At 60.8% G+C, this 56308-nt stretch carries 55 protein-coding genes (2 of these 55 cut by a window edge); 25 read left to right on the top strand and 30 right to left on the bottom strand.

The annotated features are described in order from the left end of the window. From ACQZ6F_RS23150 to mutS, 14 genes are all read right to left on the bottom strand, one after another. A protein-coding gene (locus ACQZ6F_RS23150) for a PhoH family protein (protein WP_068397604.1) crosses the window boundary here: on the bottom strand, window positions 1-17 show its 5' portion. 1036 nt of this gene lie to the left of the window's left edge; only the first 17 of its 1053 coding nucleotides appear in the window; it begins with the start codon at window positions 15-17; its stop codon lies beyond the left edge, outside the window. Between the two features lie 30 nt (window positions 18-47). After that, window positions 48-1460, bottom strand: coding sequence for a tRNA (N6-isopentenyl adenosine(37)-C2)-methylthiotransferase MiaB (miaB, locus tag ACQZ6F_RS23145; protein WP_449094245.1), 1413 nt, complete (start codon window positions 1458-1460; stop codon window positions 48-50). A gap of 60 nt (window positions 1461-1520) precedes the next feature. Then, window positions 1521-2318 carry a lyso-ornithine lipid O-acyltransferase gene (gene olsA / locus ACQZ6F_RS23140; RefSeq protein ID WP_077468556.1) on the bottom strand — a complete coding sequence of 266 codons (798 nt, stop codon included), beginning with the start codon at window positions 2316-2318 and terminating at the stop codon, window positions 1521-1523. A gap of 30 nt (window positions 2319-2348) precedes the next feature. Continuing rightward, window positions 2349-2777, bottom strand: coding sequence for a Fur family transcriptional regulator (locus ACQZ6F_RS23135; RefSeq protein WP_068397613.1), 429 nt, complete (start codon window positions 2775-2777; stop codon window positions 2349-2351). Between the two features lie 39 nt (window positions 2778-2816). Continuing rightward, complete coding sequence (locus ACQZ6F_RS23130; RefSeq protein ID WP_068397615.1) at window positions 2817-3311, bottom strand: GNAT family N-acetyltransferase; 495 nt, start codon at window positions 3309-3311, stop codon at window positions 2817-2819. Between the two features lie 2 nt (window positions 3312-3313). Beyond that, entirely contained in the window at window positions 3314-3970 is a 657-nt protein-coding gene (gene tsaB / locus ACQZ6F_RS23125) for a tRNA (adenosine(37)-N6)-threonylcarbamoyltransferase complex dimerization subunit type 1 TsaB (protein ID WP_449094244.1), read from the bottom strand. Between the two features lie 24 nt (window positions 3971-3994). Next, a complete protein-coding gene (locus ACQZ6F_RS23120) occupies window positions 3995-4561 on the bottom strand; it encodes a NifU family protein (protein WP_068397948.1) in 567 nt (188 codons plus the stop codon). Between the two features lie 115 nt (window positions 4562-4676). After that, window positions 4677-5168: a universal stress protein gene (locus ACQZ6F_RS23115; protein WP_068397626.1), complete on the bottom strand. Its 492-nt coding sequence runs from the start codon at window positions 5166-5168 to the stop codon at window positions 4677-4679. Between the two features lie 75 nt (window positions 5169-5243). Next, entirely contained in the window at window positions 5244-6308 is a 1065-nt protein-coding gene (gene trpS, locus ACQZ6F_RS23110; protein WP_077468553.1) for a tryptophan--tRNA ligase, read from the bottom strand. 171 nt (window positions 6309-6479) lie between these two features. Beyond that, entirely contained in the window at window positions 6480-6872 is a 393-nt protein-coding gene (locus ACQZ6F_RS23105) for a VOC family protein (RefSeq protein WP_449094243.1), read from the bottom strand. Between the two features lie 309 nt (window positions 6873-7181). Further along, the gene (murJ, locus tag ACQZ6F_RS23100) at window positions 7182-8747 is read right to left on the bottom strand and encodes a murein biosynthesis integral membrane protein MurJ (RefSeq protein WP_449094242.1); all 1566 of its coding nucleotides are present in this window, start codon (window positions 8745-8747) and stop codon (window positions 7182-7184) included. Further along, window positions 8744-11659, bottom strand: coding sequence for a [protein-PII] uridylyltransferase (locus ACQZ6F_RS23095; protein WP_449094241.1), 2916 nt, complete (start codon window positions 11657-11659; stop codon window positions 8744-8746). The genes murJ and ACQZ6F_RS23095 overlap by 4 nt, the downstream gene beginning before the upstream one ends. Window positions 11660-11807: 148 nt before the next feature. After that, a complete protein-coding gene (locus ACQZ6F_RS23090; protein ID WP_068397638.1) occupies window positions 11808-12101 on the bottom strand; it encodes a hypothetical protein in 294 nt (97 codons plus the stop codon). Window positions 12102-12128: 27 nt separating this feature from the next. Beyond that, a complete protein-coding gene (gene mutS, locus ACQZ6F_RS23085) occupies window positions 12129-14786 on the bottom strand; it encodes a DNA mismatch repair protein MutS (RefSeq protein ID WP_449094412.1) in 2658 nt (885 codons plus the stop codon). Between the two features lie 196 nt (window positions 14787-14982). Here mutS and ACQZ6F_RS23080 point away from each other — a divergent pair, with 196 nt between their 5' ends. Further along, a complete protein-coding gene (locus tag ACQZ6F_RS23080) occupies window positions 14983-17271 on the top strand; it encodes an NADP-dependent malic enzyme (protein ID WP_077468548.1) in 2289 nt (762 codons plus the stop codon). Between the two features lie 80 nt (window positions 17272-17351). Next, a complete protein-coding gene (locus ACQZ6F_RS23075) occupies window positions 17352-18761 on the top strand; it encodes a DUF5939 domain-containing protein (protein ID WP_449094240.1) in 1410 nt (469 codons plus the stop codon). A 6-nt stretch (window positions 18762-18767) separates the two neighbouring features. Here ACQZ6F_RS23075 and olsB read toward each other — a convergent pair whose 3' ends face one another. The 5 genes from olsB to ACQZ6F_RS23050 all read right to left on the bottom strand — a co-directional run bounded on the left by olsB (window position 18768) and on the right by ACQZ6F_RS23050 (window position 24713). Continuing rightward, complete coding sequence (gene olsB / locus ACQZ6F_RS23070; RefSeq protein ID WP_077468546.1) at window positions 18768-19646, bottom strand: l-ornithine N(alpha)-acyltransferase; 879 nt, start codon at window positions 19644-19646, stop codon at window positions 18768-18770. Between the two features lie 229 nt (window positions 19647-19875). Beyond that, on the bottom strand, window positions 19876-22158 hold the full coding sequence (locus tag ACQZ6F_RS23065) for an ATP-binding response regulator (protein WP_449094239.1): 2283 nt from the start codon (window positions 22156-22158) through the stop codon (window positions 19876-19878). A gap of 55 nt (window positions 22159-22213) precedes the next feature. Then, entirely contained in the window at window positions 22214-22732 is a 519-nt protein-coding gene (gene lspA, locus ACQZ6F_RS23060) for a signal peptidase II (protein ID WP_077468544.1), read from the bottom strand. Beyond that, on the bottom strand, window positions 22729-23589 hold the full coding sequence (locus tag ACQZ6F_RS23055; protein ID WP_077468543.1) for a TrmH family RNA methyltransferase: 861 nt from the start codon (window positions 23587-23589) through the stop codon (window positions 22729-22731). Before ACQZ6F_RS23055 ends, lspA begins: the two co-directional genes overlap by 4 nt. Then, window positions 23586-24713: a class I SAM-dependent methyltransferase gene (locus tag ACQZ6F_RS23050; protein ID WP_449094411.1), complete on the bottom strand. Its 1128-nt coding sequence runs from the start codon at window positions 24711-24713 to the stop codon at window positions 23586-23588. The genes ACQZ6F_RS23055 and ACQZ6F_RS23050 overlap by 4 nt, the downstream gene beginning before the upstream one ends. 115 nt (window positions 24714-24828) lie before the next feature. Here ACQZ6F_RS23050 and ACQZ6F_RS23045 point away from each other — a divergent pair, with 115 nt between their 5' ends. Continuing rightward, complete coding sequence (locus ACQZ6F_RS23045) at window positions 24829-25281, top strand: CoxG family protein (protein WP_449094238.1); 453 nt, start codon at window positions 24829-24831, stop codon at window positions 25279-25281. A 37-nt stretch (window positions 25282-25318) separates the two neighbouring features. Further along, entirely contained in the window at window positions 25319-25777 is a 459-nt protein-coding gene (locus tag ACQZ6F_RS23040) for an N-acetyltransferase family protein (protein ID WP_449094237.1), read from the top strand. Here the strand turns inward: ACQZ6F_RS23040 and ACQZ6F_RS23035 are convergent. The 3 genes from ACQZ6F_RS23035 to sppA form a co-directional block, all read right to left on the bottom strand. Next, window positions 25769-26101: a LapA family protein gene (locus tag ACQZ6F_RS23035; protein WP_068397669.1), complete on the bottom strand. Its 333-nt coding sequence runs from the start codon at window positions 26099-26101 to the stop codon at window positions 25769-25771. The genes ACQZ6F_RS23040 and ACQZ6F_RS23035 overlap by 9 nt on opposite strands. A 157-nt stretch (window positions 26102-26258) precedes the next feature. Further along, window positions 26259-26564 carry an integration host factor subunit beta gene (locus ACQZ6F_RS23030; protein ID WP_004120746.1) on the bottom strand — a complete coding sequence of 102 codons (306 nt, stop codon included), beginning with the start codon at window positions 26562-26564 and terminating at the stop codon, window positions 26259-26261. Between the two features lie 26 nt (window positions 26565-26590). After that, the gene (gene sppA, locus ACQZ6F_RS23025; RefSeq protein WP_077468539.1) at window positions 26591-27547 is read right to left on the bottom strand and encodes a signal peptide peptidase SppA; all 957 of its coding nucleotides are present in this window, start codon (window positions 27545-27547) and stop codon (window positions 26591-26593) included. Window positions 27548-27872: 325 nt separating this feature from the next. Here sppA and lptC point away from each other — a divergent pair, with 325 nt between their 5' ends. From lptC to ptsN, 6 genes are all read left to right on the top strand, one after another. Further along, window positions 27873-28559 carry an LPS export ABC transporter periplasmic protein LptC gene (gene lptC, locus ACQZ6F_RS23020; RefSeq protein WP_077468538.1) on the top strand — a complete coding sequence of 229 codons (687 nt, stop codon included), beginning with the start codon at window positions 27873-27875 and terminating at the stop codon, window positions 28557-28559. Further along, the gene (locus ACQZ6F_RS23015) at window positions 28556-29215 is read left to right on the top strand and encodes an LptA/OstA family protein (protein ID WP_077468537.1); all 660 of its coding nucleotides are present in this window, start codon (window positions 28556-28558) and stop codon (window positions 29213-29215) included. Before lptC ends, ACQZ6F_RS23015 begins: the two co-directional genes overlap by 4 nt. A gap of 46 nt (window positions 29216-29261) precedes the next feature. After that, a complete protein-coding gene (lptB, locus tag ACQZ6F_RS23010; protein WP_077468536.1) occupies window positions 29262-30041 on the top strand; it encodes an LPS export ABC transporter ATP-binding protein in 780 nt (259 codons plus the stop codon). 195 nt (window positions 30042-30236) lie between these two features. Continuing rightward, window positions 30237-31787 carry an RNA polymerase factor sigma-54 gene (gene rpoN, locus ACQZ6F_RS23005; protein WP_077468535.1) on the top strand — a complete coding sequence of 517 codons (1551 nt, stop codon included), beginning with the start codon at window positions 30237-30239 and terminating at the stop codon, window positions 31785-31787. Window positions 31788-32037: 250 nt separating this feature from the next. Continuing rightward, window positions 32038-32613, top strand: a complete 576-nt coding sequence (gene hpf / locus ACQZ6F_RS23000) for a ribosome hibernation-promoting factor, HPF/YfiA family (RefSeq protein ID WP_077468534.1) — start codon at window positions 32038-32040, stop codon at window positions 32611-32613. Window positions 32614-32703: 90 nt separating this feature from the next. Then, window positions 32704-33168, top strand: a complete 465-nt coding sequence (ptsN, locus tag ACQZ6F_RS22995; RefSeq protein WP_077468533.1) for a PTS IIA-like nitrogen regulatory protein PtsN — start codon at window positions 32704-32706, stop codon at window positions 33166-33168. A 137-nt stretch (window positions 33169-33305) separates the two neighbouring features. Here ptsN and grpE read toward each other — a convergent pair whose 3' ends face one another. Beyond that, window positions 33306-33944 carry a nucleotide exchange factor GrpE gene (grpE, locus tag ACQZ6F_RS22990; RefSeq protein WP_077468532.1) on the bottom strand — a complete coding sequence of 213 codons (639 nt, stop codon included), beginning with the start codon at window positions 33942-33944 and terminating at the stop codon, window positions 33306-33308. Window positions 33945-34159: 215 nt separating this feature from the next. On the opposite strand from grpE, the gene ACQZ6F_RS22985 reads away from it, so the two are divergent. Beyond that, window positions 34160-34594 (top strand): GFA family protein, encoded by a 435-nt coding sequence (locus ACQZ6F_RS22985; RefSeq protein ID WP_077468531.1) that lies wholly within the window; start codon window positions 34160-34162, stop codon window positions 34592-34594. Between the two features lie 9 nt (window positions 34595-34603). Here the strand turns inward: ACQZ6F_RS22985 and hrcA are convergent, their stop codons facing one another. Beyond that, entirely contained in the window at window positions 34604-35692 is a 1089-nt protein-coding gene (gene hrcA / locus ACQZ6F_RS22980; RefSeq protein WP_077468530.1) for a heat-inducible transcriptional repressor HrcA, read from the bottom strand. A 172-nt stretch (window positions 35693-35864) separates the two neighbouring features. On the opposite strand from hrcA, the gene rph reads away from it, so the two are divergent. Genes rph through hemW form a run of 4 tightly spaced genes read left to right on the top strand, consistent with a single transcriptional unit; the run spans window position 35865 to window position 38878 of the window. Next, entirely contained in the window at window positions 35865-36581 is a 717-nt protein-coding gene (gene rph / locus ACQZ6F_RS22975; protein WP_449094236.1) for a ribonuclease PH, read from the top strand. A 12-nt stretch (window positions 36582-36593) separates the two neighbouring features. Further along, on the top strand, window positions 36594-37010 hold the full coding sequence (locus ACQZ6F_RS22970; RefSeq protein ID WP_077468528.1) for a VOC family protein: 417 nt from the start codon (window positions 36594-36596) through the stop codon (window positions 37008-37010). A gap of 11 nt (window positions 37011-37021) precedes the next feature. After that, the gene (gene rdgB / locus ACQZ6F_RS22965) at window positions 37022-37666 is read left to right on the top strand and encodes an RdgB/HAM1 family non-canonical purine NTP pyrophosphatase (protein WP_068397958.1); all 645 of its coding nucleotides are present in this window, start codon (window positions 37022-37024) and stop codon (window positions 37664-37666) included. An 18-nt stretch (window positions 37667-37684) separates the two neighbouring features. After that, window positions 37685-38878, top strand: a complete 1194-nt coding sequence (gene hemW / locus ACQZ6F_RS22960; protein WP_449094235.1) for a radical SAM family heme chaperone HemW — start codon at window positions 37685-37687, stop codon at window positions 38876-38878. 96 nt (window positions 38879-38974) lie between these two features. On the opposite strand, the gene ACQZ6F_RS22955 is transcribed toward hemW, so the two are convergent. After that, window positions 38975-39901: a DMT family transporter gene (locus tag ACQZ6F_RS22955; RefSeq protein ID WP_068397707.1), complete on the bottom strand. Its 927-nt coding sequence runs from the start codon at window positions 39899-39901 to the stop codon at window positions 38975-38977. Window positions 39902-40058: 157 nt separating this feature from the next. On the opposite strand from ACQZ6F_RS22955, the gene gcvA reads away from it, so the two are divergent. Continuing rightward, window positions 40059-40955 carry a transcriptional regulator GcvA gene (gcvA, locus tag ACQZ6F_RS22950; RefSeq protein ID WP_449094234.1) on the top strand — a complete coding sequence of 299 codons (897 nt, stop codon included), beginning with the start codon at window positions 40059-40061 and terminating at the stop codon, window positions 40953-40955. A 133-nt stretch (window positions 40956-41088) separates the two neighbouring features. Here the strand turns inward: gcvA and dnaA are convergent, their stop codons facing one another. From dnaA to mutM, 4 genes are all read right to left on the bottom strand, one after another. Next, entirely contained in the window at window positions 41089-42639 is a 1551-nt protein-coding gene (gene dnaA / locus ACQZ6F_RS22945; RefSeq protein ID WP_077468525.1) for a chromosomal replication initiator protein DnaA, read from the bottom strand. Between the two features lie 875 nt (window positions 42640-43514). Then, window positions 43515-43790, bottom strand: coding sequence for a 30S ribosomal protein S20 (rpsT, locus tag ACQZ6F_RS22940; RefSeq protein ID WP_068397713.1), 276 nt, complete (start codon window positions 43788-43790; stop codon window positions 43515-43517). Between the two features lie 192 nt (window positions 43791-43982). Further along, entirely contained in the window at window positions 43983-44756 is a 774-nt protein-coding gene (locus ACQZ6F_RS22935; protein ID WP_449094233.1) for an enoyl-CoA hydratase, read from the bottom strand. 29 nt (window positions 44757-44785) lie between these two features. Further along, complete coding sequence (mutM, locus tag ACQZ6F_RS22930; protein WP_449094232.1) at window positions 44786-45676, bottom strand: bifunctional DNA-formamidopyrimidine glycosylase/DNA-(apurinic or apyrimidinic site) lyase; 891 nt, start codon at window positions 45674-45676, stop codon at window positions 44786-44788. A 142-nt stretch (window positions 45677-45818) separates the two neighbouring features. Here mutM and ubiE point away from each other — a divergent pair, with 142 nt between their 5' ends. From ubiE to ACQZ6F_RS22915, 3 genes are all read left to right on the top strand, one after another. Then, a complete protein-coding gene (ubiE, locus tag ACQZ6F_RS22925) occupies window positions 45819-46595 on the top strand; it encodes a bifunctional demethylmenaquinone methyltransferase/2-methoxy-6-polyprenyl-1,4-benzoquinol methylase UbiE (protein WP_449094231.1) in 777 nt (258 codons plus the stop codon). A gap of 62 nt (window positions 46596-46657) precedes the next feature. Then, window positions 46658-48232 carry a 2-polyprenylphenol 6-hydroxylase gene (gene ubiB, locus ACQZ6F_RS22920; RefSeq protein ID WP_449094230.1) on the top strand — a complete coding sequence of 525 codons (1575 nt, stop codon included), beginning with the start codon at window positions 46658-46660 and terminating at the stop codon, window positions 48230-48232. Window positions 48233-48439: 207 nt separating this feature from the next. Beyond that, window positions 48440-49000: a sugar O-acetyltransferase gene (locus ACQZ6F_RS22915; RefSeq protein ID WP_449094229.1), complete on the top strand. Its 561-nt coding sequence runs from the start codon at window positions 48440-48442 to the stop codon at window positions 48998-49000. 98 nt (window positions 49001-49098) lie between these two features. Here ACQZ6F_RS22915 and ACQZ6F_RS22910 read toward each other — a convergent pair whose 3' ends face one another. After that, window positions 49099-49431, bottom strand: a complete 333-nt coding sequence (locus tag ACQZ6F_RS22910; protein ID WP_449094228.1) for a DHCW motif cupin fold protein — start codon at window positions 49429-49431, stop codon at window positions 49099-49101. A gap of 223 nt (window positions 49432-49654) precedes the next feature. Here ACQZ6F_RS22910 and ACQZ6F_RS22905 point away from each other — a divergent pair, with 223 nt between their 5' ends. The 6 genes in view from ACQZ6F_RS22905 to ACQZ6F_RS22880 are tightly spaced (at most 41 nt apart) and all read left to right on the top strand, a layout consistent with a single transcriptional unit that may run on beyond the window. Further along, window positions 49655-51238, top strand: a complete 1584-nt coding sequence (locus tag ACQZ6F_RS22905) for an aromatic amino acid lyase (protein ID WP_077468519.1) — start codon at window positions 49655-49657, stop codon at window positions 51236-51238. 41 nt (window positions 51239-51279) lie between these two features. Then, window positions 51280-52662: a dihydroorotase gene (locus tag ACQZ6F_RS22900; RefSeq protein WP_449094227.1), complete on the top strand. Its 1383-nt coding sequence runs from the start codon at window positions 51280-51282 to the stop codon at window positions 52660-52662. Further along, a complete protein-coding gene (locus ACQZ6F_RS22895) occupies window positions 52662-53936 on the top strand; it encodes a Zn-dependent hydrolase (RefSeq protein ID WP_449094226.1) in 1275 nt (424 codons plus the stop codon). The genes ACQZ6F_RS22900 and ACQZ6F_RS22895 overlap by 1 nt, the downstream gene beginning before the upstream one ends. A gap of 3 nt (window positions 53937-53939) precedes the next feature. After that, window positions 53940-55040, top strand: coding sequence for a DUF917 domain-containing protein (locus tag ACQZ6F_RS22890; RefSeq protein ID WP_449094225.1), 1101 nt, complete (start codon window positions 53940-53942; stop codon window positions 55038-55040). Window positions 55041-55058: 18 nt separating this feature from the next. After that, on the top strand, window positions 55059-55388 hold the full coding sequence (locus ACQZ6F_RS22885; RefSeq protein ID WP_449094224.1) for a TfoX/Sxy family protein: 330 nt from the start codon (window positions 55059-55061) through the stop codon (window positions 55386-55388). 41 nt (window positions 55389-55429) lie between these two features. Then, window positions 55430-56308 carry the 5' portion of a urocanate hydratase gene (locus ACQZ6F_RS22880; protein ID WP_449094223.1) on the top strand. It continues 783 nt past the right edge of the window, so 879 of the gene's 1662 nt are visible here — the first part of the coding sequence; it begins with the start codon at window positions 55430-55432; its stop codon lies beyond the right edge, outside the window.

Raw genomic sequence — 56308 nt, 5'->3', positions numbered from 1 at the left:
AATTCCTGTCCGTTCAAGCGGTGTGGCTCCTTTTGCCCGTCCGGAACCTAGAGCAGCTCAGCAAAAAGGCTGTTGGTGCTGGTCCCGGTGATTCGTACGTTAATAATGTCACCGATTTGCGATGCTTTTGCATCAACATTCACAGATTGCAGCCAAGGAGAGCGTCCAATCAGCTGACCCGGCATGCGGCCCGGCTTTTCCAGGAGGATATCCACAACCTTGCCCACGCAAGTGTCGGCAAAAGCATGCTGCTGCTTCAACAGCAGGGCCTGCAATCGTTCCAGCCGTTCCGCCTTGATCTCTTCGGCCACCTGGTCCTTCAAGTCAGCGCCGGGCGTGCCCGGACGCGTCGAATATTTGAAAGAGAAGGCCTGTGCATAATTCACCTCCTCGACCAGTCTCAATGTATCCTCAAAATCCTGATCTGTCTCCCCCGGGAAGCCGACGATGAAATCGCCAGAGAGTGCAATATCCGGCCGTGCAGCGCGGATCTTTGCGATCAGTGCCAGATATTCGACAGCTGTGTGCCGGCGGTTCATCGCCTTGAGGATGCGGTCCGAACCGGACTGAACAGGCAGGTGCAGATAGGGCATCAGCGTGCGGAGATCGCGATGCGCGTCGATCAGCCGATCGTCCATGTCGCGTGGATGGCTGGTCGTGTAGCGCAGCCGCGCAAGACCGGGTATCTCCGCCAGCCGATAGAGCAGATCACCGAGGCTCCAGGCTTCGCCCTTAGGCCCCGCGCCATGCCAGGCATTGACGTTCTGGCCGAGCAGCGTGATTTCACGCACGCCGCCATCCACAAGTTTCTCGGCCTCTTCGACGATCTGGGCGACCGGACGGGAGACTTCGGAACCACGCGTATAGGGCACCACGCAGAACGTACAGAACTTGTCGCATCCTTCCTGCACCGTCAGGAAGGCGGTGACGCCGCGGGCGCGGATCTTCGCCTTCTCGGCAATCGGCAGATGCTGAAACTTGTCTTCGATCGCATATTCGGTATCGACGACGCGGTGGCCTTCCTTGGCGCGGCGAAGCGCGTCGGGCAGGCGGTGATAGGTCTGCGGGCCGATGACGACATCGACGGCGGGCGCGCGACGAAGGATTTCCTCACCTTCGGCCTGCGCGACGCAACCGGTAACGCCGATCATCATCTCGCGCCCGTCGGCAGCCTTGCGCTTCTTCATGTCGCGCAGGCGGCCCAGCGCGGAATAGACCTTTTCGGCCGCCTTCTCGCGGATATGACAGGTATTCAGCAGGACGAGATCGGCCTCTTCCATGTCCTCGGTCGGCTCATAGCCGTCGCGGGCAAGCGCATCGCTCATCCGCGTGGAGTCATAGACGTTCATCTGACAGCCGTAGGTCTTGATGAAAACCTTGCGGCTGTTGGAGCCATCACGGAGGCCGAGCTGCGATGCAGGGGTCGCCGGGGCGTCGAGGGTCAAGCTGTCCTTGGTCATGGCCGCTATGTAGTGACTTTTGCTGGCGGAGAAAATGAAAAAGTTGAAACCACCTGGAAATCAGGCGATCTCGCGGCCGAGCAGGCGGCTGGCGAGCATATTGCGGATGCGCCGGGCGATGGTGGCGCTGACTTGTTTGCGGTTGGAGCCGGCCCGGTAGTCCAGCGCCTCGCCGAAGCAGACATCGACATCAATTGCGCCGCAGGCAACGATATCCTTCAGATGCGGCACCAGTTCGATATCGCCGGGCCAGGCCGCAATCGGGCGATAATAGCGGCCCATGGCGATACCGTGAATGCGGGTATAGGCAACCGCGACGGGCTGCACATGCACGACGGCATCCGGCGTTTTCGGCAGTGCGGCAGCGGCAGCACCGAACAGCGAGGACTTGACCTCGAGCAGGCGGTTGCCGTCGGAGGTCGTCCCTTCCGGAAACAGCACCATGATTTCGCCGGCGGCCATGCGCTCGGCAATCTCGTTCACCTGGTCGCCGGTCTTCTGCTTCTGCTGGCGCTCGATGAAGACGCTCTTCTGCCATTGCGCAAAAAGACCGAAAATCGGCCAATCCCGCACCTCGGATTTGGCGATGAAGGCGACATCGGCAACCGCCGACAACACGAGAATGTCGAGCCAGGAAGAATGGTTCGAGGCGAGCATCAAGGGCCTGTCAGCCTCGAGCTTGCCGACGACATGAATGCGGACGCCAAGCCAATAGCAGACGATGCGATGCCAGTAGCGCGGCAGATACCGCCTGAGTTTCCAGTCGAAGCGCAGGCAAAGGATTTGGAGCGGCACCAGCACGAGGCTGACGACACAGATGACAATGGCGGCACAGCCGACGCGCAGCCAGGTCATCAAATCATTCGCTCCTGCACGACAGCCTTCACCTCAACCTTCGTCCTTCTTCAGCGGGATGCCGTAAAGCTCCAGCCTGTGGTCGACGAGTTTGAAGCCGTGTTCGCGGGCAATGCGCTCCTGCAGCGCCTCGATCTCCGGCGAATGAAATTCGATGACTTCACCGCTCTTCAGATCAATCAGGTGATCATGATGCTCTTCCGGCACCGTTTCGTAGCGGGAGCGGCCGTCGCGGAAATCATGGCGGGCGAGCAATCCGGCGTCCTCGAACAGCTTGACGGTGCGATAGACGGTCGAGATCGAGATCTTCGCGTCCACCAGCACGGAGCGCCGATAGAGCTCCTCGACATCCGGGTGATCCTCCGATGTCTCGATAATGCGCGCGATGACCCGGCGCTGCTCGGTCATGCGCATGCCACGCTCGGCGCAAAGCTCCTCAAGGGATTTTACGGCATCATCCATCGATTGTCGTCTTCGGTCTATTTGGACTGTGACAACGGACTAGCGAAGAACGCGGCGCATGACAAGCGCCGTCGACTTGGTGCCATTGTCGTTGACGTAATAGGCCTTACGCTCACCGACCGTCTCGAAGCCAAGCTTGCGGTAGAGGCCGAGCGCCGGCTGGTTGCCGCCATCGACCTCCAGAAACATGGTTTCGCCGCCGCGATTGCCCGCTTCACGGAGGGCTGCCTGCATCAACCGCCAGCCGAGGCCCGAGCGGCCAAGCTTGGCGTTCACGGCGATCGTCAGGATTTCGGCCTCACCCGCCACATGCCTTGCCAGTACGAAGCCGGGAAGCGCCTTTTTCAGGATCGCATTGGTCTGGCGGGCGACGAAGCCGAAGGTCGTCTCCTGCGAGAGAAGATCCTGAAATTCACTTTCGTCCCAGACGCGGGAGAACCTTTCGCCGTGCAGGAGCGCCACCTCGACGCAATCCTTCAGCTCCATGGGGATGATTTCGTATTCGGCTTTCAAGGTGAGATAGGATTCGAGCATTTCTATTGCCTGGCAACTGCGTATCCGGCCTGCGGTCTGGCATCGGGTCCGCGAAGATAAAGCGGCTTCGGCTTTTCGCTGACAGGTTTGGCAGCGCCCAGCCGGGCGATGACGGCAATCGGAAATGCGTCTGGCCGCTCCGCTGGCGGCGTGTCGCTCAACCGGGCGACGGCGGTTCCGGTGACGATGCCGTCGAAAGCGCCGGCAATTATCCGCGCCTCGTCGATCGTCACGGCCCGCGCCTCGTCCAGCGGGTCGCCATTGGCGTCGAAGCCCTGGAGATAGATCTCCTCGCGCTTCGCGTCGATGGCGGCCAGAACCGGCTTGCCAGGATTCTGATCTCGTGCGGTCGCTGCCATGACCTCGAGGGTCGTAACACCAACCGCAGGAACATTGAGGGAGAGCGCAAAACCGCGTGCGGCTGCAACGCCGATGCGGATGCCGGTGAAGGAACCGGGCCCGACGGTCACGACGACGCGTTCGACTGCCGAGAGCGCTGTACCGGCTTTCGCCAGCGCCTCGTCGACCACGTGCATCAAATGCTCGGCATGTCCCCGCCCGATCGTTTCCGTGACCTCCCCCATCACAGAATCACTGCCGCTATCATACACTGCGGCAGCGCAATCCACACCTGCCGTGTCGAGCGCCAGTACGATCATGTCAACTTATCCGAAACGTCGGGATTAAACGGCTTCGACTTCCTGCACTTCCGGCACGAAATGGCGCAGCAGGTTCTGCACGCCGTGCTTCAACGTCGCTGTCGAAGACGGGCAGCCGGCGCAGGATCCCTTCATATTGAGGTAGACCTTGCCGTCGCGGAAGCCGCGGAAGGTGATGTCGCCGCCATCCTGGGCAACGGCCGGACGCACGCGCGTATCGAGCAGCTCCTTGATGGTGAGCACGATCGCCTCGTCACCCTCATCGAAGAATTCGCCGCCGGCATCCTGCACCTCGGACAGAACCGAAGCGGAGCCCATGACGGGCTTGCCGGACATGAAATGCTCCATGATCGAGCCGAGAATGGCGGGCTTCAGGTGCTGCCATTCCTGTTCTTCCTTGGAGACGGAAATGAAGTCGTAGCCGAAATAGACGCCGGTGACGCCGGGGATCTCGAAGAGACGGGCCGCAAGCGGGGAAGCCTCAGCTTCGTCGGCACTGCGGAACTCGGCCGTACCGGTTTCCATCACCACTTTGCCCGGCAGGAACTTCAAGGTCGCGGGGTTCGGCGTCGCTTCGGTCTGAATGAACATCTTGATCTCCATGCGGCGGGCAAAGCCCGGTCCCGACTTTAGAATATTTCAAAAGAAGATAGGCTTTTTGGCCACTTTATTCAAGAGAGTGTTTCTCAAGAAATCGTCTGGCGCATCAGCTGAGCGCATCGATTTCTTCGTTGGTCAGCGTATCCGGCAGCACCGTCACGGGGATCGGGAAAGCTGCCGCTCGCCCTGCGATCGACGAAACCAGCGGGCCCGGGCCCTCCTTGGCGGAACCGGCAGCGAGAACAAGAAGCGCGATATCGCGATCCTCCTCGATCACCGCGTTGATCTGCTCGGCGGCGGATCCCTCACGAATGACGATTTCCGCATCAATGCCGACAGTCTCGCGGATGGTCTGGGCCGCCTTTGCCGTCACCGCCTCGGCTTCCTCGCGCGCTTCCGCCCGCATGATCTCCTCGACGCCAAGCCATTGCTGGAAGTCGCCATCGGGGATCACATAGAGGAGTACGAGGCCGCCATTGGAATTCTTGGCACGCCGGCCGGCATAATGGACGGCGCGCTGGCATTCCGGTGTGCCGTCGATGACCGCCATGAACTTGCGGCGATGACCTTCGAGCCGTGAGAGACGTTTTGAAACCATGCGGCGACTCAAACACCCGGAGACGGCGTTTTGCAAGCCCCCGTTTTTCGACGGGAGCCCTGCCTTACAAGATCATCAGTAGATGAAGCCGACGATATCGCGCACCTGCTTCATCGTTACATCGGCGCGGGCGCGGGCGCGGGCGCTGCCGTCACGCAGGACGCTATCGATATGGCCTGGATCGGCCATCAGCCGGCGCATCTCGGTGGTGATCGGCGAAAGCACGTGCACGGCAAGATCAACCAGAGCTGGCTTGAAGACCGAGAATTGCTGACCGCCGAATTCGGACAGAACTTCCGCCTTGGACTTGTCGGCGAGCGCTGCATAGATGCCGACCAGATTGTCGGCTTCCGGGCGGCCGGCGAGACCCTCGGCTTCGCTCGGCAAGCCATCCGGATCGGTCTTGGCCTTGCGGATCTTCTTCGAGATGTTCTCTTCGTCGTCGAGCAGATTGATGCGCGACAGGTCGGAAGCGTCTGACTTCGACATTTTCTTGGTGCCGTCACGCAGCGACATGACGCGCGGCGCCGGGCCATCGATCAGCGGTTCGACCATCGGGAAATAGGCATGCACCGGCTCGTCGCCGACGGTGATGTCGATGCCATAGCCCGTGCGGCGAATATGCTCCATGTAGTCCAGATTGAACTTCATGGCGATGTCGCGGGTGAGCTCCAGATGCTGCTTCTGGTCGTCTCCGACAGGAACATGTGTGGCGCGATAGAGCAGGATGTCGGCGGCCATCAGGCTCGGATAGGCATAAAGGCCGAGGGAGGCCTGCTCGCGATCCTTGCCGGCCTTGTCCTTGAACTGCGTCATGCGGTTCATCCAGCCGATGCGGGCGACGCAGTTGAAGATCCAGGCGAGTTCGGCATGACCCGGGACGGCCGATTGATTGAAGACGATATGCTTTTCCGGATCGATGCCGGCAGCCAGAAACGCAGCGGTGATCGACCGCGTCTGGCCCGGCATATCCTCATGCACCAGCTGGGCGGTGAGCGCATGCATGTCGACGACACAATAGATGCAGTCGTTGTTGGCCTGCAGCGCCACGAACTTGCGGATCGCGCCGAGATAGTTGCCGAGATGGAGGTTACCGGTGGGCTGGACGCCGGAGAATACGAGCGGCTTGAATTCGGTCATGTCGTCCTCGAAAGGCTTGTGGAGGGCCTAGAGCATGATGCCGAAAAGTGTGAGCGGTTTTCGGACGACATCATGCTCCACTATTTGATTCCAGAGCCGCGCTCGACCCTTGGTTTCGAGCGGCTTATGCACGGCAGACAGGCTGGGATCAAGAGGCTATGTCTTGGAGGCTCACGAAGAATGCTGGATCAGATCCCAGGTATTGCCATAGGGATCGGCAAAGACCGCCACCGTGCCATAGACCTCATGGCGCGGCTCTTCCCGGAACTGCACGCCCTTGGCAAGCATCGCGGCATGATCACGGGCGAAATCATCAGTCTTGAGGAAGAAGCCGACGCGGCCGCCGGTCTGGTTGCCGATCGCGGCGCGCTGGCTTTCATCGGCGGCCTGGGCAAGTAGCAACGCCGCCCCTTCCGTGCCCTTCGGCTTGATGACAACCCAACGCTTGCCCTCCGGCTGCACCTCGTCCTGCAGGCACTCGAAACCCAGGGCGTCGCAATAGAAGGACTTGGCGCGATCGTAATCATCAACGACGAGGGCGACGAGGAAGAGGGATTGAGGCATTGGAGGACTCCGAGAGCAAATAGATTTTGAGTATGCGGAGGGTGCGTTACCCCCTCTGTCACTTTCGTGACATCTCCCCCACAAGGGGGGAGATCGTTGGGAGTTTGCCGCAGATCCTACAAAAACAATAGGCTCAGATTCGATAGATGCGACGTTAGCTGATTACGCGAGGCTGTAACGTGTTACCAATCTCCCCCCTTGTGGGGGAGATGTCACGAAAGTGACAGAGGGGGGGTACCATAGCCGAGGCATAAGCCGCCCTCTAATTTGCCCCTACTCCCCGCTCACGATCTCTGTGTCCGAAACGGGCTATGCCGGCTTGCGCTTCAATTTGCGGCGGATCATGTCCAAATCCACGCCGCCGATGATGAAGGCGACAACGAAATACACCACCATCGCAATCAATATGAGCAAGCCCAGAACGCCGGTTTTGGTCAGCAGCGACGAGCTCCCCCCCAGAAGCGGTTCCCAGCGATCAGCCAAATATACGATGACGCCGCCCATGACAGCGGAGGAGATGAGCAGCATCACAGTGCGGCGCGCCAGCGACCACTCCCAGGAAAGGTGTCCCCGACGATAGAGCGTGACGAAGAGCTGTACGGCGTTCAGCCAACCGGCAACCGCTTCGGCGACCGCAATGCCCCGTTCGGCCAGCACCGGGAAAAGCAGGATTGATAGCACCGAGTTTACGGCAACGGCGACCGCCGTATAGCGCATCGGCGACTTCGTATCTTCGCGGGCATAAAAGCCGGGCTGCAGCGCCTTGATCAGCACGAAAGCCGGCAGACCAAGGCCGAAGATGGCGAGGATGGAGCCGACCAGCTTTGTATTTTCCGCATTAAAGGCGCCGCGCTCGTAAAGCACGCGGATGATATCGTCGGAGAGAAGCCAGAGGGCAACAGCGGCCGGCAGTGTCAGGAACAGCACGAATTCGATCGAGCGGTTCTGGGTATTGGCGGCTTCCTCGATATGGCCTGACTTCAGCGAGCGGGCCAGTTCCGGCAGAAGTACGATTCCGACTGCGACGCCGACGACGCCGAGCGGCAGCTGGTAGATGCGGTCTGCATATTGCAGGGCGGCAATCGCGCCTTCCTTGCCCGAGGCGATCGCCTGGCCGATTACCAGATTGATCTGGGTAACGCCGCCGGTGATGGCCGCCGGGATGGCAAGAAGCAGGAGCCGTTTGACATTGGGCGTGAAGCGCGGAAAGCGCAGGCCGATATTGATGCCAGCATGGCGCACGCCGATATAGACGACGGCCAGCTGCAGCACACCTGCAACCAGCACCGACCAGGACAGGTACCAAGCGGTGGTCAGCGGGTCGGCGCCGTAATAGATAGCGTAAAACAGGGCGCTGATCATCACCAGGTTGAGGAAGATCGGAGCCACGGCGGCGGCAAAGAAATGATGCAGCGAATTCAGCATGCCGCTCATCATCGCCGTCAGCGACATCGACATCAGATAGGGGAACATGACGGCGGCCAACCGGACCGTCAGGTCGAATTTCTCGGCATCGTCGGCGAAACCGGGCGCGATGACCCAACGCACCAGCAGCGGCATGGCCAGCTCCATGACGATGGTGATCAGCAGCAGAACGGAAAAGAGAACGCCGAACACCTCTTCGGAGAAGCGCTTCGCGCCCTCGATGCCGTTCGCCTCGATCTCCTTGGCAAAGAGCGGCACGAAGGCCGCGTTGAAGGCGCCTTCGGCGAACAGACGGCGGAAGAGGTTCGGAAAGCGGAAGGCGGCATAGAACACGTCGGCCATCGGCCCGGTGCCAAGCGCTGCGGCCATCAGGGTTTCGCGGGCAAAGCCGAAGATGCGGCTGCCAAGCGTCGCCCCACCGACGGTGATGAATTTCTTAACGAGGCTCATGCGGCAGAACCGGCCTTCTTTTCGATATCTGACTTTTCGGCAGCAGCCGAGCGCGTGGCGGCAGGCGCGATGATGCCGGAGGGCATGCGTTCGCGCATCTCATCCTCCTCGCCCGCCATGACAGCCTTCAAGCGCGCGGTGATATTGGCCCGCTTGTTCTCGTTGGAGATCTTCTGCCCGACGAGATCGGTGACATAGAAAGTGTCGATGACCTTCTCGCCGAAGGTGGTGATGCGGGCCGACTGGATATCGAGCGAGAGATCCGAGAGAACGGCCGTGATTTCCGACAGCAGACCGGTGCGGTCAAGGCACTCGACCTCGATGACCGTGAACTTGTTGGAGAGGCTATTGGAAATGATCACCGATGGCGGGATCACGAAGGCCTTGTTCTTGCGGCGGTTCTTCGTTCGCGTCGCAATCACTTCCGGCAGCCGCTTACGGCCGGCCAGCACATCCTCGATCATCTTGCCGATGGTGCCGGCGCGGCGCAGTTCATCGGCATCATCGGCGAATTCGCGGCTGACGTGGATGGTGTCAAGGGCTCGACCGTCGGCCGTCGTGAAGATCTGCGCGTCGGCGATATTGGCGCCTGCAGCCGCGCAAGCGCCGGCAATCACGGTCAGGAGACGCGGATGGTCGGGCGAGAGCACGGTGATCTCGGTGATGGCGTGGAAGCTGTCAGTGCGCACCATGGTCGCCAGCACCTTGCCCGATTTGTCGGTCTGGCGAATGAACTGGGTATGGCGGATCTGGTCTTCCAGCGGCACGGACAAGAGATAGGGCTGGTAGTGCAGCTTGACGTAGGCCTCGCGATCCTTCTCGCTCCAGTCCGCAAGCGCATGTTCGAGCGCGTGGGCAGCGGCCTCGGCACGTTCCTTGCGCGACACTTCGGAGAAGCCGCCAGCCAGCAGCAGCTCGGTTTCATAATAGAGCGTGCGCAGCAGCTGGCCCTTCCAGCCGTTCCAGACGCCCGGGCCGACTGCGCGGATATCGCAGACGGTCAGGATCAGCAGCATCTTCAGGCGGTCGAGCGACTGCACCCGATCGGCGAAGTCGATGATGGTCTTGCGGTCGGTCAGATCGCGCGTCTGCGCAACCATCGACATTGTGAGATGCTCGGCGATCAGCCACACCACCAGCTCGGTCTGCTTGGGCGACAGGCCGAAGCGCGGGCAGAGCTTGCGGGCCACCTTGGCGCCGGCTTCGGAGTGATCCTCCTCGCGGCCCTTGGCGATATCGTGCAGGAGCACGGCAACATAAAGCGCGTCACGGTCCTCGATACCGGGCATCAGCTTGTTGGTCAGCGGATGGATATCCTCCGCCTTGCCCTTGTCGATCTCCGACAGCACTTCGACGGCACGGATCAGATGCTCGTCCACCGTATAATGGTGATACATGTTGAACTGCATCATCGAGACGATCTTGCCGAACTCCGGAATGAAGCGGCCAAGTACGCCGGCCTCGTTCATGCGGCGCAGGATCAGCGCCGGATCGCGCTTCGACGTGAGGATGGAGAGGAAAAGACGGTTCGCCTCCTCGTTCTCGCGCAGATCGTTGTCGATCAGGCCGAGTGAGCGGGTGACGCGCTTCAATGCATCCGGATGGAATTCCAGTCCGTTGATGTCGGCAACGAAGAACAGGCGGATGAGACTCACCGGGTCGCGCTTGAAGACATCAGGATTGGCAAGCGCGATGCGGCCGCGATCCTCGACGAATTCGACGGTGCCGGGGATCTTGCGCGAGCGATTGGCAAAGCGGCTGATGACGCCGGTAAGCCCCGGCGTCGCCTTGGCCTGCTGATCCTCAAGTGCTGCGCAGAGGATGCGGGTGAGATCGCCGACATCCTTGGCCACAAGGAAATAGTGCTTCATGAAGCGTTCGACGGCGGAAAGGCCGGGGCGGGCGTGATAGCCGAGCGCGGCGGCGATATCGCGCTGGATATCGAAGGAAAGCCGCTCCTCGGCCTTGCCGGTCAGGAAGTGCATGTGGCAGCGCACGGCCCAGAGGAAGTCCTCGGCCTTTTCGAACAGGCGATATTCCTGCTTCGAGAGCACGCCGAGCTTCACCAGCTCGACGGGGTCACGGACGTGATAGTAATATTTCGAGATCCAGAACAGCGTGTGCAGGTCGCGCAGGCCGCCCTTGCCTTCCTTGACGTTGGGCTCGACCAGATAGCGGGTGTCGCCGGCCTTGCGGTGGCGCTCGTCGCGTTCGGCCAGCTTGGCGGCGATGAATTCCGGACCAGTATTGGTGACGATCTCCTTGTCGAAGCGCGCCTCCAATTCCTTGGCAAGCGGCGCATTGCCGCAAATATAGCGGGTCTCGAGAATGGCGGTGCGCACCGTCATGTCGGACTTGGCCTCGCGGATGCACTCCTCGACCGTGCGCGTGGCGTGGCCGACCTTGAAGCCCATGTCCCAGAGCATGTAGAGAATGAACTCGACCGCCTTATGCGTTTCGCTGTCCGGTTTCGGCTGAAAGAGAAACAGAAGGTCGATATCCGAGCCCGGCGCCAGCGTATCGCGGCCGTAGCCGCCGACGGCGGTGACGGAGAAGCTACCGGCACGCTTCGGAAAAACGTGCTGGACGGTGAAATCGTAGATGACCGTGATGATCTGGTCCTGCAGCCAGGAAATGCGGTGGGCGCAATCGAGCCCGCTGCCCTGGAAGGCCAGCAGGCGGCGCGCCTCTTCTCGTCCCTCCTGGCTTGCCTTCTTCAACAGGGCAAGCAGAGCGGACCGCTCCTCGTTCTTATCCAGATTGCGCTTGGCAAGAGCATCGCATTCCGCTCTCAGCGAGGGAACGTCGAGAATAGCCGGAAAATCGATGTCATGCATTTCCATGCTCTGCCGACCGGATTCCTGTTCGTTGACCACGGGCCACTGGCGGCGCGCCTGTCTTTTCGTCTGCATGCGCTATAGCCTCTTTGCCCGGCGATTGACACAGGCAATCTGCACCGAAATTCCCGTAATCCAGCCTGAGCCGAATCCATGATCTCAGGATTTCTATCGGGTCAAGGTTGACGAAGCGTGACGGCAATCGACGCAGAAACCGGCGGTTTTAGGGCCTCGGCATGTCCAGCGCCCGTCTAAGCTCGTTCAAGCTATGTAATATGTTTCGCGACTGGGCACCAATCTGCATAACCATTTCGCGCTCACATTCCCAATAGCCGGCCTTGGCGATCTTCGAACAGATGTCGGAAATGCGGCTGCAGGACAGAGCGATGTTCAGAAGACCGCGATCGGACTCGCAATCCGGCGGCTCGCCCTCGCCGCAGATCTTGCCGCGAGCCGCGATGGGAGAAAAGCGATCGGCCAATACGCGGACCTCGGAGAGAAGATTTTCGATGTGCATCCTAATGTCCCTGGAAATCGCTTTCGGTCAGCCGGCCTTGGTCACAGTTTTCTTCAGCTCGTAGAGCACATCGAGGGCGCCGCGCGGCGTAAGGTCGTCGAGGTCGAGCGTCTTCAACCTCTCTTCGACCTTGGACGGCTCGCGCCGGCCGACGGCCTCCTCGCGGCGAACCGCGACCTGGAAGAGCGGCAGATCATCGATGAGCTGGCTTGCCGGATTCTTGCGGTCCGCATCCTCGAGCCGCGTCAGAACGTCGCGGGCTCGCGCCACCACCGATGCCGGCAGGCCGGCAAGCCTTGCCACCTGAATGCCATAGGAGCGATCGGCAGCCCCCGGCCCGACCTCGTGCAGGAAGATGACGTCGCCATCCCATTCCTTGACGCGCATGGTGGCATTGGAGAGCCGCCCGAGCTTTTCCGAGAGCACGGTCAGCTCATGAAAATGCGTGGCGAAGAGACCGCGGCAGCGATTGGCCTCGTGCAGATGCTCGACGGCGGCCCATGCGATCGACAGGCCGTCGAAGGTCGCGGTGCCGCGGCCGATCTCGTCGAGAATGACCAGCGAGCGCTCGGTCGCCTGATTGAGGATCGCCGCCGTCTCGACCATTTCGACCATGAAGGTGGAGCGGCCGCGGGCCAGATCGTCGGACGCGCCGACGCGCGAGAACAGCCGGTCGACAATGCCGATATGGGCTGAAGCGGCGGGCACGAAGGCGCCCATCTGCGCGAGAATGGCGATGAGCGCGTTCTGGCGCAGGAAGGTCGATTTACCGCCCATGTTCGGGCCGGTCAAAAGCCAGATGGCGCCATCCTTGCCGTCCGATGTCGGCGAAAGGTCGCAATTATTGGCAACGAAGGGCCCACCCGCCTGACGGCGCAATGCCTGCTCGACGACCGGATGGCGGCCGCCCTCGATGGCGAACATGCGGCTCGCGTCGACAAGCGGGCGGCAATAGGCCTGCTCCTCGGCCAGCAGCGCAAGGCCGGCCGCGACATCGATCACCGACAGCGCACGAGCGCCGGCCTTGATCGCTTCTGCATTGGCGACGACGGCCGCGACCATCTCGTCGAAAGCTTTCAGCTCTATGGCGAGCGCCTTGTCAGCAGCATTGGCGATGCGGCTTTCGAGATCGGCAAGTTCGGTCGTGGTGAACCGCATGGCATTCGCCATGGTCTGGCGATGAATGAAGCGCGCCTTGGCCTCGGACGTATCGGTCATGGGACCGGCATTGCCGGCCGTGACTTCGATGAAATAGCCAAGCACATTGTTGTGCTTGATCTTCAGCGACTTGATGCCGGTTTCCTCGGCATATTGCAGCTGCAGGCCGGCGATGACCCGGCGTGACTGGTCGCGCAGCGCCCGCACCTCGTCCAGCTCTTCATTCGCCCCTTCCCGCAGGAAACCGCCGTCGCGCTTCAGCAGCGGTAGTTCGTCGGCGAGCATGGCGGCGAGCAGCGCTTCGAGATCGGCCGGCAAGCCGCTGAGCCCGGCCAATGCGGCCTTCAATTCCTCGGGCAGGAGGGCCGAACCAAGCATACGGGCGACATCACCGGCGGCACCGAGACCCTGGCGGATGGCCCAGAGATCGCGCGGACCGCCACGATCGAGTGCCAGGCGCGACAGGGCGCGCGGCATGTCGGGCACATGCTTCAACGCCGAGCGCAGATCGCCGCTCAGCGAAGGCTCCTCCACAAGAAAGCCGATCGAATCCAGTCGCTCGTTGATCCGCTGGGGATCGGTGAGCGGCGACATCAGCCGTTCGGCGAGAAGCCTGGCGCCACCGCCGGTAACCGTACGATCGATCGCCTTCAGCAGCGAGCCGTTGCGATCGCCGGAGAGCGTGCGTACCAGTTCGAGATTGGCGCGGGTGGCGGGATCGATGAACAGCGTCGATGCACCGCTTTCCCGCTCCGGCAGTCCGAGCGGCGGCCGTTCGGCAAGCTGGGTCTTTTCGACATAGGCGATAGCCGCTGCCGCAGCGGCGAGCTCGGCGCGGCTGAACGTGCCAAAGCCATCGAGCGTCGATACGCCGAAATAGCGCGTGATGCGACCTTCGGCGCTGGCGCTATCAAACAGCACGGCCGGCTGCGGAACGGCGGTGCGACCGAGAATATCGAAGACCGGCTTCAGCTCTGGATCGTGGAACATCGTATCCGGCAGGATCAGCTCGCGCGGATCGATGCGCAGGATATCGGCAAGCAGCCGCGAAGCCTCGGTCTCCGCCAGCCGGAACACACCCGTCGAAATATCGATCCAGGCGAGCGCCAGCTGCGGCTCGGCACCACCGCGAATGCGCGTCAGCGCCATCAGATAGTTGGATTCCGAGGGCGAGAGCAGCTTTTCCTCGGTGATGGTGCCCGGCGTCACCAGACGCACGACATCGCGCCGAACCACCGACTTGCCGCCACGCTTCTTCGCCTCGGCCGGATCTTCCACCTGCTCGCAGACGGCAACACGGAAGCCCAGTGAAATCAGCTTCTGCAGGTAGTCGTCAGCGGCATGAACCGGCACCCCGCACATCGGGATATCCTGGCTCATGTGCTGGCCGCGCTTCGTCAGCGTGATGCCGAGCGCGCGCGACGCATCCACGGCGTCCTCGAAGAACAATTCGTAGAAATCGCCCATACGGTAAAACAGGAGCGAACCGGGATTGTTCGCCTTGATCTCGATATATTGCTCCATCATCGGAGTCGCGGATGCGCGACTTTCCTCCGAGGCAAGCTCGGCGGCCGAGAAAGCATCGACGCTGTGGGTTTTACGTTCGTTCACGGAGGTGCAGTTTTTCCAAAAAATGAGGTGTCACCCTATCCGCGCGCCGGTATAGAAGACAACAGCTATCGGGCAAGAGGGACCGGTCGCCCACAGGAGGTTTGGAGGAAAAATGGCTGACAGCAAGAGCAAGTCGCGTCCGGGAACCGGGATCACCGATCAGGAGGCACTGGACTTTCACAAGCAGGGCCGACCCGGCAAGCTTGAGATCAACCCCACCAAGCCGATGGCGACGCAACGCGATCTTTCCCTTGCCTACTCGCCCGGCGTAGCCGTTCCCGTGAAGGCGATCGCCGCCGATCCGGCCACCGCCTATGATTATACCGCACGCGGCAACATGGTCGCCGTCATCTCCAACGGCACGGCCATTCTCGGCCTCGGCAATCTGGGGGCGCTCGCCTCGAAGCCGGTCATGGAAGGCAAGGCTGTCCTCTTCAAGCGCTTCGCCGACGTCGATTCGATCGATCTCGAAATCGACACCGAGAATGTCGATGAATTCATAAATTGCGTGCGCTATCTCGGCCCCTCCTTCGGCGGCATCAATCTCGAGGATATCAAGGCGCCGGACTGCTTCATCATCGAACAGCGGCTACGCGAGCTGATGGATATCCCGGTCTTCCATGACGACCAGCACGGCACCGCCATCATCGCCGCGGCCGGCCTGATCAACGCGCTGGAATTGACCGGCCGCGACCTCAAGACTACCAAGCTCGTCTGCAACGGTGCGGGTGCTGCCGCGATCGCCTGTATCGAGCTGATCAAGGCCATGGGCTTCAACCCGGAAAACATCATTCTCTGCGACACGAAGGGCGTGATCTATCAGGGCCGCAGCGAGGGCATGAACCAGTGGAAGTCGGCGCATGCGGTCAAGACCGACAAGCGGACGCTGGAAGAGGCGATGAAGGGGGCTGACGTCGTGTTCGGCCTGTCGCAGAAGGATGCCTTCTCAGAAGACATGATCCGCTCAATGGCGGACAAGCCGATCATTTTCGCCATGGCCAATCCCGATCCGGAAATTACGCCGGAAGAAGTCGCCCGCATCCGCGACGATGCCATCATGGCGACCGGCCGCTCGGACTATCCGAACCAGGTCAACAACGTCCTCGGCTTTCCCTATATCTTCCGCGGTGCGCTCGATGTGCGCGCCACCACCATCAACGACGAGATGAAGATCGCCGCCGTTAGGGCACTGGCGAGCCTGGCGCGCGAGGATGTTCCCGACGACGTTGTCGCCGCCTACCAAGGCGCAAGGCCGCGCTTCGGCGCACAATATATCATTCCCGTACCGTTCGATCCGCGTCTGATCTCGGCAATCCCGGTAGCAGTCGCCAAGGCGGCGATTGAAAGCGGCGTCGCCCGCCGCGACATGCCCGATATGGACGCCTATGCCCGCGAGCTCTCCGCACGCCGCGATCCGATCGCCTCGACGCTGTCGCAGCTTTATGAGCGCGTTCGCCGGCACCAGAAGCGCATCGTCTTTGCCGAGGCCGAAGAAGAACAGGTCATGCGCGCCGCCCTCTCCTACGCCAATCAGGGTCTCGGCACCGCCGTCCTGCTCGGCCGCGAGGATCTGATCCAATCCACCGCCGAACGCGCCGGCATCGACCTCAATCGTCCCGGCCTCGAAATCGTCAACGCCCGCATTTCCAAGCGGGTCGATGCCTATATCGACTATCTCTATGCCCGCCTGCAGCGCCAGGGCTACCTGCACCGTGACGTGACGCGCCTGATCCACAACGACCGCAATCACTTTGCCGCCTGCATGGTGGCACTGGGCGATGCCGACGGCATGGTGACGGGCGTGACACGCAACTATTCGACAGCGCTCGGCGACGTGCGCCGCTGCATCGACGCCAAGCCGGGGCACCGGGTCATCGGCGTATCGATCGTGCTCGCCCGCGGCCGCACCGTCTTCGTCGCCGATACAGCCGTGCATGACATGCCGACGGCCGAGGAACTGGCTGATATCGCTGAAGAAGCAGCGGGTTTCGCGCGGCGCATGGGTTATGAGCCGCGTGTTGCCATGCTCGCCTACTCCACCTTCGGCCACCCCTCGGGCGAGCGTTCCGAGCGGGTGCGCGAGGCCGTAAACATCCTCGACAAGCGCTATGTGAATTTCGAATTCGACGGGGAAATGGCAGCCGACGTGGCGTTGAACCGCAAGATCCTGGAGAGCCTCTATCCGTTCTCGCGCCTCTCCGGACCGGCAAACGTACTTGTCATGCCGGCCTTCCATTCGGCCGCGATCTCCACCAAGATGCTGCAGGAACTCGGTGGCTCCACCGTGATCGGACCGCTGCTCGTCGGGCTCGACAAGCCGGTGCAGATCACCTCGATGGGCGCGAAGGATTCCGATATCGTCAACATGGCCGCAATCGCTGCCTACGGCGCGGGATCCTAGCCTCTAGGCCGACCAGATTGCGGAGCCTATGACCAACAAAGGTTATGGGCTGCCGTATCAATTCGGTGTAGACTGTAAGAATGGGTGAAGCTCAGGTCCTGTTCGGAATACTGCGCCATTCAGCGCAGTCGGATATTGTCGATGCTATCGAGCGGCTCGTTGTTGAGGCACCCGACCGCAATCTTAACCGCGTGAATGTTCTTGCCTTCGCGGCCGATCGAGGCTTCGACGAAGAGCAGGTCATCAACACCTTCCTGCATGGCTCGCGCCTCGGCCTGTTCGAGATGTCGTGGAATGTTCTCTGCCCAGGTTGCGGCGGGGTATTGGATGCCAATACATCGCTGAAAACAGTGCAAAGCGACACCTACAATTGTACGCTTTGCGCTGCCGGCTACGAGCCAACGCTCGACGAGATGGTCGAAGTCACTTTCACCGTCAGTCCGCGCGTACGCCACATCGAGGCTCACAATCCGCATGAACTGCCGCCTCTCGAATATTTCCGCCAGATCTACTGGGGCTCGGGTATCGACCTTCCCGATGAGGGCTATGAAGAGAAGGTCGATCAATTCGTCCTGGAATCCCTGGAACTGCCGCCCGGCGAGAAGGCCGTCATATCGCTTCAGTTGCCGGCGGAGTTTACCATCATCTTCGAGCCCGTTACGCACGCCGCGCAATTCCTCGATGTGAAGGGAGAACCATCGAAGGAAAGGCAAACTCTCTCGCTTGTTTTCGACCGCATGCACCGACACAGCGAGGCGATCGAAATGCGACCAGGCCCACTGCGGATTATGATGGAGAACCACACGGATCTTCGCGTGCTGCCATCGATCTGCGTGGCCAACGAGGCTCTCCACACCCTGCTCGGCCAACGCCGACCGTTCCTGACCGCCAAGCGTCTGCTCTCCAACCAGACGTTCCGCGACATCTATCGCACGGACACGATCGATATCGACCAGCGGCTGAAGATTACCAGCCTCACTTTTCTCTTCACCGATCTGCGCGGCTCGACGGAGCTGTACGAAAGGGTCGGTGATCTCGCTGCCTTCGATCTGGTCAGGACCCATTTCGGCATCCTGCATGAGATCGTGGCGGCAGAAGCCGGCGCAGTCGTCAAGACCATCGGCGATGCCGTCATGGCCACCTTCCCGACACCGGATAGGGCGTTGATCGCAGCAATGCGGATGCGCGAGGCCATGCTCAGCCTCAACAAAGAGCGCGGCAGCGACGATCTTCTTCTGAAAATCGGCATTCACGAAGGTCCGTGCATCGCAGTGAGCCTGAACGAGCGGCAGGACTATTTCGGACAAACCGTCAACATCGCCTCGCGCGTGCAGCACCTCGCCACATCACGCGATATATTCGCCACGAGCTCCGTTATCGACAATCCGCGCGCCGCCGAGTTGTTGACCACGCGCGGCTTGAGCCCGCAGTCCCATCAAGTCTCCTTGAGAGGCATCACGGATGCGATCAATATTTTCGCGATCCCTTGAGATCCGTTAGCTGGCGAAGCGACCCGCGTCCGCGCCGTAATAATTGACGTAGCGGTCGGAGATGCTGGCGATCGGCAGAACGATGAGGACATCGGTCGTGTTGAAAGCCTGATCGACGACGGCTGTCGAACCGACCATGGCGCCGAGGCGCAGATAGCCCTTGATCAGCGGCGGCAGCGCCATCAACGCCTTCTTCGGATTGACGGCTTCGACCGGCATCAGGTCCATGTTGCGAGCAAGCGACGGCAAGGCGCCGACGGTCCACTCATCCTTGGCAAGGACATTGTGATAGAGGAAGGACAGAGCCAGCGCATGCTGTTCCGGAAGGACGCCCGGGAAAGAGGCGCAACCGATCATCGCGCCCATGCCGTGCTTCAGCGCATAGGCCCAATTGCCCTGCCACAGAAGCTCGACCGTGCGCTTGTTGCGGTATTCCGGCAGCACGCAGGAACGGCCAAGCTCCATGAAACGCTTGTCGGGATGACGGGCAAGCAGCGCATCCAGATCGAATTCCGAGGAAGAATAGAAACCGCCATTGGCCATGGCCACTTCCTGCCGCAGCAGGCGATAGGTGCCGACGATCTGGTCCTCCGGATCGCCTTCGAGCGACCGGTCAAGGACGAGCAGATGGTCGCAGATGGCATCCCAGCCGTCGATATCGCGCTGACGACGCATGGCGTCAGCCGGCAATTGCGCTTTCATCTCCTCGACGAAAACACGATAGCGGACAGCCTGAGCGGCATCGATCTCGCTCGCCGTACGGGCAAGGCGAGTTTCTAGATTTCCGATGCGTCCAAGCACATCGCTGGCAACCGGCGCGACCGTTGCCTTTGAAGACTGAACCATTTCGCCCTGAGCTTCGCGATTCAAAATTTCGATGGACATGGCGATTCTCCCCCTGCGGGCCGATATAGCGCCATAAACCAAATTCATGCGACAGGAAAGTGACATGCAGCATTGCTAAAAGCAAGAAGCGTGCCCGTTGCAATTTTCGAATGAACGCACAGTCCCCAACTTAACGGCACCGATTGCCTGTGGTTGAGCACCATCAATGCCTGCTATCGGGCATTGATGAATCCGGGCCGCAATCTTCCTTCGAAAACGAAATAGCCGGCTATGCGCGTTCGAAGCTCAGCTTCGACAGGCTTTGCACCGTCGTTACCAATCGCTGGGGGTCGACGGGCTTGACGATGACGGCATCGGCGCCGGCAAGCAAGGCCTGGCGGCGGATCGCATCGCGGCTGTCGGCCGTCAGCACGATGATCGGCAATGATGGCAATCCCTGTCGACGCTCCTGGGCGCGCAGCTGCGCCAGCACGGCCGCACCGGAACCGCCGGGCATATTGAAGTCGGTGACGATAACATCAGGCCGCGGCTCGGCATTTTCCGTGCGGGCACGCAGACCATCGAAATCCTCCACCAGGCAGACCCTGTGGCCTGCCTTGGCAAGCATGGCGCGAATGAGCATGGCGTTGACCGGATCATCCTCGCCGAGCAGGATTTCGAGGGCGGGATCTTCAGCCTCAGGCGTGGTTATGCCGATCTCGGACACGGCTTCGATCAAGGCATCGCGCTTTTCCATGCCGCGCATGCGGCCGCTCAACACATCGATCAACGATTGCTCGCGCAACGGCCGAATGAGCCAGGCATCGAAGAGATCGAGCGGATGGGTGTTGCGCTCCTCGGGATTAACGAGGAAAATCTTGCGCAGCGCCGGCATCGCGAGCTCGTTGCCCTCCCTGAAATATAGGGGCGCCATGCGATGATCGACGATGAGATCGGTCCAGGCACCGCCTTCCTGCGTCGAAGAGGACCGCTTCAGCACATCGATATCGTCGGCGCCGATCAGGCGGCAATGGCCGCCGAGCGTGCGAATGGTCTGCGCGATGGCGGTGCTTGCCGCGCCCTCCGGGGCAAGCAGCAGGACGTGCGCCCCCTTGAGCACGGCATCGCGCCTGAGGTTTCCGTCCTCTTCGGCAACCAACCCGATGGGGAAGCTGACGGTGAATTCGCTGCCTTTGCCGCGTTCGCTGGCGACATTCAGTCCGCCGCCGAATTCGCGCAGGATACGAGCCGAAATGGCAAGCCCGAGCCCGGTGCCGGAGCTTCTCTCGACGATGGTGCCAGCCTGCTCGAACTCTCCGAAAATACGAGCCTGCTCCTCCTCCGTCATACCCGGGCCGCTATCCTGCACCGAGATTGCGAGATTACGCCCTTGCAGGCTGGCACGCACGAGCACACCGCCCGTCTGGGTGAACTTCACCGCATTGCCGAGGACATTGAACAAGACCTGGCGCAGTCGGGCCGGATCGAACTCCATCGCCTCGGGTACATCGGCAGCAACGGTCGCGGCGATTTCGATGCCCTTTTCATGGGCGCGATGGGCAAGCATCTCGACGACGCCTTCCAGCAATGGCCGGAAAGCTTCCTTGCGGGGATGCAATTGGAAACGACCGACCTCGATGGTGGAAAAGTCGAGCAGATCTTCGACCAGTTGCACCAGCGCATGACCCGACTGGCGGATGCCCGTCAGGTAATTGGCCTGCTCCAGCGTCAACGGCGTCTGGGCAAGCAGATGGTTCATGCCCAGAATGCCCGAGAGGGGCGTGCGGATTTCATGACTGACGGTCGCCAGCAACCGCGACTTGGCGGCGCTGTTATATTCGGCCTTCAGCCTCGCATCCTCGCGAAGGCGGGTCGTCTGGCGTTCTTCCGTCACATCGCGCGCCACACTCTGTATGCACAACTGTCCCGTCGACGGATCGCGAAATATGACATCATGCCAGGCAAAGATGCGACGACCCTCGGGCGTCGATATCTCGGCATCCTGATGCTTTGCGTCGGTAACGGCGCGGAAGACCAGGCCGGTCTCCTCCAGCGTCAGACCTTCGGGATTGGATTTGCCCGTCAGCTTGCGGAAGGTGGCGTTGGCGTCCAGAATCCGCCGATCGATGCTGCGGGTGACCGTGATATCGCCGAGCGCATCATGAATGGTGGCGAGCAGACTGTTGCTTTCCTTACGCTCCCAAAGACGGTCATGTTCGCTCTCGCTGAGATCGGCGGCGACAGCGGCAGGTTTGTGCGCGTCTTTCCACATATTGAAGACGCCGATAGCGATCAGGGTAATCGCCACGAGGGCCAGAACGCCGGCCAGGGTCAGCGGGCCTCCGGCAAAGCCGATCGCGAGCAAGATGATACCGACAATCAGACCGCCGCCGTTCAGCCAATGGCGTTGCAGCCAACGCGCCGACGGTGTCAGGCGCCGCTCCGCTTCCTGCAGCGTCTCGGTCGGCTCGGCAAAGGGCGGCCCGTTCCCGGTCAGCCCTTCGATCGATCCGGTTTGGCCGCGCGTAATGTCAGCGGCAAGCTTTTCCTGCAGATTTGCCAGCGTGCTCATGCAATCTGGCTAGCATGGGCAACGTTCCCGATGCCTTCAGGGATTCGCTAGAATTTTAAGCTTTCGCCTTTTTCGGCATCAGAAGCTCGTCGAGAATCACGCAGGCCGCGCCGACTGTAATGAAACTATCGGCCAGGTTGAACACCGCGAAAGACCAGGTTTCCGTATGGAACAGGATATAGTCGATCACATGGCCGTAGAGGAAGCGGTCGATCAGGTTTCCAAGAGCGCCGGCGATGATCAGGGCAAAGCCGAGATGGGCGAGCCAGCGATGATTGGGCGTATGCCGCCAAAGCCAGAGCACGAAGGCGACGATCACAAGCCGCATGCCGACAATGAACCAGCCGTCCATGCCTGACAGCATCGAGAAGGCAACACCGAGATTATAGGTGCGATAGAGCGCCAGCATCGGAATGACCGGAACCATTTCCTGCAGCGGCAGCCAGTGATCGACCGTGATCTTGACGATCTGGTCAAGGATGACGGCGATGACGATGAAGATCAGGATCGGCAAAGGCCGGGAAAACAGCGCCGGCTTTACAGGCGGCTGTGGATTGGTCTCGCTTTCGGTCATCGGCTCTCGCTAAGGGTCAGGATATGGCGGCGGGCTTCGAACAGCATGACCGCCGTCGCAACCGCCAGATTGAGACTGTCGGCACGGCCGGCCTGCGGAATGCGGGCAAGCGCATCGGCCTCTTTCGCCAGGACATCCGGCAGGCCGGATTGCTCGTTGCCCATCAGAATGACGACGGGCTTCTTCTTGTAATCGATGGTCCGGTAGTCGACCGCGCCGGCCAGATGGGTGGCGACGACCGAGACATCGGCCTTCTTCTTCCATGCCAGAAACTCCTCAGGCGTCGCCTTGACGACGGGCATCGCGAAGACCGAGCCCATGGTGGCGCGCACGGTTTCCAGCGAAAACGGATCGGTCGTTTCGCCGACGAGGATGACACCGGAGGCACCGGCCGCATCGGCGGTGCGGATGATGGTGCCGAGGTTGCCGGGATCGCGCACGCGGTCGAGCGCCACCCAGGTCTCGCCAACTTGCGGCTTGACGTCCCTCAGCTGCCGCCAGCGCTGATCGAAGACACCGACCACCATCTGCGGATTGTCGCGACGGGTGATCGACGCAATGACCTTTTCGCTCGCTTCCAGCACCAGCCCGCCGGATGCCACGGTCTTTGCCGCCACCTGTTCGACGAGAGGCTTGCCTTTCGCGGACTTTGCGTAGACCAGCGTGCGGATGGTCCAACCGAGCTCGAGGGCATCGATGACCAGCTTCAGGCCTTCGGCCAGGAAAGCACCGCTCTCCTCGCGCGATTTCTTGACTGTCAGCGCCTTGATGTCCTTGACGATCGGATTGGCAAGCGAGGTGACCTCCTTGACCTGCCCGACCCTGCGCGGGCCGTCGTTACGGAAATCCTGATTCATTTCGGCACCCAGCGGCTGAAGAGAGAGGTGGAAAGCGCCTTGCCCGGCGTGCGGCCATCAAGGCCGGCCTCGCGGATGACCAGCTCGCCGGATTCGACGACACCGCCGGCCCCGCGCATGGTCTCGCGCATCAATTCATGGATCGAATAGAAGCTGGCGCGGATCGAATAGGCCGTCAGCACCAGTCCAAGCGCCTTCGGCGACAGGATCTCTCGGCAGATATCGAGCATGGAAGGCAGATGTTCGAAAAGATGCCAGACCTCGCCATTCGGGCCACGGCCGAATTTCGGCGGGTCGGTGAGAATGATGTCATATTTGCTGCCGCGGCGCTCTTCGCGCAGGATGAACTTCATCGCATCCTCGCAGATCCAGCGGATCGGCAGCTTTTCCATGCGGCCCAGGGCCTGGTTTTCACGCGCCCAGCCGATCGCCTTCTTGGAGGCGTCGACATGGGTGACTTCCGCGCCGGCGGCGGCAGCGACGAGCGAAGCCACGCCGGTATAGCCGAAGAGGTTCAGCACCTTCAGCGGCCGTTTCGCCGCCTCGACCTGTCCCTTCATCCACGCCCAATGGACGATCTGCTCGGGAAAGACGCCGACATGGCGGAACGCGGTAAAGCGACCGAGAAAATCGACACCAAGCAACTGCAATGGCCAGGTTTCGCCGAGCGCCTCGCGCGGAAAGCGCCAGCGGCCCATGCCGTCCTCGTCCGTATCGCCGGTGAAGATGGCATCGGCATTGTCCCACAGATGGGCGGCGAGCGATGGCGGCCACAGCGCCTGCGCCTCGGGGCGCACGATGCGATAAGGGCCGTATTGCTCGAGCTTCAGACCGTTGCCGGTGTCGATAAGGTGAAAATCCCCGGCGCCCAGCGACTCGAGAATGACTGGCACGCGCTCTGCCGGCCGCTCGCCGGTTCGGGCGATCAGCGGACGTTCGGGCGCGGCAGCCACCGGTGCGGCAACACGCGGCTCGGTTACCCGCTCGCCGTGATCCCGCGAAGGTTTAGCGGGCCGCAAGGCATGCGCGGGCTTTGCCGGCGGCTTGCCGGGCATGTCACGCCGGGGTTTTGCCCCGAGACCGCCCGCTGCTTTCTGGCCGGGCCGGTTTTCCCTATGTTTCACCATGCTTGTCTCAAAATTGATATGAGCGTGCAAATAGCATCTGGCCGCCACTTGGCAAAGCGCTTTCCGATCTGCGATGATCCATGTTCATAATGTCGCATTGGAAGGATTGCGTATGGACATGACCGGCGAACAGCGGATCGCGGCACCCAGGGACGCAGTCTGGGCGGCTCTGAACAACCCCGATATGCTCAAGCAGTGCATTCGCGGCTGTGAGAGCCTCGAATGGGTCTCCTCGACGGAACTGACCGCGACCGTGAAGCTGAAGATCGGCCCCCTCTCGACGTCCTTCAACGGCGATGTGACGCTCTCCAATATCAACCCTCCGATAAGCTACACAATCTATGCCGAGGGAAAGGGTGGGATTGCCGGCTTTGCCAAGGGTGGTGCAGACGTCGTCCTTAAGGAAGACGGCAACGAGACCATCCTGCAATACGAAGCCAATGCGCAGGTCGGCGGCAAGATCGCGCAGCTTGGCTCTTGGCTGGTCGATTCCAGCGCCAAGAAGATTACACAGCAGTTCTTTTCCGATCTCACTGCAGCGATCAACGGCCAAGCCAAAGCCTGATTGCCACGATCACATTTGGCGCCCATATAATCGAGTCATGACAACGATACCCGAGACTTGGACCATCCGTCCGGCACGCGAGCAGGATATGCCGCTTCTTGCCGAGATTTATCTGAGCGTTCGCCGGCAGACGTTCCTCTGGGTCGATCCCAGCCATTTCAACCTTGAGGATTTCGCCGTTCATTCGGCGGGCGAGCGCCTGCTGGTTTGCGAGGACCTGCATGGTGTGATCGCAGGCTTCGCGGCGCTATGGGACGCGGACGACTTCATCCATATGCTCTATATTCTCCCGGCATTTCAGGGCCGCGGTGCCGGCAAAGCCCTGCTTGCCGCCCTGCCGGATTGGCCGAAACGCCGATATCGATTGAAATGCCTGGTCAAAAACACGCATGCCATGGCTTTTTATCGGGCGCTCGGCTTCGAAATCATCGGCGACGGAGCTTCGCCGGAAGGCGACTACAAGGAAATGCGGCTTCGCGGCATCCAGTCACTTTGACGGAAGCTGCCCGGCAATCTGCTCGGCGCGCGTGCGGTGCTTATCGGCCTCCGCCTGCCAGCGCACCGCCTCGAGCGACTGGCTGCGGGCGCGCTTGCGATGCTTTCCCTGGCTGAACCAAGTCACCGCGCCGCCGACGAGCATGCCGACGATCAGCGCCACGAACAGCAGGACGAAAAGCGGCGCATGCAGCGACAACACCTGATCGTCCGGCCGGAATGGATTGAGCGCAAGTGTCACCGACTGCCTGTTGGCAACGCAGAATACGATAAAAATGATGCCGAGCGGCAGCAATATCAGCAGGTTGACGATCTTCTTGGCCATTGCGCAGCTCCTTTATCCGGGCGTAGCCGTGTAGATCGCACACGCACCGCCTTAAGCCGCAGAATAGAAAAGACGCGGCCGAGTTCAAGTGCCACCGCGTCGCGGCACAATCATGTCCGAAGGGCCATCCCGGGAAAGTTCGGCCGAAGCCAGACGATCAGTTGTCGTCTTCCTCGTCGCCGGCGCCTGGATTAAGCCGCTCGCGCAGCTCTTTGCCGGTCTTGAAGAAGGGAACCCACTTTTCCTCGACGAACACCGTATCGCCCGTGCGCGGGTTGCGACCGGAGCGGGAGGGACGGTTCTTGACGGAGAAGGCACCGAAGCCGCGAAGTTCAACCCGGTTTCCGGCGGCGAGGGCATCGGTGATCTCATCGAGGACTGCGTTGACGATATTTTCGACGTCGCGGTGATAGAGATGCGGGTTGCGGGCGGCAACAATCTGCACCAATTCCGACTTGATCACGGCTACCCCCTTAAATCATTGATTTATCAGTTGGCAGCACCCTGCCAAACAGAAAGCAGGCCGTCAAGAAACAACTTCTCTGTCATGACTTTCTGAAAGCCATCTGCCTTCAGAAAATCACCATAACCAAGGCCATTTAGCAACCAGGCCGCGGCACTTGGCCAGAAGAAGGACGAGCTTTTGTCTTCCGGCTTCCAATCGACGATCGGCAGGTCCTTGCTGACCTTGCGCGTTTCAAGATAGGTGCGGATCTCGTCTTCGCCGCCAAGCGTGTCGATCAGCTTGTTCTGAAGCGCCTGGCGGCCGGTGAAGATGCTGCCGTCGGCGAGCTTCAACACGTCTTCGCGCGGCAATTTGCGGCGATCCGCGACGAGATCGACGAACCAGCCATAGCTGTCCATGACCATGTTGCGGATCATGTTCTTGGCGTCTTCGCTGGCCGGATGGAACGGCGAAGGCTCGGCCTTCAACGGCGCCGACTTGATCTCGTCGAGGGAAACGCCGACCTTGTCGAGCAGATCCTTGACCTGCGGATACTGGAAGATGACGCCGATGGAGCCAGTGATCGAGGTGTCGCCGGCGACGATATCATCACCGGCGGCGGCAATCATGTAGCCGGCCGAGGCGGCAACGGTGCGGATATCGGAGACGACAGGCTTCTTGGCGGCGACGGCACGGATCGCCTTGAAGATGCGCTCGCCGCCATAGGTCGTTCCGCCGGTCGACGAGATCGAGACGATCAACGCCTTGACCTGGTCGTTGTCGCGGATCTTCTTCAATCGCTCCAGAAGCTCTGGATCATCCTGAATGAGCCCGGAGATCGTAACGCGAGCGACCTGTGGTCCTCGCGCATCCGGCAAGTCCCCGGCGATGAAGCGATAGAGCGCAAAACCAAGGGCCACGAGGAGCAAAACGGCAACAATGCGCCAGAAACCAAGCCTGCGGCGTAATTGTCGCCGATCCGCGATTGCAGAACTGTCCATCACGCCTTATTTCTCCCTGCAACAAACTGAATGCGATACGAACCGGATATATGACACCTTGAAACAGGCACAATCCTCAGAGAAAAGCTGTTCCCGTTTTCGATGTCGTCAGCGGCACGTCGCTCTGCTGGCTCATGAGATAGGGCATCGCCCGATCGGATGAAACCGGCTTATGGCATATTTCTCCGCCAAATTTGCTTGGTTGCAGAAAAAAATCCATATTGGCAAGCAAGTGCAATAATGCGAAACGATCCGATGGGCTTTTTGACACAGCCTCGCATAACGTCAATGCGGTTCTCCGGATCAGAAAAGACGGACCTGTTGCATGCTCAATACGATCGAGACCCCCGGCGAGACCGTCCGCGCTTTGCCGGAACGAAGCCACTATAAGGACGCGATCTTCCACTCGACGCGCGTGAGAAGACTGAGGGTGCTGCTGCCGCTGATCGCGATAATCATCTCGCTGATCTTCATTGGCGTCTCGGTGATCCGCGCCTATCTGCCGGCCGAGATCCAGATCGAAGGCGCCAAGATCGAGGACGGCAAGGTCGTGATGGAGCGCCCGGCCATCGCCGGCCGCAACAAGGACGGCATCAATTACTCCCTGCTCGCCGAAAAGGCGCTGCAGGATATCAAGAACCCCAACATGATCACGCTCAAGACCATCAAGGCATCCATGCCCGTCAATACGGACGTGATCGCACATGTGACCGCTCAAAGCGCGGACTTCGACCGACAGGCCGATACGCTGAAGCTGACCGAACCTTTCACCATCGTGATGGACAATGGCTTGCGCGCCGAATTCAGGACGGCGTTCCTCGACGTCAAGAAGGGCGACCTGTCGAGCCAAGATCAGGTTTCAATCTTTCGAGGTGGCATGTCGGTTGTTGCGCGTTCGCTCAAGATGACGGATAAGGGGAGCGTAATCGAACTCGACGGGCAGGTTCAGGTGCATATCGAACCGTCCGCACTCAACAATTCAGCTAGCGAAAAGAAGCCGGGCGGTTCATGATAAACGATTGGACACATTCAATTTTCAACTCCCGCCGACGCAGAGCCGGCCTTTTCTGCGCCATCGGCGCGCTTGCTCTCTTTGCAGCCGCCGAAGCCGGTGCGCAGGCAACGACAAGCAAGATGCCCGGTCTCGCCATTTCGAAGGATCAGCCGATCCAGATCGAAAGCGACAAGCTGGAAATCCATGATGCGGAGAGCCAGGCCGTATTCACCGGCAACGTCAAGGTGGTTCAGGGAACCACGACAATGCAGGCTGGAAAGATGACGGTCTTCTACAAGAAGAAGCAGCCGGCCGATGCCAACGCGCCCAAGCCGGCGGACAATCCCGTCGCCAAGGTCGCCAAGGAACAGAACGAATCTCTGGTCTCCGGCGATGCGAACATCGACCACATTCTGGTCACCGATAAGGTCTACCTCGTTTCCGGCACGCAGACGGCGACCGCCGAAGACGGTTCCTTCGACATGGCAAACCAGCTCGCCATCCTCAAGGGCAAGAAGGTTGTGCTGACGGACGGACCGAATGTTTTCACGGGTTGCCAGCTCACCGTGCATATGGCGACAGGTGAAGCACAGCTGGATGCCTGTGGGGGCCGCGTCCAGATCCAGCTCGATCCGAAGTCGCAGCAAGTGCAGCAACAACAGAACAAAAACTGATACTGGCCCCCTCGTGACCACATCGACCACCACCACCTTACCCGGTATGCCCGGGCCATCTTCTGCGACATCCGGTGCGCCGGCCGCGGATAAAGCGCGCTATCAGGGCACCCTGATTGCGCGCGGCCTCACCAAAACCTACGGTAGACGCCGTGTCGTGAACGGCGTTTCGCTGGTCGTGCGGCGTGGCGAAGCAGTGGGTCTGCTGGGGCCGAACGGCGCCGGCAAGACGACCTGTTTCTATATGATCACCGGGCTGGTGCCCGTGGACGAAGGCACGATCGAGATCGACGGCAACAATGTCACCTCGATGCCGATGTACCGTCGCGCGCGGCTCGGTGTCGGCTATCTGCCGCAGGAAGCCTCGATCTTTCGTGGCCTGACGGTGGAACAGAACATCCGCGCCGTGCTGGAGGTTCACGAAAAGGACAAGGCAAAGCGAGAGCACAAGATCGACGAATTGCTGGAGGAATTCCACATTCGCAATCTGCGCACCGTGCCCGCGATCGCTCTTTCGGGCGGCGAGCGGCGACGCCTTGAAATCGCCCGCGCATTGGCGACCGATCCGACCTTCATGTTGCTCGACGAGCCTTTTGCCGGTGTCGATCCGATCTCGGTCGCCGACATTCAGAACCTCGTCCACCATCTGACGGCGCGCGGCATCGGTGTCTTGATCACCGACCACAATGTCCGTGAAACGCTTGGCCTGATCGACCGCGCTTATATCATTCATGCCGGCGAAGTGCTCACCCATGGCAGAGCCAACGATATCGTTAGCAATCCGGAAGTTCGGAAACTCTATCTCGGTGACAATTTCAGCCTTTGATAGGCTGAAATTCGATCCGCTCGCGCTTTAATATTATATAAAACTGCCGCGCGGCCGAAATTTACCTTTGCTTCACAGTTCCACTTGACCAAATCTTATAAAAAAGCAATTTTTGGGCCAGTTGGAATTTCGCGAAGATTTTAGTGACGGAAAACGCGAATTCCCGAGGAGTTCAAGGGGAGTCTCGCGTCCGCCATGGCACTATCGGCCAATCTTTTCCTGCGCCAAAGCCAAAGCCTGGTGATGACACCGCAACTGATGCAATCCATCCAGTTGCTGCAGATGACGCATTTCGAACTGACACAATTCATCGGCCAGGAAGTCGAGAAAAACCCGCTGCTGGAATTTGCGTCAAATGACGAAGATATGGGCAGTCATGGTGATCGCGAGACGAAGGACGATTCCTTCGAGGCCGTAGGCGATAGCCACGACGAGACTTTCGACAGCAGCGACCTTGCGAGCGACTGGTACGAGAACGAAAATACCGGCAATGCCGACAGGCTGAACAACGAGCTCGACACCAATTTCAGCGACGTCTTCCCCGACGACGGGAGCCCGCAGCGGGCCGACGCGCCTGAGCTGCTAAGTCAATGGAAATCCATGCCCGGCGGAGAAGCGGGCGAGAGTTTTGATCTGGACGATTTCGTCGCCGGCCAGGTATCGCTGCGCGACCATCTGAACGAACAGATCCCATTTTCGTTTCCCGCCATGGGTGATCGGCTGATCGCACAGCACCTCGTCGACCAACTCGATGAAGCCGGCTATCTCCGTGCCGACCTGAACGAGACGGTGGAGCGCCTTGGCTCGGCGATCGGGGATGTGGAGCGCGTGCTGGCTACCTTGCAGCTGCTGGACCCCCCTGGCATCTTCGCCCGCTCCCTCAGCGAATGCCTGGAAATCCAGCTTCGGCAAAAGGATCGGTTCGATCCGGCCATGGAGCGGCTGATCCAGAATCTGGAACTTCTGGGGCGGCGCGATTTCGCATCGCTGAAGCGGCTCTGCGGCGTCGATGAGGAAGACCTGCTCGACATGATGGCGGAAATCCGCCAGCTGAACCCAAAGCCCGGCAGCTGCTTTGAGACCAGCGTGTCCGAAGCGATCATGCCTGATATCGTCGTGCGCCCCTCCACTGATGGTAGCTGGCTGGTGGAGCTCAATCCCGATGCTCTTCCTCGGGTGCTGGTGAGCCAGTCCTATTTCGCTTCCGTCACCAAAACCAGTCAGGACCACGCTTTTCTGTCGGAATGCCTTCAGAACGCCAACTGGCTGACCCGCAGTCTGGACCAGCGCGCCAAGACCATCATGAAGGTGGCAAGCGAGATCGTGCGGCAGCAGGATGCCTTCCTGATCCATGGCGTCGATCATCTGCGGCCACTCAATCTGAAGACCGTGGCCGACGCGATCAAGATGCACGAATCGACCGTCAGCCGCGTCACCTCGAACAAATACATGCTGACGCCGCGCGGAATGTTCGAGCTCAAATATTTCTTTACCGTCTCGATCAGCGCTGTCGAGGGTGGCGACGGTCATTCGGCCGAAGCCGTGCGCCACAAGATCCGCCTGCTGATATCGAACGAAAGCCCGGATGCGGTTCTGTCAGACGACGATATCGTCGATACGCTCAAAAGCGGCGGCATCGAGCTGGCTCGCCGCACGGTTGCAAAATACCGGGAAGCCATGAACATCCCATCGTCCGTGCAACGACGCCGAGAGAAGCGGGCCTTGGCAAAAGTCGCCAGTTTCTGACGATTGTCGATCTTCAACCACAGGGTGCGGATCTCCTAACAGTCCGTTAAGATGCAGTTGACTTTCCCATGTGGTGGGGCTAGAAGCCCGCCGCAATCGCTGCAGGACAGCACGACCATGAAACTTATCCCCATCATCCCGAAGGCGGTCGAAATACGCAATTTGTCTTTGACCGCGTGAAGTGCTTGGATGAGCTTGAGGCTTGGCGTAAACTGATACGCGCAATAACCACTACAAGAAGGGAAACTCCATGAGTGTGCGTGTCTCCGGTAAACATATGGAAATTGGTGACTCGTTCCGGCAGCGGATCGAGGACCAGATCGGTATGGCCGTGACGAAATACTTCGACGGGGGGTATTCGGGTCAGGTAACGGTGCAGAAATCCAGCTCTCGCTTTGCGGCCGATTGCAAGCTTCACCTCGACAGTGGTGTCGTGTTGCATGCTGCCGGTGAAGCCATGGATCCGCAGCTGGCGTTCGACGCAGCATCTGCACGCATCGAGAAACGCCTGCGACGCTACAAACGCAAGCTTAAGGATCATCAGGCCGGCAACCACATCAACGGTCAGGCGGAAGTTGCCTATACCGTCATGGATGGCGTGCCGGATGACGACGAGGAAATTGCCGCCGATTTCGCGCCGGTGATCGTTGCTGAAAGCACGAAGCAATTGAAAACCATGTCGGTAGCGACCGCCGTGATGGCGCTCGATATGACCGACGAACCGTTGCTGCTCTTCCGCAGCCCCGGCAAGGAACATTTGAACATCGTCTACCGCCGCCAGGACGGTAACATTGGCTGGATCGACGCGGCCAATATCAAAAGCTGAGAATAGAAGATAAGCGGCGGCGGCGCGTAACAGCACCCGGCCGCCGCTTTTTCCCGTTACCGGCTCTCGGCGACACGAAGGATAAAGAGAATGGCATTGGCAGATTTGCTACACCAAGATGCGATCATCCCCGCCTTGAGGGCAAATTCCAAAAAACAATTGCTTCAGGAACTGGCGGCCAAAGCCTCGAAACTGACCGGACTTCCCGAACGCGAGATTTTTGATGTCGTGCTGCAGCGCGAACGCCTGGGTTCCACCGGCGTCGGCAACGGCATCGCCATCCCGCACGGCAAGCTCGCCAGCATCAAGTCCATCGCCGGCATTTTCGCGCGCCTCGAGGCGCCCGTTGATTTTGAGGCTCTGGACGATCAACCCGTCGATCTCGTCTTCCTGCTGCTCGCGCCCGAAGGCGCAGGCGCTGATCATCTGAAGGCGCTGTCTCGTATTGCCCGCGTGCTCCGTGACCAGGATCTGGTCGCCAAGCTGCGCGCTACCGATTCCGCATCGGCAATCTACTCATTCCTCAATGAGGAACAGGCATCCAACGCCGCTTAGAGCCGGATGTCGTCCGAAAACCGCTTACACTTTTCGGCGTCATGCTCTGACGGTTTGGATCGCATCGGACCAAGGCAAAAATAAGAGCCGGATGATCTGAAATCATCCGGCTCTTATTTTTTATTTCCGTGTGTGGATCAGGCGTCTTTTTCGTCGAGCGGGCTATTGGCGCCCTCGGCATTTTCGACGATCTTCGGGCCGCCCTTGGCGACACCGACCATGGCCGGGCGCAGAACGCGCTCGCCGATCACGAAGCCAGCCTGCACCACCTGCACCACCGTATTATTCGGCACTTCTGGGTTCGGCACTTCGAACATCGCCTGATGGAAATTGGGGTCGAACTTCTGTCCGACCGGCTCGATCTGACGCACGCCATGACGCTCCAGGGCGGAGAGCATGGAACGCTCGGTCATCTCGACACCTTCAATCAGGGTCGTCAGGCCGGCATCACCGCCGGCACGGGCCTCGGCCGGAATGGCATCCAGCGTACGGCGCAGATTATCCGCCACCGCCAGCATATCGCGGGCGAAGCTTGCCACGGAGTAGGACTTTGCGTCCTTTATCTCGCGCTCGGTACGCCGGCGAAGATTGTCCATATCGGCGGCGAGGCGAAGATAGCGATCACGCAGTTCGCCGTTTTCGGCCTTCAGCAGCTCAACCGGGTCGGGCTGAGACGGTTCCGTCGCATCCACGGTTTCCGCTGCTTCTTGAGCGAAATCCGCAGCAGCGTCGGCCGCCGTGGCGTCAGGTCCGGTTTTCGTTGTTTCGTCGGTCATGACGGTCTCCGAATTGCTTTGTCTTTTGGATGTGCCCGATATCGAGGTTTACCCGGAAAAAATCAAGGCTTTGTCGAGAAGAACAGCCAATTCCCGATATTCTCGCGGCATCAGAAAGCCCGTCGATCAAAGACTCCGATCGGAACCTTGCCTATCCAGACCTCTCCCGTGGTGATATGATGAGGTTCATCTCAGCACAATGCGAGGTGAGATCCATGTCTAGTGGCAAATCCCTTTCAGGAAAATGTTTTTGCGGCGCAGTGGAGATCGCGGTCGACGGCGAACCGATGGCGATGGGCTATTGCCATTGCGACTCGTGTCGGGAGTGGTCGGCGGGGCCGGTTAACGCCTTTTCGCTCTGGCCACCGGAAGCCGTCCACATCACCAAGGGTGCCGATCATATCGGCAGCTATCAGAAGACCGAGAAGAGCGTGCGCAAATGGTGCACTGTCTGTGGCGGCCATCTGCTGACAGAGCATCCCTTGTGGGGCGTGACCGACGTGTACGCGGCCACCCTTCCCGCCCTCGACTTTCAGCCGGCGCTGCACGTCAATTATGAAACGACGGTGCTGCATCTGCGGGACGGACTGCCGAAGCAGAAGGATTTTCCGGCCGAGATGGGCGGATCTGGAACGCTGCTTCCAGATTAGGCGCGTCCGTCAGATGCCTGAGCGTGACAGCCTTGAAATCAGCTGGGCCGTATAATCGACCATCGGCACGATACGGGCGTAGTTCAGCCGCGTCGGGCCGATGACGCCGACAGCACCGACGATGCGATCGTCGTCGTCGCGATAAGGCGCCACGATCAGCGACGAGCCGGAGAGCGAAAAGAGCTTGTTTTCCGAGCCGATGAAGATGCGCACGCCCGGCCCGCTTTCGGCCAGATTGAGTATCTCGATCAGGCTGTCCTTCTTTTCGAGATCGTCGAAAAGCAACCGCAGCCGATCCAGATCCTCGGCGCCGGCAATTTCGGACAGGAGATTGGCGTGACCACGGACGATGAGCTGCGTCGGCTTGCCTTCGTCCTCGCCACCGGACCAGACGGCGATCCCGCGCTCGACCAGCTCCCGCGACAGCGTATCCAGCTCGTGACGCACGCTCTCCTTCAACGTCTGCAATTGACGGCGCAGATCCGGCAGGGTTTGGCCCGTCATATGGGCATTGAGGAAATTCGCCGCCTCCGTCAACTGCGAGGAGGTGACGCCGGCCGGCAGTTCTATGATGCGGTTTTCCACCTGATCATGCTCGCCCACGAGCACGGCGAGCGCCTTGGTCGGCTCCAGACGGATGAATTCGACGTGCTTCAGCACCGGGTCGTTCTTCGAGGTAATCACCAGCCCGGCGCCGCGTGAAATGCCGGAGAGCATACGGCTCGCCTCGGTCATAACAGATTCCATCGGCTGATCGCGATTGCTGCCGCGGACCTGGCGGTCGATGGTGGCACGATCCTCAGCCGAGAGATCGCCGACCTGCATGAAGGCATCGACAAAGAAACGCAGCCCGACCTGGGTCGGCAGCCGGCCGGCGCTGATATGCGGCGAATAGATAAGCCCTAGCTCTTCCAGATCGCTCATGACATTGCGCACGGAGGCCGGCGACAGGGACATCGGCAGCAGGCGGGAGAGATTGCGCGATCCAAGCGGCTCGCCATTCTCCAGATAGCCCTCGACGATACGGCGGAAAACTTCCTTGGATCGTTCGTCCAGTGCAGCAATGACATCCGAAACCGACGATGTCGTGAATACCATTTCGCTGTCTAATCCATTTCGTTGAGCCTTGGCCAAAATATAATCATTCAGTTAGCAATGGCGAAAGGGAAAAATGCTGCTGCCGTCGCCGCCGGGCCTTTCGACCTGCTTTTCCTTTGCAAAAGCCGCCTACGGGTCGTAGAAGCGGTCGACAAACTTTCAGGAGAGTGGAATGCGGCCTTCAGGCAGAAAAACCGACCAGATGCGCAAAGTGTCGTTCGAGCGCAATTTTTCCAAGCATGCCGAAGGCTCCTGCCTGGTCAAGTTCGGCGATACGCATGTGCTCTGCACGGCAAGCCTTGAGGAAAAAACACCGCCATGGCTGCGCAACAGCGGCAAGGGCTGGGTCACCGCCGAATACGGCATGCTGCCGCGCGCCACCGGCGAGCGCATGAAGCGCGAGGCAGCTGCCGGCAAGCAGGGCGGCCGCACGCAGGAAATCCAGCGCCTCATCGGCCGCTCGCTGCGCGCGGTCGTCGATCTGAAGGAGCTCGGCGAACGCCAGATTACCGTCGACTGCGACGTCATCCAGGCCGACGGCGGCACGCGCACGGCCTCGATCACCGGCGGCTGGATCGCGCTTTACGACTGCCTGAAGTGGATGGAAAGCCGCAACATGGTCAAGGTGGATCGGGTGCTGAAGGATCATATCGCGGCCATTTCCTGCGGAATCTTCGCCAGCCAGCCGGTCATCGACCTCGACTACCTCGAAGATTCCTCGGCGGAAACCGACGCCAACTTCGTCATGACGGGCAAGGGCGGCATCGTTGAAATCCAGGGAACCGCCGAGGGTGCGCCTTTCAGCGAAGAGGAATTCGCCACGCTCCTGGGCCTTGCCAAGAATGGTATTGCCGAACTGGTGGATCTGCAGAAGCAGGCAATCGCCTAAGGACATCTTGCAATGGCAGATACGGCCCTCGAAAGCATCCTGGAAACGGCTCTCTATGCCGATGATCTCGATGCCGCCGAAGCTTTTTACGGCGGCATTCTCGGTTTGCAGAAGATCTCGCGCGGCGGCAACCGCCATATCTTCTACCGCTGCGGATCAGGCGTGCTGCTGATCTTCAATCCGGCCGAGACGATGAAGCCAGCGGAACCGGACGCCCTTCCCGTGCCTTCGCATGGGACGACGGGCCATGGTCATGTGTGCTTCCGTGTCGGCGGTGACGACATCGAGGCAATGGCGCAGAGGCTGAAAGCTGCCGGCATTGCCATCGAAACCGATTTTCACTGGCCGAACGGCGGCCGCTCGATCTATTTCCGCGATCCGGCCGGCAACAGCCTGGAATGCGCAGAACCCCGCATCTGGGGCCTATGACGGAACAGGACATGCGTAAGCTCGATACCAAAACCATCGTCGTCGCCAGCCACAATGCCGGCAAGATCCGCGAAATCGAGGACTTGATCGGCCCCTTCGGCTTCACAGCCAAATCGGCTGCCGACCTCAACTTCATCGAGCCGGACGAGACCGGCACGACATTCGAGGAAAACGCTGCGATCAAGGCGCTCGCCTCCGCACATGCCTCCGGCCTGCCAGCATTGTCTGACGATTCCGGTCTGGTGATCGATGCACTCGGCGGCGATCCGGGCGTCTACACGGCCAACTGGGCCGAAACGGCTGACGGCACCCGCGATTTCGCGATGGCGATGCAGAAGGTCGAGACCGCTCTTGAGAAAGCCGGCGCTACGTCGCCGGAAAGCCGCACGGCGCGCTTCGTCAGCGTGCTTTGCCTGGCATGGCCTGACGGACATACCGAGCTTTTCCGCGGCGAGGTCGAAGGCACGGTCGCCTGGCCACCGCGCGGCACCCAGGGCTTCGGCTACGATCCGATCTTCCAGCCGGAAGGGTACGACACCACTTTTGGTGAAATGAGCGCCGAGGAGAAGCATGGCTGGAAGCCTGGCGATCCGCAGGCACTCTCGCATCGCGCCCGGGCCTTCAAGGTCTTTGTCGAAACCTGCCTGGAGGCGTAAGCTTACTTAGTGGATATCATGGATTCGCAACAGCTGATGCGCGGCGCGCAATTGCTACCGGATACCGGCGAGCCCGGTTTCGGCGTATATGTGCATTGGCCGTTTTGCGCGGCCAAGTGTCCCTATTGCGATTTCAACAGCCATGTCCGCCATCAGCCAGTTGATCAGGAGCGTTTCGCTGCCGCCTTTCTGAAGGAAATGACGTCGATACGGATGATCAGCGGCCCGAAGACGGTGACCAGCGTCTTTCTCGGCGGCGGCACCCCCTCGCTGATGAAGCCGGAGACTGTCGGCGCCATTCTCGACGGCATCGCCCGGACGTGGCACATGCCTGACGGCATCGAGATCACCATGGAGGCCAACCCGTCAAGCGTCGAGGCCGAACGGTTTCGCGGCTATCGCGCGGCTGGCGTCAATCGCGTGTCGATGGGCGTGCAGGCACTGAACGACCGCGACCTGAAATTCCTCGGCCGCCTGCACGACGTCGCCGATGCGCTGAAGGCGATCAGGCTGGCGCGCGAGATCTTCCCGCGCATGTCCTTCGACCTCATCTATGCCCGCCCGAACCAGACCGTCGAGGAATGGGAACGCGAGCTGAAGGAGGCGATCTCCTATGCGGTCGACCACCTCTCGCTCTACCAGTTGACGATCGAGGAAGGCACGCCCTTCTATGGCCTTCACAAGGCCGGCAAACTGATCGTGCCCGATGGTGATCAATCGGCGCTGCTCTATGAGGCGACGCAGGAGATTACTGAGCGCGAGGGCATGCCGGCCTATGAGGTCTCCAACCATGCCCGTCCGGGTGCCGAGAGCCGGCACAATCTCACCTATTGGCGCTATGGCGACTATGCCGGTATTGGGCCCGGTGCCCATGGCCGACTGACTCACGGACCGCAAAAGCTTGCAACAGCGACCGAGCGCAAGCCGGAGAGCTGGCTTGAGATGGTCGAACGTGACGGCCACGGTATGGTCGATCAGGAAATGCTCGGGTTCGACGAGCAGGCCGACGAATTGCTGCTGATGGGCTTGCGTCTGAAGGAAGGCATCGATCTCGTGCGCTGGCAGGAGCTTTCGGGACGCGATCCCGATCCACAGCGCGAGGCGTTTTTACTGGAACACGGTTTCATCGAGCGGATCGGCAATTCCCGCCTGCGCTGCACGCCGTCGGGAATGCTGGTTCTCGATTCTGTCGTCGCCGATCTCGCCTGTTAGTCACCTTCCCCTTGAGGGGGGACGTCGCTGCGAAGCAGCGGGTGGGGGTGACAATTGCCTAGCCTCAGAAGTTGCCGCGATCACCCCACCCCGGCCCTACGTGCCGACCCTCCCCCTCGAGGGGAGGGTAAGCAAACGTCCATCGATCGCCGCAAGGCCGACCGCGATCATCGCCATGCCGATGAAGTGCTTCATCTGCAGGTCCTCACCGAGAATAAGCGCGCCCAAAAGGATGGCGCTGACGGGAATGAGGAACGTCACCAGCATCAGGTTGGTGGCGCCCGCGGTTGCCAGAATGCGGAAGAACAGCACATAGGCGATCGCAGTCGAGAGGATGGCAAGGCCGGCAAGCGCGAGCCAGGTTTCGCTCGAGGGTATTGCGAGCGTCCAGGGACGATCGACAAAGAGCGCGATCGGCAATAGCAGCACGGTCGAGGCGGTGACCTGGCCGGCAGCGGGAATGATCGGCGCTAAGCCCATGCGGCGAAACCTGCGGCCGAATATACCAGCAAGCGAATAGGTGAAGGCAGCAGCCAGCACGGCGAGCTGCGCCAGTGCATTCGAGCCGCCCAGGCTTGCGAGCACCGACGGGCCGATCATCAGGGCCACGCCGGCAAATCCGACGATGACGCCGATCAAGCGATTACCGGTCATCTTCTCGTCCGCGGTCAGAAAATGCGCGACCACGACGCCGAAAAGCGGTGTGGTTGCGTTGAGGATCGAGGCGAGGCCGCTGGCAATATGCGTCTGGCCCCAGACGATCAGCAGGAAGGGAATGACGTTGTTGAGGAAGCCCATGCCGAAGAAGGCAAGCCAGGCCTGGCGATCGCGCGGCATGGAATGTCCGGTCATGCGCACGATGACATGAAGAGCAATGGCAGCAAGCGCCACACGCGCCGTGACGATGGTGAAGGGCGGCAACTCCCGCACCAGAATGCCGTTGAACAGGAAGGAGCCACCCCAAAGCAATGATAGCGCCACCAACATGCCCCACTCGAGCGCACCCATGGATTTCTGCTGCATGACGACCAACCCCCACTTTCGAATGATTGAGTTCAGCTTGTCAGGCGCCTATTTTCGCTTGCTTGCCAAACACCAGAATTACTAGGATAATCTCTCAATATCCGCTTTCTGACAAACGACTCTTTCTCATTTTATGGTTTAGCTTAACTCAATCATTATGGATCAGTTACCGTCTCTTTCGGCCCTCAGGGCTTTCGAAGCATCGGCCCGTCATCTTAGCATGACGCTGGCTGCAAACGAGCTGCATGTAACGCCCGGCGCCATCAGCCTGCAGGTTCGCGACCTCGAAAGCGCGCTCGGCGTGCGGCTCTTCGAGCGCCGGACACGCAGCCTCGCATTGACGTCGGACGGCGCCGAATATTTCGCAACGATGCGGACGGCCTTTCGCCTCATCCGCGAGGCGACTGCGGCGCTGACCATGCGCGCGAATGACAGCGTATTGACGGTTACCTGCACCGCCGGCTTTGCCACCCATTGGCTGGTGCCGAGGCTGCGCCGCTTCGAGCAGGCGCATCCCGAGATCGATCTGCGCATCAGCGCCTCTCATCGCATCATGGATTTCCAGCGGGACGGAATAGACGTTGCCATTCGCCACGGCCTTGGCGGCTATGAAGGTCTGGCGAGCGAGAGATTGCTCGACGATGAGTACGTGCCCGTCTGCACGCCGGCAATGGCGGCGTCACTCGGCCCCTCGCCCCTCGTCGACAGTCTGGCGGATATCACCCTGATCCACGATGTCTATCGGCGCGACTGGGAACTTTGGCTGCAGGCTGCGGGCGCAAGCCGCGTCGACGCCACGCGCGGGCCGGTCTTCACTGACGGTACCGGGGCTTATCAAGCCATGCAGGCCGGGCTCGGTATCGCACTCATGCGCCGTTCCTTCGTCGAACAGGAGCTGGCGGAGGGCACACTGGTCGCTCCCTTCCCGATAGGATTTGCCAGCGCATTCGCCTATCACCTCGTCTATCTGCCGGGCGCCCTCGAACGGCCGGCTATTGCGGCGCTGCGCGCGTGGCTATTTTCCGAAATCTCGCAGGCAACGCCGCCGACATAGGCTGACGTCGCCTTCAGCACGGCATGGACGGCCGCTGGCTCGCTTGAGCATCCGCATCAAGCCGAACACGGCGTCAACGAAAACAGCCGGCGATGACGCCGGCCGTAAAATGATGAGCGGATATGCCCACGGCCTATTCGTTGATGAGGCGCTTCAGCAGCTCGATCTCATGCGACAGCTTGCTATCGCCAGAGATCAGTTCCTCGATCTTGCGCACAGCATGCAGCACCGTCGTATGATCGCGACCGCCAAAGCGGCGACCGATCTCCGGGAAGGAGCGGGGCGTCAGGGTCTTCGACAGATACATGGCGATCTGGCGCGGCTTGACGATGACGCGGGTGCGGCGGTTGGAGACCAGCTCCTGGCGCGAGACGTTGTAGTGGCGTGCGACGATGCGCTGGATGTCCTCGATGCGGACACGGCGCGGTTCGCCGGAGCCGACCAGATGTGCAAGCAGCTCGTCGACACGCTCGACCGTCAGGTTCGGCTCGAAAGACCGGCGGAAGATCAGCTGATTGAAAGCGCCTTCCAGCTCGCGGCCGCTTGCCGTGACATTACGGGCGACGTGCGAGAGAAGTTCGGCCGGAATTTCCAGCGACGGATCTTCCAGACGGGCGGCTTCCAGCCGACGCTTGAGGATCTCGAGACGCATCTCGTAATCCGGTGCCTCGACCTCGATGGCAACACCGCCCTGAAGACGCGAGCGAACGCGCGGATCGAGCGATTCCAGCTCCCAGGGTGCACGGTCGGCAGCGACGACAACCTGCTTGGCGCTGTCGAGCAGCATGTTGAGCAGATGGCAGAATTCGTGCTGGATCATCTTGCCCTGCAGGAACTGCATGTCGTCGATGATCAGAAGGTCGATATTGCGCAGCGAATCCTTAAGCGTCAGCGCGTCATTGTCGCGAATGGCAGTGGCAAAGCGCCACATGAAATATTCAGCGGTCAGATAGACGACGCGCAGATTGCGCGGGTTCTGTACGGCTGCATTGGCGATCGCCTGCAGCAGATGCGTCTTGCCGAGACCGACCGTCGAGTGAACGAAGAGCGGATTGAAGCGCACCGCGCCGGAACCGGCTTCCGCGATGGTCTTGGCGGCGGCAAGGCTCACCCGGTTCGAGCTGCCCTCGACATAGGTGTCGAAGGTAAAGCGGGAGTCGAGCGGCGAGCCGAACAAGGGCGTGCCTGCCGAAGCCGGGCGGGCAGCAGCGGCCGCACTGACAGCCTGAGCAGCTGCATGGCCTGCTGGCTGTGCAACGGAACGGCGGATCGGCGCCACGGCAGCCTGATCCGGCACGACAGCCTGTTCGTCAACCGACGGCTTTACGCCAGGACGGGTCGCGCTGCGCACCAGAATCTCGACCTTCAGGATCTCGGCATCTTCCGCCTGGAACAGGCCGGTGATGAGATCGAGATAGCGATTGTTGATCCACGACTTCAGAAAGGTCGTCGGAACGGTAAGACGCACAACGCTCTTGGATACCGAATGCAGTTTGAGCCGCGCGAACCAGCTGGCATAAACATCAGGACCGACCTGAGCTTTCAAGCGCGCGCTGACGCGCTCGAACAAAACGTTTTGCGCCACGTCTCCTTTTTCCCCCGCCGCTTCTAGGCAAACAGCACCGAACGCCTGCGCATTGTCCCCATTTTCCAACGCACCCGTCGTCCTCGTATGTATCTGCATGTAATGCCGCCTTCCACAGTCTCTTTATGGGGCGAACCAGCGTTGCACCGCCGCCCCTAGGTCTTCGCCATGGCATGACTATCGCGCTCGTTGTCCCAAGCTGCGCCGCATACCGGTTCATCAGCCGAGCCCCGCCAATGGGCCTTACAGGAACACTGTGGCGAAAACTGCTCTTTAAAGCGATCTTCGTCTCGGCGTCTGTAACCGGAGCATCAGTCGGCCCTCGTCTTCCGACCGGCTGCTCCAACGACTGTCAATTTTTCTCCCCTCCCCACAGCCGCGTCATTGACTTAGGCTGCAAAGGACAGACAAGCTTCCTCGTTCCGCAAGCGTTGCCGCTTCCGGCTTTAACTCGTCAACTGTTTGAAAAAACGGAGCTGAACTGCTCCGTCACAAGAGACAAAACCACCCACGCCGCCGCTAGTGACGGTGTTCGCCGAAGCCGTTTAAGGTGAGATCCGCGCCCCTTGTTGAAAAGCATTTAGGCAGGATCGGAGGCAGATATCAACGATGAATTTTACACAAAATTAAGAGCCGGCCATTGACTCCGGAAGCCATATTTGACTGTCACAAGCCCTTCAAAAAAGAATCGCTGTTGAATCAAAGAGATTCACGTTCAGCGCGATTCTCACGCCTTTCAAAACAAATAAAATAAAAATTCCCTTGACTCACTTGTGAGCCGGCAACGCGTCATGCAGATCACACGGCGCTGGGATATCCTGCTGCAAGCCTTTGTTTTCAAATGTATATTTCTGTCACGTCAATGACATGATCAGGCACTCGATTTTGGCAATACGGCATTTTTTTGTCAGAATCCAAAAAGCCCGGCGCAAGGGCCGGGCTTCAAGTCTAACGATCGAGTCGTTAATAGAAAGTTATGCGGTCGGGGCCGAAAGGGCCTTCACACGCTTGGCAAGACGCGAAACCTTGCGGGAAGCCGTGTTGGCGTGAAGCACGCCCTTGGTGGCTGCGCGAGCCAGTTCCGGCTGGGCGGCAAGGAAAGCTGCCTTTGCGAGATCTGCATCACCCGATGCGATGGCTTCTTCGACCTGGCGGACGAAAGTGCGAACGCGCGAGCGACGAGCCTTGTTGACTTCGGTGCGGCGTACGATCTTGCGGGTCGCTTTTTTCGCCGAGGTAGTATTGGCCATGTATGCCTCTCTTAGAATTCGAACATAACTCCATCGTTGCAGCGCGGGCCCTGCGGCCACTTCATCCAGCAATGCGGGAGCAATTGCGGAAAACCAGAGCGGCTTTCCAAACTGTGGCGGGCATATAACCGGAATGAGCGGCGCCGTCAACGCGGATTCTCGTCAAAGGCCCGTAATTCCGGATTCCTGCACTCACCGGTTCTTGAAGTCCGGTTTACGCTTTTCCATGAAGGCAGCCATGCCCTCCCTCTGATCTTCCGTGCCGAACAGGCTGTGGAACAAGCGGCGTTCGAAACGCAAGCCCTCTTCAAGCGTGGTTTCCAGCGCGCGGTTGACCGCTTCCTTGGCCATGAGCACCGAGGGACGCGACAGCGACGCGATCTTGGCGGCAGCGGCCAGTGCCTCGTCCAGCAGCTTGTCGGCCGGTACGACACGCGCCACCAGGCCCGCACGTTCCGCTTCTGCGGCATCCATCATGCGGCCGGTCAGAATCAGATCCATCGCCTTCGCCTTGCCGACAGCGCGGGTCAGCCGCTGCGAGCCGCCCATGCCGGGGATGACGCCGAGGGTGATCTCCGGCTGGCCGAACTTCGCCGTCTCGGACGCAATAATGAAATCGCACATCATGGCAAGCTCGCATCCGCCACCGAGCGCGAAACCACTGACCGCGGCGATGACGGGCTTGCGCACCTTGGCGACCTCGTCCCAGCCACTCATCAAATCGTTCTTGTAGACATCGATGAAATCGAGCGGCTGCATTTCCTTGATATCGGCGCCGGCCGCGAAAGCCTTTTCCGAGCCGGTGAGCACGATCGCGCCGATCGCATCATCCTGATGGAAGGCGGCATAGGCCTGTTTCAGCTCGGACAATACGGTGGAGTTCAGCGCGTTCAGCGCCTGTGGTCGGTTGAGCCGGACGAGGCCAACGGCCCCATGCGTTTCGACGATGAGGGTTTCGTAGGCCATGTCTCTCTCCCTTCAATCAGCTTTGGCAATCAGCTTTGGCAGGTGGCGCAATAGAAAGAGGAGCGCCCCGCCTGAACAATGCGACCGACCGTACCGCTGCAACCGGGCGTACTGCAAGGCTGGGCTTCGCGATCGTAGACGGAAAATGAATGCTGGAAATAGCCAAGCGACCCATCCGTCTGGATATGATCGCGCAGGGACGAGCCACCGGCAGCGATCGCATCGGCAATGACCTCGCGTATGGCCGCGACCAGCGTCAGCAATTCCCCGGTTGGCCCGCCGGTGTCAGTGACCAGCGAACCGGCGGCGCGCAAGGGTGACAGATGAGACCGCCACAGTGCCTCGCAGACATATATATTGCCAAGGCCAGCAATGTTCTTTTGGTCGAGCAAGGCGCTCTTCAACGGCTGCGCCTTGCCGGCAAAGCGCGCGGCCAGATAGTCGGCGCCCAGTTCATTGCCCGTCGGCTCCGGACCGAGATCGCGGAAGAAGGGGTGGCTCCCAATATCCGACCGCCTGACGATATCCATGAAACCGAAGCGTCGGGGATCATTATAGATCGCGCGCGCGCCACCGTTTGCACCCGTCAGATGGAAGACGACGTGGTCGTGCTTCTCGTCCTTGGAGCGTGGGTGATGGAAGTTGCCGGGCGCATCGGCCGCTACACCAGCCTCGACCCGGAAGGAGCCGGACATGCCGAGATGCGAGACGATCGTCATGCCGTCTTCGAGGTCGATCAGCAGGTACTTGGCGCGGCGCGACAGCGACGTGATGCCGCGGCCTGATACGGCCTGCGCGAAATCGGCCGGGAACGGAAAGCGCAGATCGTTGCGCCGCAGCTCCAGCGCCTGCAGAACCGCGCCCTCCATGGAAGGCGCCAGCCCGCGTCTGACGGTTTCGACCTCTGGTAATTCCGGCATGGCTATCCATCTTTATGTTTCAACCGCTTATGATCTGGGCTATAGCCCAAGGCGTTGCGGATGGTGATCTGGCTGATGAGATAGCGTGGCAAACGCGATTTCGCCATGGTCCGCGACTGAATTATGTAACGGAGTTGAGCCGATGGCAGACAGCCGCACCTCCGCCGATGGCGGCATGGAAACGTCCTATGGTTTCCGCGAAGTAGCCGATGGCGAAAAGCAGGGCCTCGTCAACGAGGTGTTCCACAAGGTCGCCAAGCGCTACGACGTCATGAACGACGTCATGTCCATGGGCATGCACCGCGCCTGGAAAGACGCGATGATATCGGCGCTCAATCCGCGCAAGGATGCGACCTACAAGACACTCGACGTTGCCGGCGGTACGGGCGATATCGCCTTCCGCATCGTCGAGGCCTCCAACCGTCTGGCGCATGCGACCGTGCTCGACATCAACGGCTCGATGCTCGCCGTTGGGGCTGAGCGCGCGGAAAAGAAGAAGCTCTCCGACAACCTGACCTTCGTCGAGGCGAATGCCGAAGAATTGCCCTTCGAGCCCAATTCGTTCGACGCCTACACGATCGCCTTCGGCATCCGCAACGTGCCGCATATCGACGTGGCACTGAAGGAAGCCCATCGGGTGCTGAAGCGCGGCGGCCGGTTGCTCGTGCTTGAATTTTCCGCAGTCGACCTGCCGCTGCTGGACCGCGTCTACGATGCCTGGTCCTTCAACGCCATCCCGAAATTCGGCAAGGCGATAACGGGCGATGCCGAGCCCTACCAGTATCTGGTGGAATCGATCCGCAAGTTCCCGAACCAGGAGGACTTCGCGACGATGATCCGCGAGGCTGGCTTCTCTCGCGTGAGCTTCACCAATTATACCGGCGGCATCGCCGCGCTGCACTCCGGCTGGAAGCTCTGAAGCATGATGTCCAGCGACGTGGCGCGACTGACGGCCTCCTATCCCCGAGACCTTGAGACGCTATGAGTTCCTTCAACGCATATTTCGGCCTGCTCAGGGTCGGCTGGGTCCTCGTGCGCGAAGGCGTCGTCATTTCGCTTCCCTCGGAAGGCCTGCCGCCGTCAGTTAGCCTCGCCAAATCCTTCGTCGGCATGTTTGCCCGCAAGCGCGCCAAGAGCCAGGCCCGCAGCGACCGGCTCGCCAAGGCCGTCGAGCGGCTCGGACCTTCCTACGTTAAGATCGGCCAGTTCCTGGCGACGCGGCCCGACGTCGTCGGCGTCGACATGGCAAACGACCTGTCGCAGCTGCAGGATCGCATGGCCTTCTTCCCGCAGGCGACCGCGACCTCTGCGATCGAATCCTCGCTCGGCCGGCGGATCGACGATCTCTATGTCAGCTTTGGCGAGCCGATCGCCGCCGCCTCGATAGCGCAGGTGCATCCGGCCGAAATCGAGACCGCCGAAGGCCGCAAGCGCGTGGCCGTCAAGGTCGTCCGGCCCGGTGTCCGCCAGCGCTTCGTCAACGATATCAAGGCGATGTATCTCGTCGCTGGCCTGCAGGAACGTTTCCTCCCCTCCAGCCGGCGCCTAAGGCCGGTCGAGGTGACGCGGACGCTCGAGCAGACCACCAAGGTCGAGATGGATCTGCGGCTGGAGGCAGCCGCCCTTTCCGAGATCGCCGAGAATACCGAAAAAGATCCCGGCTTCCGCGTTCCCAAGGTCGATTGGGAGCGCACGGGTCGCGACGTCATCACCATGGAGTGGATTGACGGCGTCAAGATGTCAGACGTCGAGGGATTGAAGGCGGCTGGCCACGATCTCGATACGCTCGCCGACACGCTGATCCAGTCCTTCCTTCGCCATACGCTGCGCGACGGCTTCTTCCATGCCGACATGCATCCCGGCAATCTCTTCGTTGACGCCGCCGGCATGATCGTCGCTGTCGACATGGGCATTGTCGGCCGCCTTGGAAAGAAGGAGCGGCGCTTCCTTGCCGAAATCCTCTACGGCTTCATCACGCGGGACTATCTGCGCGTCGCCGAGGTGCATTTCGAAGCCGGCTATGTACCCGCTCACCATAATACCGAGAGTTTTGCCCAGGCGATCCGCGCCATCGGCGAGCCGATCCATGGCCAGCCGGCCGAGACGATCTCCATGGGCAAGCTGCTGACGCTACTCTTCGAGGTCACCGAGCTCTTCGACATGGAGACGCGGCCGGAGCTGGTCATGCTGCAGAAGACCATGGTCGTGGTCGAGGGCGTGTCGCGCATGCTCAATCCGCGCTTCAACATGTGGAAGGCATCGGAACCTGTCGTCGGCGAGTGGATCCGCAATAATCTCGGCCCCAAGCGCATCGTAGCTGACCTTAAGGACGGCTTGAAGGCGGCCGTGAAGCTGGCAGAGGCTATTCCTGAGATCGCCACCAAGACCGAGAAATTCCATCACGAATTGCTGCATATGAGTGAAAACGGCCTGCGCTTCGACGTGCAGACCGCCGAGGCGATCGGCAAGGCCGAGGCCAAGCACAGCCGCTCCGGCCGCCTTGCACTTTGGGTCATCGCGTTGGCGCTTATCTATATCGCCTGGCATCTGAGCTGATCTTTTTCGGGCGCCAGGCGCTTAAGGCGCCTTTGCCTGAGCTAATTATCGAGCTCCTCATTCCATAGTTGAAGCGTCTGGCGCTCGTGGAGTTTTGGCATAAGTTGGATTCCGGTCTCACCGCTTTGTGGCTAGGCTCATGAATCTCTACACCGCCACCATCGTGCCGCGAAACTCAAGCTCACCGTGGTCTGAGGAAGATAGCGAATGCCAAACGACGACCGCACCAAGATAATTTACGGCCGGACGCCGGAATCGGCAGCAATGCTGGCGAACGTCAAACGCGCGATGGCCATTACCGCCAAACTCAATCGTCTGACGTTCAACGACATGGATGAAGTCCGCATCCTGTTCAGCGAACTTATCGGTAAAAAAGTGGATGAGAGCTTTTTGCTGATTCCTCCATTTTTTACCGCCGGTGGGAACGAAATCCGCGTTGGGCACAATGTCTTCGTGAATCAGAACTGCACTTTCTATGACCTTGGCGGCCTCGACATCGCCGACGATGTGATGATCGGGCCGAATGTCAGCCTCATCACGGCGGGCCATCCTCTTGAACCTTCGCGGCGACGAGCCGCCACAATCGGAAAACCCATTGTGATCGAGAAAGGCGTGTGGATCGCAACCGGCGCGATTGTTGTCGGTGGCGTCACAATAGGCGAGAATTCGGTCGTCGCAGCGGGTTCGGTCGTTACCAAGGACGTTCCCAAGAATACCCTCGTCGGCGGAAATCCCGCGCGGGCCATTCGCTCCATCGCCGAGGACTAAAGAAACTCCGCGAGGGGTCGCAACCGGCCTCGGCGGACAGCAGCTCGAAAGCAAGCCTGTGCGTCAAACCAAATCGCTAAAACTTCTATGCGGAGGCGCTAGTCGACGATGAAGAGCTTGGCGCCTGTCTTTGTCGACGAACGATGCGCGGCATCGCCGAAATCGGATACCTGATAGCCCATACCCTTCGTCAGGATCGAGACGCGGCCGTCCTTCAGTTCCGAGATCAATTCTCCCTCAAGCACATAGATGATGTGACCGCGATCGCACCAGTGGTCGGCGACGTAGCCGGGCGTGTATTCGACAACCCGAATGCGGATATCGCCGATATTCAACGTCTTCCAGAGCGCATGACCGCTTTCGCCCTCGTGCTTGGTCGCAGGGACTTCATCCCAACTCGTTGCGGTGAAAGCAAGTTCAGGAATCTTCATTGCGCCGATCTTCCGAGGTTGAATGAATGGTGCGGTGGGAGAACTGTCGGGCAAACCTATTGGTCAATGCTATACCCTGTTTTCAGCTATAATGCGTATTTGCTAGTGCCACAGCATGCCTTGCGTGTGTTTTTCCATGCACGTCGATTGAGGTGTTCGCTATTTGGGATATCCCATTGGCGATGAGGCTCGCATAGCCTTGCGAAAAAGGAGAATAACGACAATGGAGCGTCAGAGAGCCGGCATTGAACTCACCGGGCAGCCCTTGGGGTTCAGCGATCTGGTTCGGATCGGCGCAGGCGTCGCGCTTCCTTCGGCATCGGAAAGCGGCATGGCGCGGGTGCGCCTGGCGCGCGGCGTCCTCGAAAGCACCATCCAGTCCGGCATGCCGGTCTATGGTTCCACGACCGGCGTCGGGGCCATGAAGGATGTCGAGTGGTCGCCGGAAGATCTCGACGCCTTCAATCTCGGCCTGGTGCGCGCCCACCATTTCGGCACGGGCGCCCCCTTTTCGATGTCGGTCGTTCGCAATGCCATGGCGATCCGCGTCAACACCGCTCTGACGGGGCAAGTCGGATGCTCGCAGGAGCTGATCGACGCCTATCTGCAGCTGCTACGTGCCGATGTCACTCCCGTGGTCCGGCGCACCGGCTCGATCGGCTGCGCCGATATCGGTCTGATGGGTCAGATCGGCGCGGTCCTGACCGGCGTCGGTGAAGCCGTTTATCGCGGTCGCCGCATGCAGGCGGCCGATGCCTTCGATGCAGCCGGCATCGCTCCCGTGAAGATGCTGCCGCGCGATAGCCTAGCTTCGCTCAGCGTCAATGCCGTGAGCTTCGCCGCTGCAGCCGAGACCACCCGCAACGCCGCTTCCTCGATCCGCGTGCTGCTTGCCACTGCCATGATGGCTGCCGGCGCTCTGGGGGCCTCACGCGATCCGTGGATCGCGGTGCGCCATGTCGGCACCGCCCGCGAAGCGCTGATCGGCGCCTGGCTTTGCAATGCCTCGGACGAATGGCCCTGGCCGGTCGCGACCCATGTGCAGGACCCGCTGAGCCTGCGCATGATCGGACAGGTCTTCGGCGCCGTCATCGAAAATCTGCTGACGGCCGGTCACAAGATCCTGGCCGCAACCGGCCGCTCCGACGACAACCCCGTCATCGTTGAGGGGCGTGTCATGACATCCGGCGGCTCTCTGCCGCTCGACGTCACCATTCTGCTGGAAGCTGCCGTCATCTGCATGGCCCACGCGGCCCGCAACTCGTTCAATCGCTGCGTCCTGCTCGGCAACGGCCAGCGGCGCGGCCTGCCGGTCAATCTGGTGCCTGAGGGCAAGATCGCCACCGGCTTCGGGCCGATCATCAAGCTGGCGGGCGAGATCTTCTCGCGCGTGCTCTCCATGTCCAATCCGGTCTCGGCGCAGTCGCTTGTCGTCGCGGGCGGCATGGAAGACGAGGCCGCCTTCCTGCCGCTGGTCATCGAGCGCTTCGAGCGGCAGATGCGGGCGCTGAAGCGCCTGGCAGCTCTAGAGGCGCTGCTTTCGGCGCAGGCGATGGATATTCTCGGCGACAAGCCGGAAGGCGTGGCGCGCATGCTCTATGACGTCGTGCGCAAGCATGCGGATTTCTATGTGGTCGACCGTCCGCTTTCGGCCGAGGTCGAGGCGATTGAAGAGGAACTCGCTTCCGAGGCCTTCATTTCGGAAATGATCGCCCACAAGCCGATCCTTGCCTATGATGATTTCTTCGCGCTCGGCTCGCTGGAGCGTGTCGAGGAGCGGCTTTATCGCGACACCGTCGCCATCTGAACCAACAGACTTGAACCAACTGACCGGCGGAGAGAATGCACATGGCCGATTTCGATCTTGTTCTGCAGGGCACCGTGGTTTTGCCTGAACGCATCGTGGAAGCGGGTTATGTCGCCGTGCGCGATGGCAAGATCGCGGAAGTCGGCATCGGCGTGCCGCCAGCGGCGCGCGAGCGGCATCTGCTCGGCAAGGCGCTGATCCTGCCCGGCGCAATCGACGCGCAAACCCACTCCCTCTCCCAGAAGGATCAGGAAGACTTCATCTGGTCGACGCGCTCGGCGGCTGCAGGCGGCGTCACTACCATCGTCGACATGCCCTATGACGAAGGCAATCTCGTCTGCTCGGCTGAATCCCTGAAGAAGAAGATCGACCATGCCTCTCCGCAGGCGCGCGTCGATTTCGCCCTCTATGGCACGATCGACCCGGAAGAAGGCCCGGCGCGCATCGCCGAAATGGTCGAGGCCGGTGTCGCCGCCTTCAAATTCTCGACCTTCGGCACGGACCCCAAGCGCTTTCCCCGCATCCCGCCTGCTCTTCTCGACGCCTGCTTTGCCGCGATCGCGCCGACCGGCCTCACCGCCGGCGTCCACAACGAGGATGACGAAGCAGTTCGCACCTATATGGAGCAGGTGAAGGCGAGCGGCGTCACCGACTACCGCGCTCACGGCCTCTCGCGGCCACCGATCACCGAGCTGCTTGCCATGCACACGATCTTCGAGACGGGTGCGGATACCGGCTGCCCGGCCCATGTCGTGCATTGCTCGCTCGGCCGCGGCTACGATATTGCCCGCGCCTATCGCCGCGACGGCTTCGAGGCAACCGTCGAATGCTGCATTCACTATCTGACGCTCGACGAGGAGAACGATGTGCGGCGCCTCGGCGGCAAGGCGAAAATCAATCCGCCGATCCGCCCGCGCGCCGAAGTGGAAACCTTGTGGCGCAAGGTGGCGGAAGGCAATGTCTGGCTGGTCTCGACTGACCATGTCAGCTGGTCGGAAAATCGCAAAACCAATCCGGATATGCTGGCGAACGCTTCCGGCGTGCCGGGACTGGAGGTCATGGTGCCGCTCTTCGTCAAGGGTGCTCTGGAACACGGCGTGCCGCTCACCTGGGCCGCTAAGCTGATGGCTGAGAACCCGGCTAAGCATTTCCGTCTTGATCACATCAAGGGCGCGCTGACGCCGGGCAAGGACGCCGACATCGTCGTGCTGGAGCCGCGCGAAATGGTTTATGACGCAGCCGCCAGCGGCAACAATGTCGTCGGCTGGAGCCCCTATAATGGCATCCGACTGCCCTGGACTGTGTCGGCCGCCTACCTTAGAGGCAAGCAGATTACCGAGGGACAGAAGGTGCTGGCCGAACCCGGCTCCGGCAGCTTCGTGCGCCCCTTGCCTCGCCAAATCATTGCCGGAGATGCTGCCTGATGACCGACGCCAAGCGCCACAACCTGCCCGTCAACGCCGACCGTATCGCTGAGGATATCGATGCGCTGGCCGGCATTACCGAGCCCGGCCATCCCTGGACGCGCCGCGCCTTCTCGCCGCTCTTTCTGGAAGGCCGCGCCTATATCGAGGCGCGGATGAAGGCCGCCGGCCTCACGACGCGCATGGATGCCGCCGGCAATCTGATCGGCCGTCGCGAGGGCGCAAAACCCGGCCTCGGCACCATCCTTGTCGGCTCGCATTCCGACACCGTTCCCGATGGCGGCCGCTTCGACGGCATCGCCGGCACGATTGCAGCGCTCGAAGTCGCCCGCTCCTTGAAGGATCGCGGCATCGAACTCGACCATGATCTGGAGATCGTCGATTTCCTGGCTGAAGAAGTCAGCATCTTCGGCGTCTCCTGCATCGGCAGCCGTGGCATGACCGGGCAGATCCCTGAGGCCTGGCTCTCCCGCATGAGCGGCGACCGCACGCTGTCGCAGGGCATCGCCGAAGTCGGCGGTGATCCCTCCGTGTTGCTCTCCCAGAAGCGTCCGGATCTCGCCGGCTTCCTGGAGCTGCATATCGAGCAGGGACCGGTGCTGGAAGCCGAGAATAGGGATATCGGCATCGTGACCGCGATCGCCGGCATCACCCGCATAGAAATCACTGTAGAAGGCCGCGCCGACCATGCCGGCACGACGCCGATGGACCGCCGCGCGGATGCGCTGGTGGCCGCTTCTCAGCTCGTGCTGGATATCCGGCAGAGGGCGGCTGAGCAGGCGAAGACGCCGGGCCACTTTGCCGCCACCGTCGGTGAATTCCGCATCGAGCCGAATGCCGCCAATGTCGTGCCGTCTAAGGTCGTGCTCCTAGTCGACGGCCGCGCAGAAATTCGTGGTGACATGGAAGATTTCCTCGCCTGGATCGACGGTGAGGTGAAGACCATCGCCGCCGATTATGGCGTGACGATCAACCCGCCGCTGCGCGTCTCCGACAATATGCCGACGCCGGGCGCTCCCGTGCTGCTCGAAACGCTCGAGCGCGCCTGCGAGACCGTCGGTGCCAAGCATCGTCGCATGGCCTCCGGCGCCGGCCACGACACGGCCTGGATCGCCAAGGTCGCGCCCGCTGCCATGATCTTCGTGCCCTGCAAGGAAGGCCGCAGCCATTGCGCCGAGGAATGGGCCGAGAATGACGATATCGCCATGGGCGCCGCCGTGCTTTTCGAAGCGGTGCGCGACATGGACAAGAACCTCAAACAGAACCGGGAGTAGTCAATGGGACGCGTACTCGTTGCCAAGGATGTGGAAGCGGCCGTCAAGGGTGGCTCCGTTTACGCCGCCGGCGGCGGCGGCTGGGCCGATCACGGTCGCATGCTCGGCTATGCGGCCGTCAATGTCGGTAAGCCGGAGCTGGTGTCGATCGACGAACTGAACGACAACGACTGGATCGCGACGGCAGCCGCCATCGGCGCTCCGGCCTCCACCACCCCCTGGGAAATGCAGGGCATCGATTACGTCAAGGCCGCGCAGCTGCTGCAGCATGAGCTTGGCGAGAAGCTTTCGGGCCTGATCATCGGCCAGAACGGCAAGTCCTCGACGCTGAACGGCTGGCTGCCATCGGCCATTCTCGGAACGAAGGTCGTGGACGCCGTCGGCGATATCCGCGCCCATCCCACTGGTGATATGGGCTCGATAGGCATGGCCGGTTCGCCAGAGCAGATGATCCAGACCGCCGTCGGCGGCAACCGCGCCGAGAACCGCTATATCGAGCTGGTCGTGAAGGGTGCGACGGCGAAGATTTCGCCGATCCTGCGCGCGGCTTCCGACCAATCCGGCGGCTTCATCGCCTCCTGCCGCAATCCGCTGCGCGCCTCTTATGTCCGCACACACGCAGCGCTCGGCGGCATCTCCATGGCGCTTTCGCTCGGCGAAGCGATCATCGAGGCAGAAAAGAAGGGTGGCAGCGCCGTCATCGATGCCATCTGCAAGACGACCGGCGGCCATATCCTGGCCGAAGGCACGATCACCAAAAAGGATGTCGTCTACACGAAGGAAGCCTTCGATATCGGCACCGTCACGGTCGGCTCAGGCGACAAGGCCGTCGTCATGCATGTGATGAACGAATACATGGCCGTCGAAGACACCGGTGGCAAGCGTCTCGCAACCTTCCCTTCCGTCATCACCACGCTGTCGCCAGACGGCGAGCCCTTGAGCGTCGGCCAGCTGCATGAAGGCATGAGCGTCTTCATCCTGCATGTGCCGATGGACATCATTCCCCTATCCGCCAGCGTGCTCGACCCCACGGTCTATCCCTCGGTCGAAAAAGCCATGGGGATCGAAATCGCCAAATACGCGCTGGCTGGCAAGAAAGGCTGAGGAGCGCAGGAGGCTTGAATGGCCCGCGACACCGGTCTCGAAGAATTGCTGAGAGAAGAGCTCGGGGAGCGCCCCGGGCTCAGCGAGAAGGCAATGTTCGGCGGCTGGGCCTTTCTGCTCAACGGCCACCTATTCTGCGGTGCCCGTGTCGATGGGATGCTGATCCGTCTCGGCAAGGGCAACGATAGCTGGGCGCTGGAGCAGCATGACGTCAAAACCATGTTGATGGGCGGCCGCGAGATGAAGGGGTGGCTGCGTGCCGGGCCGGAAGCCTATGGCAACGACATGCTGCGCAAGCGGCTGCTTCTGGCCGCGCTGGACTTCGTCGAAGGTCTGCCGCCGAAATAGCCGGCCACCGAAACAACAAAGAAAACAGGGAAGGGAAATCCATGCCGAAAGCCAATCCACGTCACCCGAAATTCCCCATTCCGGGCGGCCCGGAGCTGCGTGCCAAGGGCTGGCGGCAGGAGGCCCTGCTGCGCCTGCTCGAAAACGTGCTCTCGGTCGGCGAAGACCCGGACAATCTTATCGTCTACGCAGCCCTCGGCAAGGCTGCGCGCAACTGGGCGGCGCATAAAGGCATCGTCAAGGCGCTGACGGAGATGGATGAGAATCAGACGCTGCTCATCCAATCCGGCAAACCGATCGGCCTCATCCGCACGCATGACAAGGCGCCGCTGGTCATCATGGCGAACTGCAACATCGTGGGGCAATGGGCGAAGGCCGAGGTGTTCTACGAGCTGCAGCGCAAGGGTCTGATCTGCTGGGGCGGTCTGACGGCCGGCGCCTGGCAATATATCGGCAGCCAGGGCGTCATCCAGGGCACCTATGAAATCTTCATGCGCATCGCCGAGCGCCGCTTCGGCGGCGATCTATTCGGCCGTTTCGTGCTGACCGCCGGTCTTGGCGGCATGGGCGGCGCGCAGCCGCTCGCCGGCCGCATGGCGGGTGCCGCGATCCTCTGCGTGGATATCGATGCGGAGCGTGCCCGGAAGCGCCAGGAAATCGGCTATCTGCAGGAAATCGCTCCGGATCTGGATTCCGCGCTGGCGATGATCGACGCCGCGGTCAAGGAGAAGCGGGCGCTTTCCGTCGGCCTCGTCGGCAATGCGGCCGAAATCTATCCGGAAATCGCGCGGCGCGGCATCGTGCCTGATATCGTCACCGACCAGACCTCGGCCCACGATCTCGTCTATGGTTACGTGCCGAAGGGCATGAGCATCAGCCAAGTCAAGGATCTGCGCGACGATGGCCAGGGCCAGCTGATG

This window comes from Rhizobium sp. A22-96 (genome assembly GCF_053521805.1).
This window is presented reverse-complemented; position numbering and strand designations above follow the sequence as displayed.

Excerpts from the sequence above, each read along its gene's own strand:
- olsB (WP_077468546.1), bottom strand. The coding sequence starts at position 19,646 with ATGTCCATCGAAATTTTGAATCGCGAAGCTCAGGGCGAAATGGTTCAG.
- ACQZ6F_RS23075 (WP_449094240.1), top strand. The coding sequence starts at position 17,352 with ATGGGTGAAGCTCAGGTCCTGTTCGGAATACTGCGCCATTCAGCGCAG.
- ACQZ6F_RS23065 (WP_449094239.1), bottom strand. The coding sequence starts at position 22,158 with ATGAGCACGCTGGCAAATCTGCAGGAAAAGCTTGCCGCTGACATTACG.
- miaB (WP_449094245.1), bottom strand. The coding sequence starts at position 1,460 with ATGACCAAGGACAGCTTGACCCTCGACGCCCCGGCGACCCCTGCATCG.
- ACQZ6F_RS23080 (WP_077468548.1), top strand. The coding sequence starts at position 14,983 with ATGGCTGACAGCAAGAGCAAGTCGCGTCCGGGAACCGGGATCACCGAT.
- rpsT (WP_068397713.1), bottom strand. The coding sequence starts at position 43,790 with ATGGCCAATACTACCTCGGCGAAAAAAGCGACCCGCAAGATCGTACGC.
- sppA (WP_077468539.1), bottom strand. The coding sequence starts at position 27,547 with ATGGACAGTTCTGCAATCGCGGATCGGCGACAATTACGCCGCAGGCTT.
- gcvA (WP_449094234.1), top strand. The coding sequence starts at position 40,059 with ATGGATCAGTTACCGTCTCTTTCGGCCCTCAGGGCTTTCGAAGCATCG.
- ACQZ6F_RS23130 (WP_068397615.1), bottom strand. The coding sequence starts at position 3,311 with ATGCTCGAATCCTATCTCACCTTGAAAGCCGAATACGAAATCATCCCC.
- ACQZ6F_RS22915 (WP_449094229.1), top strand. The coding sequence starts at position 48,440 with ATGCCAAACGACGACCGCACCAAGATAATTTACGGCCGGACGCCGGAA.
- grpE (WP_077468532.1), bottom strand. The coding sequence starts at position 33,944 with ATGACCGACGAAACAACGAAAACCGGACCTGACGCCACGGCGGCCGAC.
- lptB (WP_077468536.1), top strand. The coding sequence starts at position 29,262 with ATGCCCGGGCCATCTTCTGCGACATCCGGTGCGCCGGCCGCGGATAAA.
- ACQZ6F_RS23120 (WP_068397948.1), bottom strand. The coding sequence starts at position 4,561 with ATGTTCATTCAGACCGAAGCGACGCCGAACCCCGCGACCTTGAAGTTC.
- ACQZ6F_RS22910 (WP_449094228.1), bottom strand. The coding sequence starts at position 49,431 with ATGAAGATTCCTGAACTTGCTTTCACCGCAACGAGTTGGGATGAAGTC.
- hemW (WP_449094235.1), top strand. The coding sequence starts at position 37,685 with ATGGATTCGCAACAGCTGATGCGCGGCGCGCAATTGCTACCGGATACC.
- rdgB (WP_068397958.1), top strand. The coding sequence starts at position 37,022 with ATGCGTAAGCTCGATACCAAAACCATCGTCGTCGCCAGCCACAATGCC.
- ACQZ6F_RS23115 (WP_068397626.1), bottom strand. The coding sequence starts at position 5,168 with ATGGTTTCAAAACGTCTCTCACGGCTCGAAGGTCATCGCCGCAAGTTC.
- ACQZ6F_RS22890 (WP_449094225.1), top strand. The coding sequence starts at position 53,940 with ATGGGACGCGTACTCGTTGCCAAGGATGTGGAAGCGGCCGTCAAGGGT.
- ACQZ6F_RS22935 (WP_449094233.1), bottom strand. The coding sequence starts at position 44,756 with ATGGCCTACGAAACCCTCATCGTCGAAACGCATGGGGCCGTTGGCCTC.
- ACQZ6F_RS22955 (WP_068397707.1), bottom strand. The coding sequence starts at position 39,901 with ATGCAGCAGAAATCCATGGGTGCGCTCGAGTGGGGCATGTTGGTGGCG.
- ACQZ6F_RS23015 (WP_077468537.1), top strand. The coding sequence starts at position 28,556 with ATGATAAACGATTGGACACATTCAATTTTCAACTCCCGCCGACGCAGA.
- rpoN (WP_077468535.1), top strand. The coding sequence starts at position 30,237 with ATGGCACTATCGGCCAATCTTTTCCTGCGCCAAAGCCAAAGCCTGGTG.
- lptC (WP_077468538.1), top strand. The coding sequence starts at position 27,873 with ATGCTCAATACGATCGAGACCCCCGGCGAGACCGTCCGCGCTTTGCCG.
- ACQZ6F_RS22895 (WP_449094226.1), top strand. The coding sequence starts at position 52,662 with ATGACCGACGCCAAGCGCCACAACCTGCCCGTCAACGCCGACCGTATC.
- ACQZ6F_RS22970 (WP_077468528.1), top strand. The coding sequence starts at position 36,594 with ATGGCAGATACGGCCCTCGAAAGCATCCTGGAAACGGCTCTCTATGCC.
- ACQZ6F_RS22985 (WP_077468531.1), top strand. The coding sequence starts at position 34,160 with ATGTCTAGTGGCAAATCCCTTTCAGGAAAATGTTTTTGCGGCGCAGTG.
- murJ (WP_449094242.1), bottom strand. The coding sequence starts at position 8,747 with ATGAGCCTCGTTAAGAAATTCATCACCGTCGGTGGGGCGACGCTTGGC.
- ACQZ6F_RS22900 (WP_449094227.1), top strand. The coding sequence starts at position 51,280 with ATGGCCGATTTCGATCTTGTTCTGCAGGGCACCGTGGTTTTGCCTGAA.
- rph (WP_449094236.1), top strand. The coding sequence starts at position 35,865 with ATGCGGCCTTCAGGCAGAAAAACCGACCAGATGCGCAAAGTGTCGTTC.
- ACQZ6F_RS23035 (WP_068397669.1), bottom strand. The coding sequence starts at position 26,101 with ATGGCCAAGAAGATCGTCAACCTGCTGATATTGCTGCCGCTCGGCATC.
- lspA (WP_077468544.1), bottom strand. The coding sequence starts at position 22,732 with ATGACCGAAAGCGAGACCAATCCACAGCCGCCTGTAAAGCCGGCGCTG.
- ACQZ6F_RS23105 (WP_449094243.1), bottom strand. The coding sequence starts at position 6,872 with ATGCCTCAATCCCTCTTCCTCGTCGCCCTCGTCGTTGATGATTACGAT.
- ACQZ6F_RS23045 (WP_449094238.1), top strand. The coding sequence starts at position 24,829 with ATGGACATGACCGGCGAACAGCGGATCGCGGCACCCAGGGACGCAGTC.
- mutM (WP_449094232.1), bottom strand. The coding sequence starts at position 45,676 with ATGCCGGAATTACCAGAGGTCGAAACCGTCAGACGCGGGCTGGCGCCT.
- ACQZ6F_RS23055 (WP_077468543.1), bottom strand. The coding sequence starts at position 23,589 with ATGAATCAGGATTTCCGTAACGACGGCCCGCGCAGGGTCGGGCAGGTC.
- hrcA (WP_077468530.1), bottom strand. The coding sequence starts at position 35,692 with ATGGTATTCACGACATCGTCGGTTTCGGATGTCATTGCTGCACTGGAC.
- ACQZ6F_RS22905 (WP_077468519.1), top strand. The coding sequence starts at position 49,655 with ATGGAGCGTCAGAGAGCCGGCATTGAACTCACCGGGCAGCCCTTGGGG.
- dnaA (WP_077468525.1), bottom strand. The coding sequence starts at position 42,639 with ATGCAGATACATACGAGGACGACGGGTGCGTTGGAAAATGGGGACAAT.
- trpS (WP_077468553.1), bottom strand. The coding sequence starts at position 6,308 with ATGACCGAATTCAAGCCGCTCGTATTCTCCGGCGTCCAGCCCACCGGT.
- ACQZ6F_RS23095 (WP_449094241.1), bottom strand. The coding sequence starts at position 11,659 with ATGCAGACGAAAAGACAGGCGCGCCGCCAGTGGCCCGTGGTCAACGAA.
- ACQZ6F_RS22885 (WP_449094224.1), top strand. The coding sequence starts at position 55,059 with ATGGCCCGCGACACCGGTCTCGAAGAATTGCTGAGAGAAGAGCTCGGG.
- ACQZ6F_RS23040 (WP_449094237.1), top strand. The coding sequence starts at position 25,319 with ATGACAACGATACCCGAGACTTGGACCATCCGTCCGGCACGCGAGCAG.
- ubiB (WP_449094230.1), top strand. The coding sequence starts at position 46,658 with ATGAGTTCCTTCAACGCATATTTCGGCCTGCTCAGGGTCGGCTGGGTC.
- ACQZ6F_RS23135 (WP_068397613.1), bottom strand. The coding sequence starts at position 2,777 with ATGGATGATGCCGTAAAATCCCTTGAGGAGCTTTGCGCCGAGCGTGGC.
- ACQZ6F_RS23090 (WP_068397638.1), bottom strand. The coding sequence starts at position 12,101 with ATGCACATCGAAAATCTTCTCTCCGAGGTCCGCGTATTGGCCGATCGC.
- ubiE (WP_449094231.1), top strand. The coding sequence starts at position 45,819 with ATGGCAGACAGCCGCACCTCCGCCGATGGCGGCATGGAAACGTCCTAT.
- tsaB (WP_449094244.1), bottom strand. The coding sequence starts at position 3,970 with ATGATCGTACTGGCGCTCGACACGGCAGGTGTGGATTGCGCTGCCGCA.
- mutS (WP_449094412.1), bottom strand. The coding sequence starts at position 14,786 with ATGATGGAGCAATATATCGAGATCAAGGCGAACAATCCCGGTTCGCTC.
- hpf (WP_077468534.1), top strand. The coding sequence starts at position 32,038 with ATGAGTGTGCGTGTCTCCGGTAAACATATGGAAATTGGTGACTCGTTC.
- ptsN (WP_077468533.1), top strand. The coding sequence starts at position 32,704 with ATGGCATTGGCAGATTTGCTACACCAAGATGCGATCATCCCCGCCTTG.